Source organism: Brevundimonas sp. (assembly GCF_046295075.1).
GTDB lineage: Bacteria > Pseudomonadota > Alphaproteobacteria > Caulobacterales > Caulobacteraceae > Brevundimonas.
This window is the reverse complement of record NZ_JBKBOC010000018.1, coordinates 1-55,016: the sequence shown is the minus strand read 5'-3', so window position 1 is coordinate 55,016 and position 55,016 is coordinate 1. Positions and strand designations below refer to the sequence as shown.

At 67.0% G+C, this 55,016-nt stretch carries 57 protein-coding genes and 1 pseudogene (1 of these 58 running past the window's edge); 25 read left to right on the top strand and 33 right to left on the bottom strand.

The genetic code is table 11. The features are described from left to right. Both ACK4MH_RS13270 and queG read left to right on the top strand, forming a co-directional pair. Nucleotides 1–235, top strand: the 3' portion of a protein-coding gene (locus tag ACK4MH_RS13270; RefSeq protein ID WP_409719145.1) for a T6SS immunity protein Tdi1 domain-containing protein. 428 nt of this gene lie to the left of the window's left edge; only the last 235 of its 663 coding nucleotides appear in the window; the start codon falls outside the window, past its left edge; it ends in the stop codon at nucleotides 233–235. A gap of 231 nt (nucleotides 236–466) precedes the next feature. After that, on the top strand, nucleotides 467–1,594 hold the full coding sequence (gene queG / locus ACK4MH_RS13265; protein WP_409719143.1) for a tRNA epoxyqueuosine(34) reductase QueG: 1,128 nt from the start codon (nucleotides 467–469) through the stop codon (nucleotides 1,592–1,594). Nucleotides 1,595–1,928: 334 nt separating this feature from the next. Here queG and ACK4MH_RS13260 read toward each other — a convergent pair whose 3' ends face one another. Both ACK4MH_RS13260 and ACK4MH_RS13255 read right to left on the bottom strand, forming a co-directional pair. Continuing rightward, the gene (locus ACK4MH_RS13260) at nucleotides 1,929–2,444 is read right to left on the bottom strand and encodes an FKBP-type peptidyl-prolyl cis-trans isomerase (protein ID WP_409719141.1); all 516 of its coding nucleotides are present in this window, start codon (nucleotides 2,442–2,444) and stop codon (nucleotides 1,929–1,931) included. Further along, nucleotides 2,425–3,627, bottom strand: a complete 1,203-nt coding sequence (locus ACK4MH_RS13255; protein WP_409719139.1) for a threonine ammonia-lyase — start codon at nucleotides 3,625–3,627, stop codon at nucleotides 2,425–2,427. Before ACK4MH_RS13255 ends, ACK4MH_RS13260 begins: the two co-directional genes overlap by 20 nt. Nucleotides 3,628–3,801: 174 nt before the next feature. On the opposite strand from ACK4MH_RS13255, the gene ACK4MH_RS13250 reads away from it, so the two are divergent. Then, nucleotides 3,802–4,317 (top strand): hypothetical protein, encoded by a 516-nt coding sequence (locus ACK4MH_RS13250; RefSeq protein ID WP_409719137.1) that lies wholly within the window; start codon nucleotides 3,802–3,804, stop codon nucleotides 4,315–4,317. A gap of 114 nt (nucleotides 4,318–4,431) precedes the next feature. Continuing rightward, nucleotides 4,432–4,629: a hypothetical protein gene (locus ACK4MH_RS13245; RefSeq protein WP_135193876.1), complete on the top strand. Its 198-nt coding sequence runs from the start codon at nucleotides 4,432–4,434 to the stop codon at nucleotides 4,627–4,629. Between the two features lie 13 nt (nucleotides 4,630–4,642). Here the strand turns inward: ACK4MH_RS13245 and ACK4MH_RS13240 are convergent, their stop codons facing one another. The 5 genes from ACK4MH_RS13240 to ACK4MH_RS13220 form a co-directional block, all read right to left on the bottom strand. After that, the gene (locus ACK4MH_RS13240) at nucleotides 4,643–5,176 is read right to left on the bottom strand and encodes a GNAT family N-acetyltransferase (protein ID WP_346495793.1); all 534 of its coding nucleotides are present in this window, start codon (nucleotides 5,174–5,176) and stop codon (nucleotides 4,643–4,645) included. A gap of 168 nt (nucleotides 5,177–5,344) precedes the next feature. Beyond that, a complete protein-coding gene (gene rpmA, locus ACK4MH_RS13235; RefSeq protein WP_159848772.1) occupies nucleotides 5,345–5,632 on the bottom strand; it encodes a 50S ribosomal protein L27 in 288 nt (95 codons plus the stop codon). Nucleotides 5,633–5,732: 100 nt separating this feature from the next. Next, a complete protein-coding gene (gene rplU, locus ACK4MH_RS13230; protein ID WP_409719134.1) occupies nucleotides 5,733–6,299 on the bottom strand; it encodes a 50S ribosomal protein L21 in 567 nt (188 codons plus the stop codon). 175 nt (nucleotides 6,300–6,474) lie between these two features. Beyond that, entirely contained in the window at nucleotides 6,475–7,008 is a 534-nt protein-coding gene (locus tag ACK4MH_RS13225) for a phosphoribosyltransferase (protein ID WP_135193880.1), read from the bottom strand. Beyond that, entirely contained in the window at nucleotides 7,001–7,972 is a 972-nt protein-coding gene (locus ACK4MH_RS13220; RefSeq protein WP_409719132.1) for an MJ0042-type zinc finger domain-containing protein, read from the bottom strand. The genes ACK4MH_RS13225 and ACK4MH_RS13220 overlap by 8 nt, the downstream gene beginning before the upstream one ends. A 71-nt stretch (nucleotides 7,973–8,043) precedes the next feature. Here ACK4MH_RS13220 and ACK4MH_RS13215 point away from each other — a divergent pair, with 71 nt between their 5' ends. From ACK4MH_RS13215 to ACK4MH_RS13195, 5 genes are read left to right on the top strand one after another with little or no spacing between them, the layout of a single operon-like run. Then, nucleotides 8,044–8,754, top strand: a complete 711-nt coding sequence (locus ACK4MH_RS13215; protein ID WP_409719130.1) for a cell division ATP-binding protein FtsE — start codon at nucleotides 8,044–8,046, stop codon at nucleotides 8,752–8,754. Further along, nucleotides 8,751–9,659: a cell division protein FtsX gene (locus ACK4MH_RS13210; RefSeq protein WP_409719128.1), complete on the top strand. Its 909-nt coding sequence runs from the start codon at nucleotides 8,751–8,753 to the stop codon at nucleotides 9,657–9,659. Before ACK4MH_RS13215 ends, ACK4MH_RS13210 begins: the two co-directional genes overlap by 4 nt. Beyond that, nucleotides 9,656–10,315, top strand: a complete 660-nt coding sequence (locus ACK4MH_RS13205; protein ID WP_409719126.1) for a YdcF family protein — start codon at nucleotides 9,656–9,658, stop codon at nucleotides 10,313–10,315. Before ACK4MH_RS13210 ends, ACK4MH_RS13205 begins: the two co-directional genes overlap by 4 nt. Then, nucleotides 10,315–11,028, top strand: coding sequence for a lysophospholipid acyltransferase family protein (locus tag ACK4MH_RS13200; RefSeq protein WP_409719124.1), 714 nt, complete (start codon nucleotides 10,315–10,317; stop codon nucleotides 11,026–11,028). Before ACK4MH_RS13205 ends, ACK4MH_RS13200 begins: the two co-directional genes overlap by 1 nt. Before the next feature lie 50 nt (nucleotides 11,029–11,078). After that, the gene (locus ACK4MH_RS13195) at nucleotides 11,079–11,864 is read left to right on the top strand and encodes a MipA/OmpV family protein (RefSeq protein WP_409719122.1); all 786 of its coding nucleotides are present in this window, start codon (nucleotides 11,079–11,081) and stop codon (nucleotides 11,862–11,864) included. A 45-nt stretch (nucleotides 11,865–11,909) separates the two neighbouring features. On the opposite strand, the gene hisC is transcribed toward ACK4MH_RS13195, so the two are convergent. Genes hisC through ACK4MH_RS13170 form a run of 5 tightly spaced genes read right to left on the bottom strand, consistent with a single transcriptional unit; the run spans nucleotide 11,910 to nucleotide 18,115 of the window. Further along, nucleotides 11,910–12,998 carry a histidinol-phosphate transaminase gene (hisC, locus tag ACK4MH_RS13190; RefSeq protein ID WP_409719120.1) on the bottom strand — a complete coding sequence of 363 codons (1,089 nt, stop codon included), beginning with the start codon at nucleotides 12,996–12,998 and terminating at the stop codon, nucleotides 11,910–11,912. Between the two features lie 14 nt (nucleotides 12,999–13,012). Then, nucleotides 13,013–13,699, bottom strand: coding sequence for a hypothetical protein (locus ACK4MH_RS13185; RefSeq protein WP_409719118.1), 687 nt, complete (start codon nucleotides 13,697–13,699; stop codon nucleotides 13,013–13,015). Beyond that, a complete protein-coding gene (locus tag ACK4MH_RS13180; protein ID WP_409719116.1) occupies nucleotides 13,699–14,751 on the bottom strand; it encodes a DUF2125 domain-containing protein in 1,053 nt (350 codons plus the stop codon). The genes ACK4MH_RS13185 and ACK4MH_RS13180 overlap by 1 nt, the downstream gene beginning before the upstream one ends. Before the next feature lie 33 nt (nucleotides 14,752–14,784). After that, nucleotides 14,785–15,258 (bottom strand): Cys-tRNA(Pro) deacylase, encoded by a 474-nt coding sequence (gene ybaK, locus ACK4MH_RS13175; protein WP_409719114.1) that lies wholly within the window; start codon nucleotides 15,256–15,258, stop codon nucleotides 14,785–14,787. A 1-nt stretch (nucleotide 15,259) separates the two neighbouring features. Next, nucleotides 15,260–18,115 (bottom strand): ATP-dependent DNA helicase, encoded by a 2,856-nt coding sequence (locus ACK4MH_RS13170; RefSeq protein ID WP_409719112.1) that lies wholly within the window; start codon nucleotides 18,113–18,115, stop codon nucleotides 15,260–15,262. A gap of 72 nt (nucleotides 18,116–18,187) precedes the next feature. Here ACK4MH_RS13170 and ACK4MH_RS13165 point away from each other — a divergent pair, with 72 nt between their 5' ends. The 5 genes from ACK4MH_RS13165 to ACK4MH_RS13145 all read left to right on the top strand — a co-directional run bounded on the left by ACK4MH_RS13165 (nucleotide 18,188) and on the right by ACK4MH_RS13145 (nucleotide 22,708). Continuing rightward, on the top strand, nucleotides 18,188–18,475 hold the full coding sequence (locus ACK4MH_RS13165) for a type II toxin-antitoxin system Phd/YefM family antitoxin (RefSeq protein WP_409719110.1): 288 nt from the start codon (nucleotides 18,188–18,190) through the stop codon (nucleotides 18,473–18,475). After that, nucleotides 18,475–18,891 carry a type II toxin-antitoxin system VapC family toxin gene (locus ACK4MH_RS13160; protein ID WP_409719108.1) on the top strand — a complete coding sequence of 139 codons (417 nt, stop codon included), beginning with the start codon at nucleotides 18,475–18,477 and terminating at the stop codon, nucleotides 18,889–18,891. The genes ACK4MH_RS13165 and ACK4MH_RS13160 overlap by 1 nt, the downstream gene beginning before the upstream one ends. After that, entirely contained in the window at nucleotides 18,879–21,389 is a 2,511-nt protein-coding gene (locus tag ACK4MH_RS13155) for a ligase-associated DNA damage response DEXH box helicase (RefSeq protein WP_409719106.1), read from the top strand. Before ACK4MH_RS13160 ends, ACK4MH_RS13155 begins: the two co-directional genes overlap by 13 nt. After that, nucleotides 21,386–22,150 carry a ligase-associated DNA damage response endonuclease PdeM gene (gene pdeM / locus ACK4MH_RS13150; RefSeq protein WP_409719103.1) on the top strand — a complete coding sequence of 255 codons (765 nt, stop codon included), beginning with the start codon at nucleotides 21,386–21,388 and terminating at the stop codon, nucleotides 22,148–22,150. Before ACK4MH_RS13155 ends, pdeM begins: the two co-directional genes overlap by 4 nt. Nucleotides 22,151–22,243: 93 nt before the next feature. Then, a complete protein-coding gene (locus ACK4MH_RS13145) occupies nucleotides 22,244–22,708 on the top strand; it encodes a hypothetical protein (RefSeq protein ID WP_409719101.1) in 465 nt (154 codons plus the stop codon). Nucleotides 22,709–22,950: 242 nt separating this feature from the next. Here the strand turns inward: ACK4MH_RS13145 and ACK4MH_RS13140 are convergent, their stop codons facing one another. Beyond that, nucleotides 22,951–23,262, bottom strand: coding sequence for a hypothetical protein (locus tag ACK4MH_RS13140; RefSeq protein ID WP_409719099.1), 312 nt, complete (start codon nucleotides 23,260–23,262; stop codon nucleotides 22,951–22,953). Between the two features lie 102 nt (nucleotides 23,263–23,364). Between ACK4MH_RS13140 and ACK4MH_RS13135 the strand changes: the two genes are divergently transcribed. From ACK4MH_RS13135 to ACK4MH_RS13120, 4 genes are all read left to right on the top strand, one after another. Next, entirely contained in the window at nucleotides 23,365–23,751 is a 387-nt protein-coding gene (locus ACK4MH_RS13135) for a helix-turn-helix domain-containing protein (RefSeq protein WP_409719097.1), read from the top strand. A gap of 3 nt (nucleotides 23,752–23,754) precedes the next feature. Further along, nucleotides 23,755–24,396, top strand: a complete 642-nt coding sequence (locus tag ACK4MH_RS13130; RefSeq protein WP_409719095.1) for a helix-turn-helix domain-containing protein — start codon at nucleotides 23,755–23,757, stop codon at nucleotides 24,394–24,396. A 22-nt stretch (nucleotides 24,397–24,418) separates the two neighbouring features. Next, nucleotides 24,419–24,760 (top strand): hypothetical protein, encoded by a 342-nt coding sequence (locus ACK4MH_RS13125; RefSeq protein WP_409719093.1) that lies wholly within the window; start codon nucleotides 24,419–24,421, stop codon nucleotides 24,758–24,760. 130 nt (nucleotides 24,761–24,890) lie between these two features. Continuing rightward, entirely contained in the window at nucleotides 24,891–25,196 is a 306-nt protein-coding gene (locus ACK4MH_RS13120) for a hypothetical protein (protein ID WP_409719091.1), read from the top strand. Between the two features lie 14 nt (nucleotides 25,197–25,210). Here ACK4MH_RS13120 and ACK4MH_RS13115 read toward each other — a convergent pair whose 3' ends face one another. The 7 genes and pseudogenes from ACK4MH_RS13115 to ACK4MH_RS13085 form a co-directional block, all read right to left on the bottom strand. Then, on the bottom strand, nucleotides 25,211–26,458 hold the full coding sequence (locus ACK4MH_RS13115; RefSeq protein WP_409719089.1) for a radical SAM protein: 1,248 nt from the start codon (nucleotides 26,456–26,458) through the stop codon (nucleotides 25,211–25,213). Between the two features lie 65 nt (nucleotides 26,459–26,523). After that, a complete protein-coding gene (locus tag ACK4MH_RS13110) occupies nucleotides 26,524–26,772 on the bottom strand; it encodes a hypothetical protein (protein ID WP_409719087.1) in 249 nt (82 codons plus the stop codon). A 103-nt stretch (nucleotides 26,773–26,875) separates the two neighbouring features. Beyond that, nucleotides 26,876–28,519: a peptidase domain-containing ABC transporter gene (locus ACK4MH_RS13105; protein ID WP_409719182.1), complete on the bottom strand. Its 1,644-nt coding sequence runs from the start codon at nucleotides 28,517–28,519 to the stop codon at nucleotides 26,876–26,878. Between the two features lie 87 nt (nucleotides 28,520–28,606). Next, nucleotides 28,607–29,020: pseudogene (locus ACK4MH_RS13100) on the bottom strand (cysteine peptidase family C39 domain-containing protein); the annotation flags it as partial. Continuing rightward, nucleotides 29,017–30,267: an HlyD family secretion protein gene (locus ACK4MH_RS13095; RefSeq protein ID WP_409719085.1), complete on the bottom strand. Its 1,251-nt coding sequence runs from the start codon at nucleotides 30,265–30,267 to the stop codon at nucleotides 29,017–29,019. The pseudogene ACK4MH_RS13100 and the gene ACK4MH_RS13095, both read right to left, overlap by 4 nt. Next, nucleotides 30,254–31,789 (bottom strand): hypothetical protein, encoded by a 1,536-nt coding sequence (locus ACK4MH_RS13090; RefSeq protein WP_409719083.1) that lies wholly within the window; start codon nucleotides 31,787–31,789, stop codon nucleotides 30,254–30,256. Before ACK4MH_RS13090 ends, ACK4MH_RS13095 begins: the two co-directional genes overlap by 14 nt. Continuing rightward, nucleotides 31,782–32,555, bottom strand: a complete 774-nt coding sequence (locus ACK4MH_RS13085; protein WP_409719081.1) for a helix-turn-helix transcriptional regulator — start codon at nucleotides 32,553–32,555, stop codon at nucleotides 31,782–31,784. Before ACK4MH_RS13085 ends, ACK4MH_RS13090 begins: the two co-directional genes overlap by 8 nt. 734 nt (nucleotides 32,556–33,289) lie before the next feature. Here ACK4MH_RS13085 and ACK4MH_RS13080 point away from each other — a divergent pair. Both ACK4MH_RS13080 and ACK4MH_RS13075 read left to right on the top strand, forming a co-directional pair. Continuing rightward, a complete protein-coding gene (locus ACK4MH_RS13080) occupies nucleotides 33,290–35,038 on the top strand; it encodes a PAS domain-containing protein (RefSeq protein ID WP_409719079.1) in 1,749 nt (582 codons plus the stop codon). A gap of 233 nt (nucleotides 35,039–35,271) precedes the next feature. Further along, nucleotides 35,272–39,627, top strand: coding sequence for a YadA-like family protein (locus ACK4MH_RS13075; RefSeq protein WP_409719077.1), 4,356 nt, complete (start codon nucleotides 35,272–35,274; stop codon nucleotides 39,625–39,627). A 353-nt stretch (nucleotides 39,628–39,980) separates the two neighbouring features. Here the strand turns inward: ACK4MH_RS13075 and ACK4MH_RS13070 are convergent, their stop codons facing one another. From ACK4MH_RS13070 to ACK4MH_RS13055, 4 genes are all read right to left on the bottom strand, one after another. Continuing rightward, complete coding sequence (locus ACK4MH_RS13070; protein WP_159848721.1) at nucleotides 39,981–40,541, bottom strand: HNH endonuclease; 561 nt, start codon at nucleotides 40,539–40,541, stop codon at nucleotides 39,981–39,983. 139 nt (nucleotides 40,542–40,680) lie between these two features. Next, nucleotides 40,681–41,079 carry an ASCH domain-containing protein gene (locus ACK4MH_RS13065; protein WP_409719075.1) on the bottom strand — a complete coding sequence of 133 codons (399 nt, stop codon included), beginning with the start codon at nucleotides 41,077–41,079 and terminating at the stop codon, nucleotides 40,681–40,683. A gap of 3 nt (nucleotides 41,080–41,082) precedes the next feature. Next, nucleotides 41,083–41,742, bottom strand: coding sequence for a trimeric intracellular cation channel family protein (locus tag ACK4MH_RS13060; protein WP_409719073.1), 660 nt, complete (start codon nucleotides 41,740–41,742; stop codon nucleotides 41,083–41,085). Beyond that, a complete protein-coding gene (locus ACK4MH_RS13055) occupies nucleotides 41,739–42,389 on the bottom strand; it encodes a DNA-3-methyladenine glycosylase family protein (protein WP_409719071.1) in 651 nt (216 codons plus the stop codon). Before ACK4MH_RS13055 ends, ACK4MH_RS13060 begins: the two co-directional genes overlap by 4 nt. 112 nt (nucleotides 42,390–42,501) lie before the next feature. On the opposite strand from ACK4MH_RS13055, the gene ACK4MH_RS13050 reads away from it, so the two are divergent. From ACK4MH_RS13050 to gluQRS, 3 genes are read left to right on the top strand one after another with little or no spacing between them, the layout of a single operon-like run. Continuing rightward, nucleotides 42,502–42,753, top strand: a complete 252-nt coding sequence (locus tag ACK4MH_RS13050) for a type II toxin-antitoxin system ParD family antitoxin (protein WP_409719069.1) — start codon at nucleotides 42,502–42,504, stop codon at nucleotides 42,751–42,753. Then, a complete protein-coding gene (locus ACK4MH_RS13045) occupies nucleotides 42,750–43,040 on the top strand; it encodes a type II toxin-antitoxin system RelE/ParE family toxin (RefSeq protein ID WP_409719067.1) in 291 nt (96 codons plus the stop codon). Before ACK4MH_RS13050 ends, ACK4MH_RS13045 begins: the two co-directional genes overlap by 4 nt. A 3-nt stretch (nucleotides 43,041–43,043) precedes the next feature. Beyond that, entirely contained in the window at nucleotides 43,044–43,904 is an 861-nt protein-coding gene (gene gluQRS, locus ACK4MH_RS13040; protein ID WP_409719065.1) for a tRNA glutamyl-Q(34) synthetase GluQRS, read from the top strand. Here the strand turns inward: gluQRS and ACK4MH_RS13035 are convergent. The 3 genes from ACK4MH_RS13035 to ACK4MH_RS13025 all read right to left on the bottom strand — a co-directional run bounded on the left by ACK4MH_RS13035 (nucleotide 43,888) and on the right by ACK4MH_RS13025 (nucleotide 48,569). Beyond that, nucleotides 43,888–44,697: a TIGR02186 family protein gene (locus ACK4MH_RS13035; protein ID WP_409719063.1), complete on the bottom strand. Its 810-nt coding sequence runs from the start codon at nucleotides 44,695–44,697 to the stop codon at nucleotides 43,888–43,890. The two genes, gluQRS and ACK4MH_RS13035, sit on opposite strands and share 17 nt — an antisense overlap. Further along, the gene (locus ACK4MH_RS13030; protein WP_409719062.1) at nucleotides 44,697–45,620 is read right to left on the bottom strand and encodes a sulfite exporter TauE/SafE family protein; all 924 of its coding nucleotides are present in this window, start codon (nucleotides 45,618–45,620) and stop codon (nucleotides 44,697–44,699) included. Before ACK4MH_RS13030 ends, ACK4MH_RS13035 begins: the two co-directional genes overlap by 1 nt. Nucleotides 45,621–45,719: 99 nt before the next feature. Further along, nucleotides 45,720–48,569, bottom strand: a complete 2,850-nt coding sequence (locus tag ACK4MH_RS13025; RefSeq protein ID WP_409719060.1) for a hypothetical protein — start codon at nucleotides 48,567–48,569, stop codon at nucleotides 45,720–45,722. A gap of 216 nt (nucleotides 48,570–48,785) precedes the next feature. Between ACK4MH_RS13025 and ACK4MH_RS13020 the strand changes: the two genes are divergently transcribed. Then, entirely contained in the window at nucleotides 48,786–49,004 is a 219-nt protein-coding gene (locus tag ACK4MH_RS13020; RefSeq protein WP_409719058.1) for a hypothetical protein, read from the top strand. A 60-nt stretch (nucleotides 49,005–49,064) separates the two neighbouring features. Next, nucleotides 49,065–49,562, top strand: a complete 498-nt coding sequence (locus ACK4MH_RS13015) for a pyridoxamine 5'-phosphate oxidase family protein (protein ID WP_135193906.1) — start codon at nucleotides 49,065–49,067, stop codon at nucleotides 49,560–49,562. A 59-nt stretch (nucleotides 49,563–49,621) separates the two neighbouring features. On the opposite strand, the gene argF is transcribed toward ACK4MH_RS13015, so the two are convergent. The 6 genes from argF to ACK4MH_RS12985 all read right to left on the bottom strand — a co-directional run bounded on the left by argF (nucleotide 49,622) and on the right by ACK4MH_RS12985 (nucleotide 54,732). Then, nucleotides 49,622–50,536, bottom strand: coding sequence for an ornithine carbamoyltransferase (gene argF / locus ACK4MH_RS13010; protein ID WP_409719056.1), 915 nt, complete (start codon nucleotides 50,534–50,536; stop codon nucleotides 49,622–49,624). An 85-nt stretch (nucleotides 50,537–50,621) separates the two neighbouring features. After that, nucleotides 50,622–51,029, bottom strand: a complete 408-nt coding sequence (locus ACK4MH_RS13005; RefSeq protein ID WP_409719054.1) for a GxxExxY protein — start codon at nucleotides 51,027–51,029, stop codon at nucleotides 50,622–50,624. A gap of 27 nt (nucleotides 51,030–51,056) precedes the next feature. Beyond that, nucleotides 51,057–52,250, bottom strand: coding sequence for an aspartate aminotransferase family protein (locus tag ACK4MH_RS13000; protein ID WP_409719052.1), 1,194 nt, complete (start codon nucleotides 52,248–52,250; stop codon nucleotides 51,057–51,059). Between the two features lie 90 nt (nucleotides 52,251–52,340). Further along, a complete protein-coding gene (locus ACK4MH_RS12995; protein ID WP_409719050.1) occupies nucleotides 52,341–52,859 on the bottom strand; it encodes a YcxB family protein in 519 nt (172 codons plus the stop codon). Nucleotides 52,860–52,861: 2 nt separating this feature from the next. Further along, complete coding sequence (locus tag ACK4MH_RS12990; protein WP_409719048.1) at nucleotides 52,862–53,860, bottom strand: M28 family metallopeptidase; 999 nt, start codon at nucleotides 53,858–53,860, stop codon at nucleotides 52,862–52,864. Between the two features lie 41 nt (nucleotides 53,861–53,901). Further along, the gene (locus tag ACK4MH_RS12985; protein WP_409719180.1) at nucleotides 53,902–54,732 is read right to left on the bottom strand and encodes an ABC transporter permease; all 831 of its coding nucleotides are present in this window, start codon (nucleotides 54,730–54,732) and stop codon (nucleotides 53,902–53,904) included. Between the last annotated feature and the right edge of the window lie 284 nt (nucleotides 54,733–55,016).

Sequence of the window (55,016 nt, the reverse complement as noted above, 5' to 3'; positions counted from 1 at the left end):
GGACGAAGAAAACAAACCACTTTTTTCGCAGTCGATAAAACAGCTCGGGCTGTTGGAAATCGGAGAGTGCTATGGTTTTGTTCCAGCTTTGGCGCTCGGTGGAGCGCAGAGACTTGAAAATCTGAAGCGTGTGAGTGCAACGGAGCATTTTTCCATTGTTGCTCAGACTTTGGAATTCCATCTTGTCGATATTCAAGGTTATGGTGAAACGACGGTACTCCGTCCTGTAGGATGAGAGCGCTAGGGCGTCCTTCACGGTTGATGCTGGCCGCAGGGGTGCAGCGGCCGGGCTGTGGTAGCGGAAATGACTGGATCACTCCGGCGGGTTTCGGACGTGCACCTGCTCCGAGCGCGCTTAGTTCCAGTGGCTGGTAATGCCGGCGACGGGTCGAACACGGTCCTCGGCCTCTTCGCCGAAATCGCTCGTCTCAAGACGTCTCGGCGCTCTCATGCTATCCACCGCCCCGTGTCCGACCGCCTGAAAACCTTCATCCGCCAACGCGCGGCCGAGCTCGGCTTCGATGTCTGCCGCTTCGCCTCGGCGGCCGACGCCTGGCCGGCGGGCGAGCGGCTGCGGCGTTTCGTGGACGAGGGCCGACACGGCGACATGGAATGGATGGAAACGACGCTGGATCGCCGCCAGCACCCCACCGCCATGTGGGACGAGGCGAAAACCGCCATCGTCCTGGGCATGAACTACGGCCCCGAGGACAATCCGCTGGATCAGCTGGCCGACCGCTCGGCCGGATACATCTCGGTCTATGCGCGCGGCGACGACTATCACGAGGTCATCAAGGGCCGACTGAAACAGCTGGCGGGCCAGATCGCGGCCCGCAACGGCGCGGACATCAAGGTCTTCGTCGACACCGCGCCCCTGATGGAAAAACCCCTGGCCCAGCGCGCCGGACTGGGCTGGCAGGGCAAACACACCAATCTGCTCAGCCGCACCCACGGCAACTGGCTGTTCCTGGGCACGATCCTGACCGCCGCCGAGATCGAACCGGACGCGGCCGAGACCGAACACTGCGGCCGTTGCACCGCCTGTCTCGACGCCTGCCCGACGAACGCCTTCCCCGCCCCGTTCCAGCTCGACGCCCGGCGCTGCCTCTCCTACCTGACCATCGAATTCGCGGGTCCCTGGCCGGTCGAGTTCCGCACCCTGACCGGCTCGCGCATCTATGGCTGCGATGACTGTCTGGCCGTCTGTCCGTGGAACAAGTTCGCCCAGGAAGCCCGCGAAATCCGGCTGGCGCCACGCCCCGCCTTCCAAAGCCCGCGCCTTTCCGACCTGCTGGCGCTCGACGACGCCGCCTTCCGCGCCCTGTTCACCAAGAGCCCGGTCAAGCGGATCGGCCGCGACCGGTTCCTCAGGAACGTCCTCTACGCCGTCGGCAACTCTGGCGACGCGCCCCTGATCGCCCCGACGAAAGCCCTGCTGGACGACCCCTCGCCCCTGGTGCGCGGCGCCGCCGTCTGGGCCTTGTCGCAACTGACTCCGCCCGACGCGTTCGCAGCCCTGTCCGACGCGACGGACGAAACCGACCCCCAGGTCCTGGCCGAATGGCGCCGGGCGCAAACGCGCCAACCCGAGTAATGGTCCCAACGAACCGCAGCGATTTCAAGGCCCTGACGACGACCAGCGACCGCTAACCTGACGCCCTCGCGCGCTGGGCTATACTGCCCGCCTGGTCTTTAACATCCGCCGGAGAACTGCAAACCGCTCGCAAAAATCTGCACGAAAGTGCACTCAAAAAATTCGCAGTGCACTTTTTGTCTCCTCTCCGCTACGCGGGGAGGGGGACCGCGAAGCGGCGGAGGGGCTCTTGACGCCCCACAGGCGCCTGCGATGCGGTGGCAGCCCCTCCGTCACGACGCGAAGACGCGCCGCGCCACCTCCCCACGAAGTGGGGAGGAGACGGATCACCGGATCACCCCATCGCCGTGCCGACACCCGATCCACCGCCCGGCACCTTGGCCACGTCCAGCAGTTTCAGCCGGAAGATCAGCACCGAATTCGCCGGGATCTTGGGGCTGCTCCGCTCGCCATAGCCCAGCTCGGGCGGCACATAGAGCAGCCATTCGTCGCCGACGCGCATCTTCTGCAACGCCTCGGTCCAGCCCTTGACCACCTCCTCGGGGGTGAACACCGCCGGCGCCCCGCGCGCGAACGAGCTGTCGAATACGCTGTTGTCGACCAGCTTGCCCTCGTAATCGACCTTGACCAGGTCGTTGCGGTCCGGGCTGACGCCGCTGGCCGGCCCCGCCTGCACCACCTTGTATTGCAGGCCGCTGGGCAGGGTCACGACGCCGTCGGCCTTGGCGTTCTCGGCCATGAAGGCGACCGCCTCGGCCTTGCCCGCGTTCGGATCGACCGGCTCGGCCTGGCCGCAGCCCGCCAGCAGCAGCGCGCTCAACAGCGCCGCCTTACCCCATCCGAAGTTCATAGCCGCGTTCCTTCAAGGCTTCGCCGATCTCGTCGGCGTGGGCGCTATCGCGCGTTTCGACCATGATGTCGAACTCCGCGCCCTTGGCCGGCACGTCCAGCGCCAGACGGTTGTGGACCACGTCGATGATGTTGCCGCCCAGGCCCCCGATCACCGCCGCCATGGCCGACAGCATGCCCGGCCGGTCGTCGCCCAGGATCCGGTAAACCAGCAACCTCCGTTCACGGACCATCTCGCGGTTCAGCACCACGGCCAGCATCCGCGCATCGATGTTGCCGCCGCACAGCTCTAGCCCGACCTTCATCCCCTTGAACCGCTCGGGATAGGCCAGCAGCGCCGCCAGACCGCCCGCGCCCGCGCCCTCGGACACCGTCTTCTCATAGGTGACGTAGTGGGCGACGGCCCTTTCGAAGTCCGCCTCCTCGCAGACGAAGACCTCGTCCACCAGCGGATCGGCCAAGGCAAACGGGATGTCGCCAACGGCCTTGATGGCGATGCCCTCGGCGATGGTCTGGCCGGTGCAGACCGGCGGCAGGCCCGCCCGCCGCGCCGTGAAGGACGGGTATCGCGCCGCCTCGACCCCGAACACCTTGATGTCCGGCTTCATCGCCTTGGCCGCAATGGCGCAGCCGGCGATCAGCCCGCCGCCGCCGATGGGGATGATCAGGGCCTCGATGTCGGGCGCGTCCTCCAGGAACTCGATGGCGCAGACCCCCTGGCCCGCCACGATGCCCGCGTCGTCGAAAGCCGAGACGAAGACATAACCCTTCTCCGCCTCCAGCCGCTGGGCCGCCTCGGTCGAGCCGGTGAAGTCCAGCCCCTCGATCACCACCGTGGCCCCATGCGACCGGGTGCCGTTGATCTTGGCGAAGGGCGTGCCCTCCGGCATCACGATGGTCACCGGCACCCCCAGCCGACCGCCGTGATAGGCTAGGGCCTGGGCGTGGTTCCCGGCGCTGGCCGCCACCACCCCGCGCTTGCGCTCCTCGGGGCTCAGCATCAGCAGGCGGTTCAGGGCGCCGCGTTCCTTGAAGCTGCCGGTGAATTGCAGGTTGTCGAACTTGACCCAGACCTCGGCCCCGGTCAGCTGCGACAGCTTCCTGGAATAGCGGGTCGGGGTGTGGTCGACCTGACCTGCGATCCGGGCGCGGGCGGCTTGGATGTCGGCGAAGGTGACGGTCATGCGGGCGTTTCCGAGCTGTCGCGCCTCGACGAAGGGGCGCGTTGTTCGGGTCTGTTTCGCGCGTTGTCGGGTCCGGGTCCAGAGGCGGGCGTCTTGACCGTGGAAGTGGGAGGCCGGGTCTGCGATAGTGGGCGCGTCGTCCCCCCGACCGCGAAATCCCCCGGAGGAAAGCCCATGTCGATCCGCCCCTTCGCCGCCCCAGGCCTCGCCCTCGCCCTGGCCGCCGCCGCCCTTTCGGCCTGCGCCCCCACGACCGGAGGCGGCCTGCCCTATGCCGGACCTGCGGCCTTCGACGAAGGCGATTTCGGCTGGTCCCAGATGCCCGGCCGCAACAGCATCGAAGGCCAGATCGCCTTCGCCCAGGACGGCAAGACCTTCGCCTGTGTCGGCTCGGCCGGCCTGACGCCGGACACCCCCTACACCCGCGCCCGCTTCCGCACCCTGTATGGCTCGATCGAGCGCGCGGCCGTGCCCGCCGCCGTGGTCCGCGCCCGCACCGTGCCGGACGCCAACGCCAACTACAGCGGCTATGTCCGCTCCGAACGCTGCGAGAACGGCCGCGTCCGCTTCGACGGTCTGCCGGACGGCGGCTGGTTCCTGATCGTGCCGGTGACGGCGGGCGATGCGCCTCTGGTGCTGATGCGCCACGTCCAGACGCGCGGCGGCCGGGTCGTCGCCGTCACCCTGTGACCCGCACGCCTGTTCTCACGAAGATGCGACCCCGGTAACGCGGATCGCCATCTTCTGACCACGAGCGCCCCGGACTGATCGCTTCTTCTGTGCGAGAGTTCGGGGAGCGTTTTCTTGTCCCAACACAATATCGTAGGGTCCGAGGCCTTTACACGAGGGCCATCGGTCATCATCCGCAAATACAAGGCGGGCGGCATGCGTCGGCGACGGTCCAAGACCATCGCCACCTTCATCGCCGGCGCGGGCGCGATGCTGGTGGTCGGCCTGATCACCGCCGCCGCCGTCTATGGACCGACCCTGGCCGGCGGCTGACGCCGGCTGGCCCTCAGGCCAGCCAGACCATCATGCGGGTGTCTGCCTCGGCTCGACGCGCCTTGCTCCAGGCTCGGCGCGTCTCGCCGGTGTAGAGAAAGCCCGCCTTCTCCAGCACGCGACCCGAGGCCGGGTTGTCGGCGAAATGGCCGGCGACCAGCGCCCGGCGCTTCCACTTGCGGCTGGCCCAGACCAGGGCGGCGTCCAGCGCCTCGGTGGCGAAGCCCCGACCCCAGTACTCCCGACCGATCCAGTAGCCCGTCTCGGGCACGCGATCCTCGCCCTCGAACAGGCCGATCACACCGATCGGCCCCACATCCTCATGGTCGATGACAAAGGTGTTGGCGCGCCTGGGATCCTGAGACGCCACCTGCAGCACGAAGTCGTCGGCGTCACGCATCTGGAACGGATGCGGCATCCGCTTGGTCATGCGCGCGATGTCCAGGTCGTTGGCCAAGGCCGCAATGCGCGGCGCGTCCTGGGGCGCGGGCGCACGCAGGACCAGACGCCGGGTCTCGACGACGGGAGAGGTTTCGATGACGCACATGGGCGTTGCCTCGGATCTTCAACCGTCTCCTTGAAGGGCTCGGACGGTCTTCGAGGCGGGGAAACGCAAACGGGGAGCCTGGTGATCCAGACTCCCCGCGGAATATAATCCCTGGTCCGGACCGGCTGCTTTCAGAAGCAACGCCGATCCGGGAAGGTCCAGATCGCGTTACTCGGCGGCCATCGCCACTTGGGCGTCGTCATTGGCCGCGAGGATCGACACGTAACAACGGCCGCCCGCTTTCTTGGTGAATTTCACCGCGCCGTGCGTCAGGGCGAACAGGGTGTGGTCGCGGCCCATGCCGATGTTCTCACCCGGGTGGAAGGTGGTGCCGCGTTGGCGCACGATGATGTTGCCGGCCAGCACGCGCTCGCCGCCATACTTCTTCACGCCAAGGCGCTTCGACTCGGAGTCGCGACCGTTACGCGACGAACCACCGGATTTCTTGTGAGCCATCTTGCCGCTCCGTCTTTCCTGAGTGTCCTATCGGCCTTTCGGCCTACTTGAGGACGTCTCTTTTAGCTGGGTCTGGCGCTGTAAGACGCCGGTGAATGTCTTAGGCTTCGTCGCCGGCGGCTTCAGCCTTGGGCGCGGCCTTCTTCTTGGCCGGGGCCTTCTTGCCAGAGTCTTGGGCGGGAGCCGAGCTCTCGACCACAACGCCCTTGACCTCGGCGCCGTCGACGTCGGTCACGACCGTCTCGGTCGAACCCAGCGAAGAGGTCGCGTCACGGGCGGCCAGGTTGCGGGCCCGCAGGTTGATCTCGGCCTTGGTCGTCAGATCGACCTTTCCGTCCCACTTGGCGGTCTCGCCGGCGCCGTCGATGCCGGTGATGCGCAGGACCGATTCCATCTGGCGGTGGCCGTTGGTGCGGCGATAGCCCTGGCGACGGGTCTTCTTGAAGATCTTGATCTTCTCACCCTTGCGGGTTTCGACCAGGGTCGCACCGACGAAAGCGCCGTCGATCAGGGGAGCGCCCAAGGTCACGCCGTTGTCGCCGCCCAGCATCAGGACGCTGTCGAACTTCAGCTCCGAGCCGGCGTCGCCGTCGAGCTTTTCGACGACAATGGTGTCGCCCGGTTGGACCCGGTACTGCTTGCCGCCGGTCTTGATCACCGCGTACATGTTGAAGCCTCAGCGCAAACGCAAAAAAAGATACGCCGCCCAAGGACACCCCCGGCGGCGAAGAGCGGCGACATATACGGAAGGGTGTCCGAGAGTCAACGCCGAACCCGGCGGAAATTCAGCCCCGGACGGATTATCCCCCGCCGTTATGGCCCATACGGCCTCAGTCCCGGACTCAATCCAGGGCGCAGATGTCGGGCAGGCCGCGCAGGGCGCCGGCGTGGTCCAGGCCATAGCCGACCAGGAAGCGGTTCGGCGCCTCCCAGCCGACGAAGTCCGGTTCGGGCGCACGCGGCGCGGGCCAGGGCTTTCTGGCGAAGACGCAGGTCAGGACCTCGGATGCGCCGGCTTCCCTGGCGATGCGGACCGCCTCGGCCAGCGATAGGCCGGTGTCGAACACGTCGTCCAGGATCAGGACGCGGCGACCGGCGATCGGACGCTGGAACGGGGCATAGACGTCGATGCGGCCCCGGCTGGTCTGTTCGTCGCCGTAGGAGGCCAGCCACAGGGCGTCGAAGCGGACGTTGCGCCCGACGCGTGACAGGGCGCGGGTCAGGTCGGCGGCGAACCACAGGCCGCCGGTCAGCAGCACGGCGGCGACGGTGTCGTCGTCGATCACCGGGGCGATACGCTGGGCCAAGTCGGCGACGATGCGCGCCACCTCGGCCTCGGGCAGGAGAACGGTCGGCGTCGGGGAGGGATCAGCCATGATGCGAGGCCGATACCGCCTCACCATGCCCCTTGTCCACCGCGCCCACGGGTCGCGCCTCGATCGGCGCGGCCGTATTTGGGGCGTCAGCGCCGGGCGCCGTGGCCGAGCGCAGCCCTTGGGCCGTCGCCGGCGGCGCTGCGGCGGGGGCGTGGTCGGATGTCGGTTCGGCCCCGTGCGCCGCAGCCTTCTTGTCGTCAGCGTGCCCGGCCGTCGGCTTGCCGGGAGCGGGGGCGGGAGTTGCGCTCACCGGGGCGAAGTCGACGCCGATGCCGGCGCCGTGCCCGCCTGGATCGGGGATCAGGGCGGCGAATCCCTGGACCTTGCCCGGCAGGACGGGCGCCGCGTCGATTTCGACGATCTTGAAGCCCACCTCGGCGCCGTTGGCGTCCACCAGGGCGACGCGGACGGGCGGCGACACGATCTCGACGTCGCGCACGTTGCGAATGGCGCCGGACACCACGACCATGCCGGGGTGGCCGGGCGCGGCCTTGGCGGTCAGGGCCTCGAAGTCCAGCCCGACCGGGTTCACCGTCGCACCGAAGAATTTGTAGGCCGAGGCCGCCTTGGGGAAGGCCTGGACGATCTCGATCCGGAACAGGAAGGCCGCCACGATCAGGCCGATGAAGACGCTGGCCAGGCCCGCCCAGACGACGCCGTGGGCGGCGGCGCGACGCAGCCTCTTCTGGCGGTCGGCGCGGGCGCGGAAGGCGCGGGGCAGTTCCGGAGCGGGCGTCTCGGCCAGGCTGGCGGCGGTCGGCGCGGGTTCCGGTTCGGGCGTGGTTTTTGGGGTGGAGGCAGCCGCGACCACAGGCTCGGGCGTCAGGGTCAGTTCCAGCGGTTCGTCGGGGGTCGCGCGCCACACTTCGCCGCACGACTGGCACCGCACCTTGCGGCCGTTCGTACCGACCGCGTCATCGGGAATGAAATAGCTGGTGGCGCAGGCGGGGCAGGTCAGTATCATGTGGCTGACTGCGAGGCTGTCGCCCCCTCCCGTAAGGCGCGACGCCGCGCCCTGTTCCTGAAACACATACCATGCCGTCCTCGCCCGCCGATTCCGCTCCCGTGTCCGAGACCGCCCGCCTGTCGGGGGTGGGTTTCGGCTATGCAGGCGCGCCCGACGTGCTGAGCGACATTAACCTCATTCTGCCGCGTGGCTCTTTCCACTTCCTTACCGGGCCGTCCGGGGCTGGAAAGTCTTCGCTGCTGCGCCTGCTGACGCTGGCGGACCGACCCCGAACGGGCAGCATCCGCCTGTTTGGATCGGATGTCACGCGCATCGACCGCCGCGACATCCCCGCCTTTCGACGGCGCATGGGGGTGGTGTTCCAGGACTTTCGCCTGCTGGATCACCTGTCCGCCTTCGACAATGTCGCCCTGCCCCTGCGCCTGGCGGGCGGATCCGAGGCAGACTATGCCGCCGATGTGCAAGAGATGCTGAAATGGGTCGGGCTGGGCCGTCGCATGGACGCCCGTCCCCCGGCCTTGTCCGGCGGCGAGAAACAGCGGCTGGCCATCGCCCGCGCCGTCATCACCCGGCCCGGCCTGATCGTGGCGGACGAACCGACGGGCAGCGTGGACGCCGTCATGGCTGACAAGCTGCTGCGGCTGTTCCAGTCGCTGAACAAACTGGGGGCCACCGTCCTGATCGCCAGCCATGACGAGGCCCTGGCCCAGAGGTCGGGCGCGCGCGTCCTGCGTCTGGACGCCGGGCGTCTGAGCGAACCGTCGCGGGCCGCCGCATGATCCGCCTGTCAGATTTCAGCCTGTCCAGCCGCCGCCCCGGCCTGTTGCCGCCCGCCGCGGCCGGCGAGCCCTGGCTGATGACCGTCATCGCGGTCCTGTGTTTCCTGGCCTGTTTAGCCGCCGTCGCCGCATCGGCTGCGGATCGCGCCGCGCACGGCTGGGCCAGACAGTTGGGCGCCGAGGCGACGGTGCAGGTCCGCCCCAGCGTCGGCGAGACCGGCGACACCGCCGCCGCCCGCGCGGCCGAAACCCTGTCGGGGGTGGACGGGGTCGAGGAGGCCGCCGCCCTGAGCCGCAAGGCGGCCGAGGATCTGCTGCGGCCCTGGCTGGGCGACGCCGTCCTGCCCGACCTGCCCCTGCCCCATCTGGTGACCGTCAGGCTGAACGCCCAGGCGCCGGCCAGCGCCGTCACACTCAGCCGCGCCCTGGCCGAGGCCGGGCTGGACGCGACGGTGGACGACCACAGTCTGTGGCGCGGCGAGGTCGAGCGATCCGCCGCCCTGATCACGACGCTGGCCGGCGCCGCCTTCCTGGCCATCGCCTTCGCCGCCGCCGCCGCCATCGCCTATGCGACCCGCGCGGGTCTGGCGGCCGGGCAGGGCGTCATAGAAACGCTGAGCCTGAACGGGGCGACGGACAGGGCCATCGCCTGGCTGTTCCAGCGGCGATTCGGCCTGATGGCGGCGGGCGCGGGCGCGATCGGCGCCGGGCTGGCGGCGATCCTGCTGGCTTTCCTGAGGTTCCTGGGGGGATCGGACGGGCTGTCGGCGGCGTTGCCGATCACCTGGAGCGACCTTGCGCTGCTCTCGCCATGCCCGCTGCTCGCGGCTACGGTTGCGGTTCTCGCCGCGAGATTCGCCGCCATGCGAGTGCTGGCTTCGGGCAAGGATGGAGGAGACGCATGAGATTGTTGAGCGTCATCGCCATCGCGGCTCTGATCTGGCTGGTCGGCCTGTTCGCCTTCGCCCATCGGGTGCGCGAGCTGACGCCCGCCGACGATCCCGCACGCGCCGACGCCATCGTCGCCCTGACCGGTCCGTCGTCCGAACGGGTCAACACCGCCATCCGCCTGCTGGAACAGGGCAAGGGCGAGCGGGTGCTGATCTCGGGCGTCAACCGCGAGGTCCGCCGCCAGGAGCTGCGTGAGCTGACGCCCGGCTCCAGCCGTCTGTTCAACTGCTGCGTCGATCTGGGCTTCGAGGCCGAGGACACCGTCGGCAACGCCCAGGAGATCGCCGCCTGGACCCGCGCCAAGGGCTATCGCAGCCTGATCGTGGTCACCTCCGACTATCATATGCCGCGGTCGCTGGTCGAAATCCGGGGCCAGCTGCCGGGCGTGAAACTGACGCCCTACGCCATCTCCACCCCGTCGCTGGACAATGTCCGCTGGTGGCGAGCGGCGGTGACGGCGCGGCGCATGACGCTGGAGTATATGAAATATCTCGCCGTCCTGGGCCGCGAGGGCGTGCGTCGCATCACCCGCGACCGGCCCGCCGACACGGAAGGCGACGCCGTGACGCCCTCAACCGACACGTCTCCTGACGAAAAGGCCGCGCCTTAGTGAACACTCTGCGTTCCCTGCTCTTCACCGCCTGGCTCTATCTGTCGATGCCGATCATCGCCATCGGCCTGTCGCCCATCCTCCTGGCGCCGCACCGCTATGTTCAGGGTGTGTGCAAGCTGTGGGCGAAAATCGTCCTGTTCGGCCTGCGCTGGATCGCCGGGGTCAAGGTCGAGGTGCGCGGGCTGGAGCACGCCCCGTCCGGCGCGGCCCTGATCGCGTCGAAACACCAGGGGATGCTGGACATCGTGGCCCTGCTGGCCGTGCTGCCCGACGCCTGTTTCATCATGAAGAAGGAGCTGATGCCCCTGCCCTTCTTCGGCTGGTTCGCCTGGAAGGCCAAGATGATCGCCGTGGACCGCGCCGGTCACGCCAAGGCGCTGAAGGACATGACCCGTCAGGCGCACGATCGCCTGGCCGAAGGCCGCCAGATCGTCATCTTCCCCGAGGGCACCCGCAACGATCCGGGCGTGCCCGGCGACTACAAGCCCGGCGTCGCCGCCATCTATCGCGATCTGGAAGGCCCCTGCTGGCCCGTCGCCACCAACTCCGGCGTCCATTGGCCGGCGCACGGCTTCCGCCGCTATCCGGGCCAGGTCATGTTCGAATTCCTGGAGCCGATCCCGGCCGGGCTGAAACGCGGGGCGATGATGGCGTTGCTGGAAAGTCGCATCGAGACGGCTTCGTTGGCCCTGTTGGAGCCAAAGGCCTAGCTGGGGCGTATGAGGGCTTCCGATTTCGTCTTTTTAGGAAACCTCCCCGTATGTTTCTGCGTACCTTCGCTCTGACGACCGCCGCTGCCTGCGCCTTCGCCGGCTCCGCCTTCGCCCAGTCGCAACCCTATGAGCAGCTTCGTCCTGCGCCCCAGGGCTGGACCGTCGATCTCGGCGTCGGCGCCCTCTACAGCAAGGACAGCGGCGGCGACACGGGGTCCCAGACCACGGTCGTGCCGTGGGTGTCGGCCAACTATCGCGACGTCGTCTATGTGAACGCCATCGACGGCCTGGGCTGGAACGCGATCAAGACCGACGACTTCCGCGCCGGCCTGCAACTGCGCCCGCGCTTCTCGCCTGACGACATCGAGGGCCTGGACCTGGATCGTCCCGACTTCGGCGCCGATCTCGCCGCCTATGCCTACAAGCGCCTGCCCGGCAACATCGTGGTCGGCGGCCGGGTCAGCCGCGACGTGACCGACGTCAGCGAAGGCACCGAATACTACGCCTCGGTCGGCCATCAACGCGTCACGCCGGTCGGTCTGCTCAATGCCTCGGTCTATGCCCGCGGCGGCGACGCCAAGCTTGCCGACGCCTACTACGGCGTCAGCACCGCCGAGGCCGCGCGCAACGGCATCGACGCCTATTCGCCGGGCAGCGGCCTGCAAGGCGCGGGCGCCAGTCTGGTGCTGCTGGTTCCGATCGGCGACAAATGGGGCGCTGGCGCTCTGGTCAACTACGAACGCCGTTTGGGCGACGTCGCCGACAGCCCCCTGTCCCAGGAAGACGACACGATCCGCACGGGCGTCTTCTTCGCCCGCCGCTTCGGCGGCTGATTACAGAACGGCGGCCGTGGATGCGGCCGCCGTCCCTTGCTTCGATCAGGTCGCCGCGAACTCGCTGAGCGCATCGATCACGGCGCGGTTCTGGTCTTCGGTGCCGATGGTGATGCGCAGGGCCTGGGGCAGGCCGTAGCCGCCGACCGGGCGCACGATGATGCCCTTGGTGTTGAGGTATTCGTTGGCGGCGGCGGCGCGTTCGGGTCCGTCGAACATCACCAGCACGAAGTTGCCGGCGCTGGGCAGCACCTCCAGGCCGAAGCCCCGCAGGGCCTGGGTCAGACGCGGCTTCCAGTTCGACACCAGTTCGCGTGACGCCGTCTGGTGCGCCTCGTCGAACAGGGCGGCGGTCGCGGCCTCGACGCCCGGTACGGAGACGTTGAACGGCAGGCGGATGCGGTCGATGGCCTCGGCCACCTTCAGCGGCGCATAGCCGAAGCCGATGCGCAAACCGCCCAAGCCGTGGATCTTGGAGAAGGTGCGGGTGACGACGATGTTCTGGGCGTCACGGGCTAGCGGGAAGGCGGTCTCCCAGTCGGCCTCGGTCACATATTCCGCATAGGCCTCGTCCACGACCAGGATGATGTGGGCGGGAAGCGCGGCGTGCAGGCGGCGGATTTCCTCGCCGGTATTGTAGCTGCCGGTCGGGTTCGACGGGTTGGAGACATAGATGATCTTGGTCCGGTCATCGACCTGAGCCAGCAGGGCGTCGACCTCGGCCTTGAAGTTCGGCTCGGGCGCCAGCTTGACCTGGGCCTCGCAGCCCAGGGCGCTGATCCGATAGGCGAGGAAGCCGTACTGGCCGCAGACGATGTTGTCGCCGGCCGTCAGATAGGTCTGGTTCAGCAGGGCGAAGACCTCGTCCGAGCCGTTGCCGAAGATCAGCCGTTCGGGCTCCAGCCCGTGGATCTCGGCCGCCGCATCGCGCAGCTTGGTCGCGCGGCCGTCGGGATAGATGTGGATGTTCTTGATCGCGGCCTCATAGGCGGCGCGCGCCTTCTCGCCAGCGCCCAGCATGTTCTCGTTCGAGGACAGCTTCATCGGCTCGGCGACGCCGGCGATGGACGACTTGCCGCCGACATAGGGGGCGATGTCGAGAATACCGGGCTTGGGGGCGGGCGCGTCGGTCATGGAAAGCCTTGATCTCAGAAGATGGGGGCGGCGCCGATGACGCCGTTCAGGCGGCCGGGCGCGGTCTTCAGCCGCCCGTCCTCGGCCTGCACATAGCCCGTCAGCACGAACAGCTTCAAGCCGCCCGCCGCCGCCAGAGGATCGGCGACCAGTCCGGCCTCGCCCAGGGCATCTACGATCTTGGTCTCGGACCAGCCGCTGTCGGTGACCCAGAAGCTGCGGTCGTCGCCGGTCGGGCCGGAGGTTTCCCTGGACACCACAAAGGCCTGGGGCCGGCCGCGTCGATCATCCGGCAGGGCGGCGACGATCTTCAGCTCGGGCCGGGCCAGCAGCCGCCCCCACCACGGTCGGTCGGGCGTCAGATCGATCACGGCGCGCGCGCCGGCCTCGACCGCCTTCAACGCATCGTCCGCCGACATGGGGCGCGATCCCAGGCCGTAGCGATCGACCGCCAGAGCCTGGGCCAGGCCGCCGCAGACGACCAGGGCCTGGCCGGTCGCGACCTCGACACGGCCCCACACCGCCTTGACCGCCGAGGCCTCGGCGGGCGACGCGGCATTCAGCAACTGACGCAGGGCGATGGCCGAGGCGTCGGCCCGGTCGCGCGGCCCGGCCGCGACCCGCGCGCGCACCGCCTCGACCAGGGCGCGGTCCAGCGCCAGCAAGGCCTCGTTCGTCTCGGGTTCGTCCAGCAGGGCCATCAGAACAGCTTGGGCGCCGGCGCCAGGGGGAAGGGGCCGAGCCAAGTGCGGCCGTCGCGGAACACCAGCGTCAGGGGCAGTTGCTCCTGGCCCGTCGCTTCGGCCGCGCCCGCCGCAGCGGCGGCTCCGGCCGCGCCGATCCGGTTGACCGGCCCCTGCCGCGTCGCCATCAGGCCGGCCAGCGCGGGCAGAGGTTTCTGCGCCTGCAGTTCGACCTGGCCTGTCAGCCGTCCGTTCGCATCGGCGCGCAACACGTCGCTGCTGAGGGTCGCGCGGCTGTCGCCCGCCTGCAGGTCGCCGCGCACATTGCGGAACGTCCCGCCCGCCTTCGTCCAGGCCGAGAAGACCCCGGCCGCGTCGCCGCCCGTCTTCAACAGGCTGGCCTGGCCGATCACGGCCTCAAGCTGGGTGGTCAGGCGGCCGTCCTGGGCGAAGCCTTCGACCGGACCGTTGGCGCGCCCCTGCCCGTCCACCAGGCGGAACATGACATCAACGTCGTCGGTCGGCGTGGTCGAGCCTTCCAAATGCGGTCGGGCGTACAGCTCGATCCGCGCGGCGCGGGCGATGGGGAAGGGTTCGGCGCCGGTCTGGGTCGTGAAGACCGGATTGATCATCTCCAGCGCCAGATTGGGCCAGCGCTGGTCGATGCCGCTGGCGCTCATGCGGATGGCGTCGCCCTTGACCGCCACCTCGCCCTTGCCGGCGCGGGTCAGCATCAGCCCCTGCGGCGCCACCACCACCCATTTGGTCGGCTGATAGGCGTTGGCCTCGGCGTTCAGTTCGGCCGCATTGATGGCGTGACCCGACGGCGTCTCGACTACCAGCTGGGTCAGGCCGACACGGGCGCGGAAGGGCCAGCCGGTGATCGTCTTGCCCGCGAACCGCACGTCCCAGCCGTCGTGACGCAGGGTCTGGACCTGGGCCTCCAGCCGCGTGTCGATCTGGCGCGTCAGAAAGACCCACCAGCCGGTCCAGGCCGCCAGGGCGATCAGCACGAGGATGAAGGGCGCATAGAGGCCCTTGCGGCTGGGTCGCTTGGTGGTGTCGGTCATGCGCGATCCTATAGCGCGCCATTTCAAGCCGTTCTAGGCGGTGAGGTCGGCCAGCAAGCCGTCGGTCGCTCGCAGCGCCTCGTCCGGCGCGACGCCCAGCAACAGCCCGCGTTGGCCCCCATTGATCAGCACCTGATCGAACAGGATGGCCGTCTCGTCCATTGCGGTCGGCACGGTCTTCTTCTGGCCGAAGGGACTGACCCCGCCGACCTTGTAGCCGGTCAGCCGTTCGGCGTCGGCGGGCTTCATCATCTGGGCCGATTTTCCGCCCAGCAACGCCGCCAGCTTCTTCATGCTGACCTCGCAGTCGGACGGCACGATGACGCAGGCGGGCGCGCCGTCGACCAGCACCATCAGGGTCTTGAACACCTGCTCGGGCGCCATCCCCAGGGCCTCGGCGGCCTGCAATCCGACGCGCGGCGCATCGGGATCGTAGTCATAGGGAAACAGGTCGAAGGCGACGCCGGCCTTGGTCAGGGCGACCGTCGCGGGCGTGGTCTTCGACATCTCAGGCCGTCTCGGGGTTCAGGAAGCTGCGGGTCAGTTCCACAGCATCGGCCAGGCCCATGCGCTGGACCTCGGTTCCCGGCGGCAAGCTGGCGAATAGGCGTGTCGGGGTGGCGGCGTCCAGCATCAGGAAGACCCCCTTGTCGTCGCCGCGCCGGATCAGCCGACCGAAGGCCTGGGCGATGCGGGCGCGGGCCAGGGCGTCATCGTATCCCTTGCCCCCCAGCCGTTCGCGCCTCGCCTTGTGCAGCAGGTCCGGGCGCGGCCAGGGCACCCGGTCGAAGGCCAGAACGCGCAAGCTGCGACCCGGCACATCCACCCCGTCGCGCACGGCGTCGGTGCCTAGCAGGCACGAGTTCTCCTCGACCCGGAACATGTCCACCAGCGCCCCGACCTCCAGCGGATCGACGTGCTGGGCATACAGAGGCACGCCCGACCTCGCCAGATCCGGCCCCAGCCGCTCATAGACCGCCTTCAACCGACGGATGGCGGTGAACAGGCCCAGCCCCCCGCCCCCGGCGGCCAGGAACAGCTCGCGCATCGCCGCCGCCGTCTGGCGCGGATCGTCCTTGACCAAGTCGTTGACGACGATGACCCGGCTGTTGGCCGCATAGTCGAACGGGCTTTCGACCTTCAGGGTGCGCGGCGGATCGATCAGACGGGCCGATCCGGTGCGCATCCGCGCCAGGTCGAACGGATCCTCCTGCATCGGATCGGACAGGGTCGCCGAGGTTACCAGCACCCCGTGCGACGGCACGATCACGGCGGCCTCCAGCGGCACGGTCGGATCGATCCAGTGGCGACGCAGGGCCACGTCGTGGATGCGGCCGAAGGCCGTCTCGGCCGACAGCCAGTCGACGAAGTCGGGATCGGGCTGGTCTCCGCCGTCCTCTAGGGCCGCCAGCATGGAGCGCCATCCCGGCAGGGTCATGCGCGCGCGCCGGTCCAGCCCGCGCAAGGCCCCTTCGATGCGGGACCGTTGCGAGCCATCCAGCTCGGCCGCCTCGTCGTCGAGGATGTCTTCCAGATGCCGCGACAGGGCCAGCAGCGGCGCCTCAAGGGCGGCCAGGGCCTGGGCCGCCGCGCGGGCGGTCTCGGCGACCGGATCGGTCACAGGCTTCAGCGCGCATTCCATGCCGAACTCGGGGCCGCCGTATGTGTTGGTCTCGGCCGTGCGGGCGCGCAGTTGATCCAGCGCGGCGGCGAGAAACGCCTCGATCGGGCCGATGGGGTTCACCTCGCCAGACGCAGGCGCGACGCGGCCGGACACGCCCTCGCCCGGAAGCGCAGCCGAGGCGCGGATGGCGTCCTGAAGCGCCTTCAGCGCGGCCTGATTGTCCCCGACCATGTCGCCCAGCCGCTGTTCCAGCCCTCGCCCGCGACGCCCCCGCCCCTCCGGCCCCCGGATCCAGCGGCGCAGCTCGGCCGCCTCCTGGCCCGACAGACAGGCGGAAAAGGCGCTGTCGGCGGCGTCGAACAGATGGTGGCCCTCGTCGAAGACAATGCGCTTCAGGGCCGCCGTCTCGCCGTCCTGTTTCTGCCCGCGCGCCGACCGGGCGCCGTCGAACGCCGCCTGGGTCAGGACCAGGGCGTGGTTGGCGATGACTAGGTCCGCGCGGCGGCTGGCGCGAATGGTCTTCTCGACGAAACAGCTGCGGTAGTGGGGACAGGCGGCGTGGACGCATTCGCCCCGCCGATCCACCAGATTGGCCGCCCCCGCCGCATGGGCCGCCGGCATGGCGAACAGGCCAGGCAGCCAGCCGGGGAAGTCCCCGCCGGTCATGTCTCCGTCGCGCGTATGCAGGGCCCAGCGCCCGGCCAGGGCCAGGCCGATCAGGTCGCCGTTCCCCAGCTGGGCCGCCTGGACCATGTCCTGCAGATTCAGGACGCACAGATAGTTCTCGCGTCCCTTGCGGATCACCGCCTTCTTCTTGCGCTCGGCCGGATCGGGCCACAGCGAATGGCTCTCGCGGTCGATCTGGCGTTGCAGGGCGCGGGTATAGGTCGAGATCCAGGCCGCCCCCTGGTTCCGCTCGGCCCACAACGAGGCGGGCGCCAAATAGCCCAGGGTCTTGCCCGTGCCGGTCCCGGCCTCGGCCAAGAGCACGCGAGGCCGCCCCTCCTCGTTGCGGGGTGAAAAGGCGAAGGCGGCCTCGGCGGCGTAGTCCGATTGGGTCGGCCGCGTCTCGTCCAGGCCCGAGGCCTGAAGCAGCTTCTCCAGCCGGATGCGCGCGCTCTCGCTGTCGACAGGGGCCGACCCCGCCTCGCCGCGCGGCGCCTCGTCCTCCCATTCGGTCAGGCGCGACCAGACGTCCAGGCCCGACCCGCGATGCTGGCGCGCCCGCACCCCGCCCGCCTCCAGCGCCTGCACCACCCGCTCGCCCCAGGCCCAGCCGGCGCGCTGCATCGTCAGGGCCAGAACATAGGCGGTCTCGCGCTCGGGATAGGCCGGCTCGGCCAGTTCGCGCAGCAACAGCCCCGCCGCCTCGCGCAGGGCCGCCGCCTGTTCCTCGGCCGACTTGGGCTCGGCGAACCCCAGCGACAGGGCCAGCCCCGTCGGCGACGGCGCACAGAACCGCGCCGGCCGCACGAAAGCGTAAAGCTCCAGCACATCCATCAACTCGAGCGACCTCGGCGGCGGCGTCAGCCCCAGCCGCCGCGCCGTCAGCGAGGCATGGGCCACCATGACCGGCCCGGCGCTGAAGAACCCCTCGGCCGCGCCGCGCCCGATCTTCCTCACACCCGCCTCGTCGCACACCGCCCCCGCGCCCGGCGGCGTGGCGAGCGCCGGCGGCAGAGCCGCCCACGGCTCGGCGCCGGTCAGGCGGGTTTCAGCGATGACGGATTCGTCGGACACGACCGATAGATAGCGACCTCGGGGCTGAAACGGAACGGGAACATTTCATTGACCGAAGCGCTGACCGAGAGTATGGCCATAAACGATAGCCAGACCGGAGATGCAGCGATGAACTGGAGCGTGGCGAAGGCCAAGGACAACTTCTCCGAGGTCATCCGAAAATCTCGCACCGAAGGCCCGCAGGAGATTTCTCTGCATGGCGAGGCTGCCGCCGTCGTCATCTCGGCCGAGGATTTCAGACGCCTGAAAGATCCGCGTGCGTCGCGCGACTTCAAGGACTGGCTGCTGAACGGCCCGTCTCTGGAAGGTGTCGATCTGGAACGCGACCGCCGACCGGCGAGGGAAATCGACCCCTTCTGATGTTCCTGCTCGATACCAACGTCATCAGCGAACCCAAGCGCGCGCGTCCCGATGCGGGGGTGATGGCATGGCTGGCCGACCAATTGCTCTCGGACCTACATCTCAGCGTCATCACCGTGGGCGAACTGCGACGCGGCATCGTGCGATTGGAGCCGGGACGGCGGCGTGACGATCTGGATTACTGGCTGACGGATCTCATCCTGAGATATAACTCCCGCATCCTGCCGGTCGATCTGGAGGTCACCGAGCGTTGGGCGTCTTTGGCTGAAACTGCTCGCACCTTGGGTCGCCCGTCGGAAATGACGGACGAGTTGATCGCGGCGACGGCTCACGTCCACGGCCTGACGGTGGTGACCCGAAATCTTCGCCACTTCGAACACAGCGGCTGTCGTCTGCTGTCGCCGTGGAGCGTGTGACGACCCTTCCGCCTCTGTTCGCCGACTGGTTCGCGTCGCGCGGCTGGTCGCCTCGGCGGCATCAGTTGGAGATGATCGCGGCGGGTGAAGCGGGCGGGCATGCGCTGCTGGTCGCGCCGACCGGCGGGGGCAAGACGCTGGCGGGGTTTCTGCCCAGCCTGATCGAACTGGCGGAGCGTGGACCCAGGCCGGCAACCGGGCCGGGGGCGGGGGTGCATACCCTTTATCTATCGCCGCTGAAGGCCCTGACCACCGACGTCGAACGCAATCTGATGACGCCGATCCGGGAGATCGGGCTGAACATCCACGTCGAGACGCGGACCGGCGACACGAAGCAATCCAAGCGCCAGCGTCAGCGCGACTTTCCCCCCGACATCCTGCTGACCACGCCGGAACAGCTGGCCCTGTTCTGCGCCTGGGAGGGCGCGCGGTCCTATTTCGCCGATCTGAAATGCGTCGTTCTGGACGAAGTCCACGCCATCTGGAGCGGCAAGCGGGGCGACCTGCTGGCCTTGGGCCTGGCGCGGCTGCAGAGTTTTTCACCGGCGATGCGCCGGGTGGGGCTGAGCGCGACCATCGAAGATCCGGACCTGATCCGGGGGTGGCTGGCGCCCCGACTTCCTTCTCCCCTTGCGGGAGAAGGAGTCGTCCTCGTCAAGGGCGACCCCGGCGCCCCGGCCGTGATCGACGTCCTGATCTCCGAAGGCAAGGTCCCCTGGGCGGGCCACACCGGCCGCCACGCCATCCCCGAAGTCTACGCCGCCATTCAGCGCGCGACCCTGGCCCTGATTTTCGTCAACACCCGATGGCAGTCCGAGTTCGTCTTTCAGCAGCTGTGGGCCGTCAACGACGACAACCTGCCCATCGGCCTGCACCACGGCTCCCTGGCGGCCGAACAGAGGCGCAAGATCGAGGCGGCGATGGCGCGGGGCGATCTGCGGGCCGTGGTCTGCACCTCGACCCTGGACCTGGGCATCGACTGGGGCGACGTGGACCTGGTGATCCAGATGGCGGCGCCCAAGGGCTCCAGCCGGCTGGTCCAGCGGATCGGCCGCGCCAATCACCGGCTGGACGAGCCGTCGCGCGCCCTACTGGTCCCCGCCAGCCGGTTCGAGATGCTGGAATGCCAGGCGGCGCGCGAGGCGGTGGCCGACAACGCCTTCGACTGGGAGCCGATCCATATCGGCACCTTGGACACCCTGGCCCAGCACGTGATGGGGGTGGCCTGTTCCGAAGCCTTCGACATGCAGGCCCTGTATGATGAGATCACCGGCTGCGGCCCCTATCGCGCCCTGACCTGGGAGCAGTTCGAGGAGGTGGTCGATTTCGTCGCCACCGGCGGATACGCGCTGCGCACCTATGACCGCTTCGCCCGCATTGTCCGCACTCCCGACGGCCGCTGGAAGGCTCGCACCAAGGACATCGCCCAGCGGCACCGGATGAATGTCGGCGCCATCGTCTCGGCCGGGACGCTGAACGTGCGGGTGGCCAGCCGACGGGGCGGGGCGTCGCGCCAGCTGATCGGCGGCCGCAAGGTCGGCGAGGCCGAAGAGTGGTATTTCGAACAGCTGACGCCCGGCGACACCTTCCTGTTCGCCGGCCAGGTCTGGGCGTTCCAGGGCATCACCGGCACCGACGCCCTGGTCACCCACGCCAACGACAAGGACCCCAAGATCCCGTCCTGGGGCGGGTCGAAGTTCCCGCTGTCGACGTCGCTGGCCGACCGGGTGCGGACGATGATCCACGACCGCGACCACTGGCGCGTCCTGCCGCCCGACGTGCAGGAATGGCTGGAGCTTCAGGAGACCCGTTCGGTCATTCCCAATGCGGAATCCATGCTGGTCGAGACCTTTCCGCGCGGCAGCCGGCATTTCCTGGTCGCCTATCCGTTCGAAGGCAATCTGGCCCACACCACCCTGTGCATGCTGCTGACGCGGCGGCTGGACCGGATGGGCGTCGGGCCTCTGGGCTTCGTCGTCACCGACTATTCGCTGGCCATCTGGTCGATCAAGCCGATGGACGGGATCGATCTGGACGCCCTGTTCCAGTCCGACATGCTGGGCGACGATCTGGAGGCCTGGCTGGAGGAAAGCTTCATGATGAAGCGGTCCTTCCGCAATTGCGCCCTGATCTCGGGCTTGATCGAACGCCGCCAGCCGGGCGCCGAGAAGACCGGCCGCCAGGTGACCTTTTCCACCGACCTGATCTACGACGTGCTGCGCCGCCACCAACCCGACCATCTGCTGCTCAAGACCGCCCGCGCCGACGCCGCCTCGGGCCTGCTGGACGTGGCGCGGCTGGGCCAGATGCTGGCGCGGATCGAGGGCCGGATCCGGCATCAGCCCCTGACGCGGCCCTCGCCCTTCTGCGTGCCGGTTCTGGTCCAGATCGGGCGCGAGCGGGTGGGCGGGGACGCCGCCGAGATGATCCTGGACGAGAGCGCCGACCTGCTGATCGCAGAGGTCATGGACGACGCCGAACCCGGCGAGGCCGCATGAACGCCACCTTGCGCCAGACCCTTTCACCCGCCCGCAAGACCTGCGGGTCGTTGAGCGTGCGGATCGCGGGCGAGGCCTGCGTGCTGCGCTGTTCCGGGGCCATGTGGGTTCCGGCCCACAGCGCCCTGATCGTCGCGGATCTGCACCTGGAAAAGGGGTCCGCCTTCGCCGTGCGCGGACAGTTGCTGCCGCCCTATGACAGCCGTGCGACGCTGGACAAGCTTGAGGCCGAGATCGACGATCTGGCACCGGCCATGGTCGTGCTGTTGGGCGACAGTTTCCATGACACGAAGGCGATCCCCCGTATGGCCCCTGAAGACCGCACGAGGCTGGACCGGCTGGCGGCGGGGCGCGACTGGCTGTGGCTGGAGGGCAATCATGACCGCGAGGCCCTGAACCACAGCATGGCGCGCGATGCGGACGCGGCGGCCCGCCTGCCCGGCCGCATCGTCGGCGATATCGCCCTGGGCGCCCTTCGCTTGACGCATGAGCCGGAACCGCTCACGGCCGACGACGACCGGCGCGGCGAGGTCGCGGGCCACCTGCATCCCGCCGCGCGCGTCGCCGCCTATGGACGCGGCGTGCGGCGGCCGTGTTTCGTCACGGACGGATCGCGCATCATCCTTCCGGCCTTCGGCGCCTTCACCGGCGGATTGAACGTGCGCGATCCCGCCATCGCCGATCTGTTCGCCGCCCCGCCCCTGGCCGCCGCCCTGGGACGAGACCGGGTCCACGCCCTGGCCTGGGACGTGCTGCGATAGGTCGTTCGTAAACCGTTCAGCACGTCGCTTCACCGCATCTTGGCGGACGGCGATGCAGGATGACGGCGGATCAAGGATCACGGACCCCGCCTCATGCTCACGCCCCGCCGCATCGTCATGGCCGGCCGCCTCGGCTTCGCCATGGCGGCCCTAGGCATGGCCGTCCTGATGCTGGGACCGTTCCAGGGGCTGGAGCAGGTCTTCGGCCTGAACGACAAGGCCGCGCATGTGATCGCCTTCTATGGCCTGGCCAGCGGCCTGTTCCTGATCGCGCCCAGCCAGCGCCGCGACGACCTGGCCCTCTATGTCATCGCCGCCGCCTTCGGCGTCGAACTGCTGCAAGCCCTGACCGGACGCAGCGTCTCCATCATCGACTTCCTGGCCGGCGCCGCAGGCGTCACGGCCGCCTGGGCGCCCGGCCGTATCGAGCAACTTCGCCAGTCGTTCCGCCGCCATCCCGACCTGACCCTGACCGAGATCGACCGCCTGGACCGCCGCCTACGCCGCCGCCGCGCCTCGACCGGCCCGTCCACCGTGAACGCCGTCCAGCGCCCCTAAGGCGCCACCCACTCCAGCGGCGTTCCTCTGTCGGCCTCCACCGGCTCAATGAACCGGCGCATGAGGCCTTGAGGTCGGGCAGGTCGCGCCCATCCTCCGTATTGACGATGATCCTCGCCGTCATCAGCGGCGGGCGCTGAATCAATCTCCTCCGGCAATGCCGCGCGCTCGGTTTACCGGAACGCGGCGGAAACCTGTCGGCGCCGTCCCACTCTGCGAGCCTGCTCACAACTTGCTTCCGATCAGATTCCGTCTTCGGACGGCGAAATCTGCTGGTGATAGTTTACTGGGGGCCAGTCTCGAATGATCATTTCGATATAGTCGGCCGAGCCGGAGCCACCGGCGACGAAGTCCAGCTCTCGCGGCGTCAGTAGACGCTCAACGAGTCGCGCCGCCTTCATGTCATGCGTATTCTTCACGGCTTTACCCACTTCACCTCGGTTGCACAGGACATCGACCTTCAGCGGTTGGACGGCGCCTGTCTTTCGAAATGCACCGGCGAGTTTTCCACTCTTGGAAACATCCCCGCGCTCGTGCTGACGCATGCCGGCCACATGAGAGACATCTTTTCTCCTGGCTAGGAGACGGCGACCGAGAATTCCTCCACACAAGGTCTACTGGAATCCCGACCACGCCCGATTGAGACTCACCGAGCGATGCCACGACTCAAGAAAGCTGACGAACTCGACGTCCAAATAGGGGCGGCGATAAAGGCGCGTCGCATGGGGCTCGGGTGGAGTCAGGCAGAACTCGCCGGCCGCATAGACGTGACATATCAGCAAGTTCAGAAGTATGAGTCTGGAACCAATCGCGTGTCCGCCGCCGTGTTGGCGAAGATCTCTTCAGCGCTCGGATGTGAGTTGGCCGCGTTGGTGCCCTCAGGAGAGAGGGTGGACGCGCCGTCCGATCTCCAGGCGCTTTATTCTGCAGCCAGCGAACTCCCGCCAGAAAAGCTGCGTATCCTCCTGGACGTGGCCCTGACCTTTCGCCAGGCCCTGTCCTCAAAGGCCGCCCCCCGGGCGGGATACAACCGGGCGAAGTGACCTGTGAGCGTTGTCCCCGCCTCCCATATCAACGAACGGCTTAACCGCCTCACTCGCCAAGAACGTCGCTGTCTTGAGGGCGTCGCCGATCATCTTCAGGCTTCTCAGATCGCCGATCGTCTGGGATTGGCGACCGCCACGGTAGAGTCCCATCTTGCGCAGGCAAGACGGAAGCTTGGCGTTACCAGCAGTCGTGCGGCCGTTCAGTTGATCCGACAGGCCGGCCATCTCCATACTGGGTATGGAGGGGGTTTTTCCCGGATCGTCATTGATGCGGGCGACGTGACATCGGAGGAGCCGAAAGGAACCGCCGATGCCGCAGATCAGAATTCCCGAGACGCTTCCCCAATGGAGATGGGAGGATCTCCAGTCGCTCCTGGAGGAGGCGTCCAATACAGCGCCCCACCGGGCGGCCGTCCTACACATGATGCAGGCGACCCGCATTTCGGCGTCGGCGCTTCCGCCGCTCGATCTGCTGAGGGAGATACTCGCCTTGGGCGCCTTGGCCCACAGTCGGGCCTCTTCAAGATCTCCAGAATTCCACCCCGCGGCCTCGTGCCTCGGATCGGCCTGACCCTCATCACAGCCTTGCTGCTGGTGGTGATCCTGGCCGTCCTTGTCTCGGTCCATACGCTCCTCCAGTAGCCTCATAAAACGGAGCTACCACATGTCTCGCGCCGCCTTTGGCCAGGAACTGGCCCGCCGCCTCTACGCCACCGAACACGCTCTCGATACGGCTCTGTCCGAAGCCGCCCTTCTCGTATCCAGCATGACCGTTGGGCGGATGGATAACAGGATCTCGGCGGTGATCGGCCAAGACGCCTTGGAGAACATCCTGACCGCCATGAATACCGTGGGCGCCGCCAGGGCGGCCGTGATCGCCGCTCACCACCAGATGAAGGGGGATGCAGAGCGCATGCGCATCGACTGGCGGCTGGCAGGGCCCGAGGCGAAACCAGAGGGTGATCAAACCATTCGCCCGAGCGCTCGCCTGACGGCAGTGGCTTGAGGATCTGTCGCTGAGCGCCTCTTCCGCCACTTGGATCTATTGGGGGCTGGCCTTCGCCAGCCTCCTTTGGTGCACCTGCCGGGGCCTTCGCCCGGAACGCATCGCCGCAGGGGTGGTTCTGGCCGCCTTCGTGGCCACCCAAATCGCGACACCGCTAGAGATTGCAGATTGGCGCGTCGGCGTGGCTGCGGTCGATGCCATTGGATTCAGCCTTCTGATGGGCCTCGCCGTCCGCTTCGACCGGTGGTGGTTGATCGGCGCGGCCGCAATCCAGTTCGTGACCGTGCTGACCCACTTTGTCGGATTTGTTGAGCCCGACCTTCTCTTGCGGACCAATGTGCTTGTTCGATGGATCCTTGGTCTGGCCTTGCTCGGCCTGCTCGCTGTCGCTCCCGCCGAGGCCATGCGATTGCAGGGTTTGGATGCTCGCTCCTAACCCCGGCGCCGCATCTAGGCGGCGTAGCCGGCGACGAAGGGGTCGTATTGCCCGGTCAGCCGCTTGGAAATGTCCTCAGCGGGATAGCCGTTTTCGATGAGATAGCGAACGACGCGGTCATAGAACATCTTCAGCCCGTCGCAGAACACCGAGGGATTGTTAAAGCGCCCTTCCGATGACCAGCGGTTCTCGATATCGCCGCCGCCGCAGATGGCCAACCAACGACAACCCGAGCAGGCGTCCGGCGGCGTCTGCAGGGCGGTATAAAGCTCGTCGAAACACGGATCTCGAAGATAGGCTTCAAGAGACGTTGACGACAAATTAGCCACCGGAGCCGCCTGCTGCCAGGCCGCAGCAGGAATGTAACTGTCGTCGACCTTCAGATCACCGTTTGAATGGACCACGAGGACATGGTTGCCGATGACGTGTATCTCGTCGGCTCTGAGCCGCGCCATGGCCGCCCGCCCCGCTTCCGAAACATAGGCCTTCTGGAATCGGCGCAAAAGGGTGGCTACTTCCCTGACATAGATGTCGCCTCGCGAAACCCATGCGTCGAAGATCGCGCAAAGCGCGCGGCCATAATCCTCCGCAGTCCTTCCGTCCGGAATTCCGTCGTCATGGCTGCAATCCGGCAGCAGATAGCCTTGGGTTCCGATGCCCAGCACTTCCGCGAAATAGTCGATGATTTGCCGATAGTCCTGAGCGGCGTCCAGGACGGTGAGACTGCCGACCCGCGCTCGGAAAAACTCTGTGTCGGCGTCGCGAAGCTGGGTCAGACCGCGTTCGATCGTAGCGGTCGATCCTTTTCCATTGTGGAAGGGACGGTTCGGGTCATTGATCGCCGGCGGCCCATCGACGCTGACCCCGATCGCCACCTTGTTGCGAAGCAAGACCGCATTCCATTCCGGGGAAAACCGGGTGCCATTGGTCTGGATCGCGAGATTGATCCGGCAAGTCGGCGTCGCCATACCCTTGAAGCGCGCGCACATCTGATCGAAGTCGGCCACCCGTTGCAGCATCGGTTCGCCGCCATGAAAGACGACATCGACTTCGTCAATGTCGAGCGCGACGATCCCAGCCCTAAGGAACTGCTCCAGCTGCTCGGAGATGCCCAAAGAGGCTCTCGCCGGGCGATCTTTGTAGCTTTGGTCGCCCCCGAAAAAATAATAGCAGTAGGAGCAGGCGAGATTGCATCGCTCCACGACCTTGAAGATGACCTGAAGGCGGCGAACCTTCAGCTTCCGCTCCGCCCAACGCGTCATGGAGTTTCCCATCGTACAACTGAATGGTACGGCGCCGCCGCCGGTCGGCGGCGACGCCGATCCGGCTAGGCCGCGACTTCAGCCTGTTCTTCTTTCACGGCCTCGTGCTTCTGAGCATAGCTCGAGAACATGCCTTGGGCGAAGGAGCCCTCACCGCTCTGGGCATAGCTCGAGCCGAAGCCCATGGCGTGCTCGCCGGCGCCGGAGACGAAATCGATTTCTTCGTTGGTCAGCAGGCGCATGACGACGCCGTTCTGGACTTCGGAGGCGGCGCCGTACTGGGCTTCCAGATCGGCCGTCAGATTCTTGCTCATTCTCGATCTCCACATTCTCGCGCCTTATTGCGCTGGGTCATGCTTCATCGGTTTTTGGTCGGCGTATTACGGAAATCCGTTTTGCTTTTTACTGATTCCGACATCATGCCGCCTCGACCTGCGCCGCCTTGTCGACGGGCGGTCGAAGCCTCTCTGTGAGCGTGCCCTGATTCATCTCGAAGACGCGGTCGGCGCGCGCGATAAGGGCCGGCCTGTGGGCGACCGCGATACGGGTCATCGGCAGTTTGCAGACCAGATCCACGATCCGCCCTTCAGTCTGTTCGTCCAGGTTCGCGGTGCCCTCGTCCAGAAACAGAACAGAAGGTTGGCGATAGAGGGCGCGCGCAAGGAGCACCCGCTGCTTTTGGCCGCCCGATAGGGAAGAGCCCATGTCCCCGACAAGGGTGAGATATTGCATCGGCATAGCCGCTATATCGTCATGAACGCAGGCGGAGGCTGCGGCGACCTTTACACGCGACATGTCCAGATCCGGATCAAAGAAGGAGATGTTGTCGGCCAGAGAGCCGGAAAGGAGCCGATCGTCCTGTGATACAAACCCCGCTCGCTCGCGCCAGCGACGCCAGATGGGCGGCGTAGCCTGACGCCCAGCGAGACGCAGCGCGCCGGACGTCGGCTGAAGCAGCCCCATCATCAGCTTCATCAAAGTGGTCTTTCCTCCGCCCGAGGCGCCCGTGATGACCACGAGTTCGCCCTTGCGAATGGTCAGGGACGTAGAGGCGACGATCTGACGACCTGAAGCGTCGTAGGCGAAGGTGACCTGATCGAGCACGATGTCGCCTTCACCTACAAAATCGTCCGCACCACCCCGGTCCTCCTCGGGGGCGGCATGAGAAATGTCGGACAAGCGCTCAAGGTGAAGCTTGACCATGCGGAAGGAGATGAAAGTTCCGATCAGGGCGTTTGATCGGTCCGTGAACATCTGCCGATAGGCCAGAAAGGCCGTCAGCATCCCGATGGTGAACCCTTCTCCGTCGAGGACCAGATTGGCTCCGAAATAGAGCACCGCAACGAGTTGCAGGGCGCCGAGAAGAGATTGGGAGAACTGGAGGATGACAGTGAACCGGCCGAGCCTGATGCTGCTATTGGTGGCGCGAGCGAATAGATTGCGCCATCCGCCTTCCCGCTCCGCCTCGCGCCCCATAAGCCGAATGACGGCGGCGGCCCGAACAGTCTCCATCAGATAGGTCTGCTCGCGCGCGACCTCCGCCAGCCGAGCCTCGGAGGCGCGGCGCATCGGCCCATAGAGGATTGCCGCCGTGGCGGCGGTGAACAGGGTCGCGCCAACCACGATCCAGGCCAGAACCGGGGCATAGAGGAACATGATGGCGAGCGCGACGACACTCATCACCCCGTCGATGCCGCTCGACAGGAGACCGCGCGCGAGGGTCTCCTGCACGGACGCGGCGGAGGAGAGCCGCGACATCACGTCCCCGACATGGCGCTTATCGAAGAAGGACGGCGGAAGCCGAAGCAGGTGGCGGACGATGTTGCCCAGCACCTGGTAGCTCATCGAGTTAATGAGGACGGATAAGGTCCAGCCGCGCATCGCCTCGATGGTCGCGGTCATCAGAGCCACGCCAACGAAGGCTCCCGCGATCAGGGTCAGGAGCGAGGCGTCACTTTGCGCGAGAGCCCCGTCGATGACCAGTTGAAGCTGGAAGGGGGCGACAAAGACGAGGAGTTGCAGGATTCCGGACAAGACCAAAAGCTGGCCGCCCGCGCCCAAAAGGCCGCTGAGTCGAGACCAGAGGTCCGACACGCGTATCGCCTGCCGATCCGAGATGGGCTTGAACCCGACATCCGGGCGGAGTTCCAGGATGACGCCCGTGAAGCTGCGTGAGAGATCGTCCCAACCGACCCGACGCCGCCCGACTGCGGGATCCAGGATGACGGCGTAGTCGCGCCCCACTTCTTCGAGCACCACGAAATGCTGCAGGTTCCAGTGCAGGATAGCCGGCAGGTGAACCTTGGACAGGCCCTCCATTTCGACGCGAAGCGCGCGCGATGAGAAGTCCAGGCGGTCCGCATAGTCAATCAGTTGGCGAAGGGTCGCCCCCGTGATCGAGACGCTGAAGCGCTGACGCAGGCTGTTGAGGTCGGTGTCATGGCCATGATGACGCGCGACCATGGCCAGACAGGCTAGGCCGCATTCCGCAGCCTCGCTGGCAAGCACCGGTTGGATCCGGCGGCGTCGCCGAAACCGGCTTTCGATCGCATCCCCGATCATGAGCGTCTCCCAGCGTCGCGAATGGGGTCGGTCAACCACTGCAGCAAGGTCCGACGACCGGTGACGATCGAAGCGCGCAGGGTCATTCCGGCCTGAACGTTGGAACGTTGGCCATAGACGGAAATTTCAGGCGTCCGTAGGCTGGCGCGCACCCGGTAAAGCGGCTCAACGGATTGTCCCGGAAGACCCGCAGCGGGCGTGACCGGCGCGCCGGATATGCTGGTCAGCACGCCATCGCCAGCGCCAAAGCGCTGGTGGGGAAAGGCGTCGTACTGCAGGCGGACCGCCTGACCGACACGCAGCATGCCGATCGATCGGACGGGTACCTGCAGTTCGGCCTCCAGGCGCCCGTCGCCGGGGACTACGATGGCTAAGACCCGGCTCGAATCCACCGGCTCGCCTGGCGAAGCGGATAGGGCGACGACACGACCGTTGATCGGGCTCGATAGCGCCCAACGATTTCGGGCCTGAACCTCGGCGCGTTGTTGCTCGTACTGGGCGGCGGCGCCATCGAGTTCTGCCTGACGTCGCAGTTCCGATTGCCGGCCGGCTTCGAGCAGGCTCCGTGTCTGTTCCATCTCTCCGCCGAGGGTGACCAGGTCGCTCTCGGCGTCATCGAGATCGGCCTGAGCCTGTATCACTGTCGTGGTCCGCACCGCCCGCTCGCGCTCGGGCGCGAAGCCGTTCTCAGCCAACTGCTCGATGCGCGCCAGGTCGCGCGTGGCCAGAGCCAGCGCCTGACGGCGTCCATCCGCTCGCCTACGTCCAGCGACCAGGCGGCCCTGTTGCGCGGTGAGCAGAGCCGTCAGTCGAGCCTGCTCGGCCAGTAGCGTCTGATGCTCGGCTTGGCTGCGGCGACGAACCGCCTCCTGTTCCCGGTCCAGGGCGGCGCCTGCCAAGGTCGCCATCTCTGCTGCCTGGGAAGACGAAGTCAGGATCGATTCGGAAGCCGCGATCTCCATCAGCGCCTGTCCGCGCCGCACCACCTGTCCCTCGGAAACGAGCAGTCGATCGACCCGCCCCGTCGAGGGAGAAACCAGCCGCGACATGCCCGACTGAGGTGTGATGACGCCGGAGACCAACTCCCTGCGCCCATAGGGCACAACGCAGGCTGCGGCCACAGCGACGGCGACGAAGACGGCGAGGATCATCGTCACCGTCGAGGTCGTAAGGGGGACGGCGAGATTGACCTCGCCTTCGATTCTCCGCTCCGACGCCTGTATCGCCTCCGGCCTAAACAGCGTCATGGACGCCCTCACGCAAACCTGCATCCAAGATCCGGAAGCTTGCGGTCGGCTCGGGCAGAGCTGCGCATTGAAGGACCACCGGCACGTCGTTCGCGATGATCGTAAGCGTCTTCGCCTGATCGCAAGTTCGCCGCGCAGCCAGATAGGCGCCCCGCGCATCGGCGGCGACATCGACACCGGCGACCCGCGAGATTCTGGCTCGGCTCGGCAGAACCTCGCACACGGTATCGACGTCCAAGGTCACCCCTGCCGGCTCGTCGAAGAAACCGTACGAGGCGGATTCGCAGTTGGCGGCCAGGAGCGGATGAAGCAAGGCGATCCGGTAGTCGCCAGCTGCCCCCTCATGAACGATGGCGCCGCCTGCTGCACCGACAGCTTCGACCAGACGTTCGGGCGAACCGCCTTTTAGGAAGAGTCTCCACGTCGGAGCGTCCCAACCCATTTGCTCCAAGACGGCGTCTATATCATCCCGGCCGTACCGCCCGGTTCCCGAGCGCGCGGCGCGCGACACGAGCGCACGCCAGAACGCATAATGGTCGGCGCCCTGCCTGCGAAGATCGAGGTCGAGCAGCCAACTGGCGACGGCTCCGCAATCATAGTCGTAGACCCGCCCCTGTCCTGCCGCCTCCAAACCAGCCGCGCCAGTCGCTACACGGCAGCGATTGAGCATGGCTCCCAAGACCCATTCATACTCCACCGCCGAGAAATCGCCGACCTCGAGGCTTATCAGTCCCCCTGTGTACTCGGCGGCGCCCTCGTAGAACCACGTCGGGACACCATCGTCAGCAGCGACCCGGGTCATGTTCCAGCGATGGAAAAGCTCATGCCGAAGTAAGGGACGTACCTGGGTCCTGAGGACATCCGCGTTGAGTCCGGCTTCAAAGCTGGGGCGGACCTCGAAAAGGACGGCGCCCTCCCGATCGACATGCGCCACGATCCCCGATGGGGCATCGGGCGTCACAGACACGCCGATCACATGACTTGAACCCGGTGCAGGCCCTAGCCTCTCCGACAGCAACTCAAGAGATTGCACCGCAGCTATCTCGATCGCCCCGCCTACCCCTTCCCGTTCCGGAGACAGGACGGCGCCTGGCGGCGTCTGGTTCTTCAAGTGGGCGATCAGGTAGGCGTCCGGCTCACATGAGGCTGAACTGGCCGCGCCTCCCGCCAGGCCGATCCTGACCTCATTCCGGCCGAAGCATTGCGGCAGGAGGCCCGGGGCGTAAATGAACCAACGGCCGCCCCCGACGGATGCGGCGAGCGGATACATTGAGCGCCGAGCGTCACGCCCCACCTCGACCGAAAAACGCCTTGCGTCAGAGGGGTCATGCACTGTCTCCAACCCTGATGCGGCGCCGATTTCGGCGGACAGCCGCACCGCCGTTTCAGCGTCGGGCGCCCGATAGTCCAGGCGAACACCGTCCTGCGATGGTGAGAGGTCGACCGCGACTGGCGAGGAGCTACAGGCGGCGACAATCGCACAAGCGGCGATAACGACGGCAGAACAGATCTTATCAAACACTGGCGCGCACTTCTTCGGACCAAGCCACAGGGATGGTGGAGGAGTCTGACGCACCGCGTTTCAGCTTACCGGGCGTGACGCCCCATCTCGCCTTGAAGGCCGCCGTGAAATGGCCTTGGCTCGAAAAACCCGCCGCATAAGCGATCTCTCCCAAGGAGCTCTGCTTCTGCTCGACCAAGGTTCTGGCGACTTCAAGGCGGCGGTTTAGAACATATGCGGCTGCGGTCGTTCCCAAGTTCTCGCCGAAAAGACGCGAAAGCTGGGCGACCGATAGGCGCGAGACCTGGCAGAGATCGCCGACCTTCAATGAAGCGCCAAGATTAGCGTCGACATAGGCGACTAGGCGATCCAGGATTTGGCGATCGCGTTGCCCGTCCCCCCCAGACAGCGCGTCGGACGCCATCGCGATAAGGAGGCTGGCGCGAACACGGAGCTCCTTTCGAGCATAGAGGTCGAGTTTCTCCTCCCGTGCCCGCTCGATGAAACGATCAAGCTCATCTCGCAGGCGAGGCGCGTCCAGGACACCGGAAGCAAGCCGGGAACGAGCACGTTCCAGAGGCTCATGCGCCCCCGTCGCGATAGGCCTTGAACAGAGCAAAAGAAAGCGATCGATGCCTTCGACCGTCCCTTCACGACGCTCTCTCATGCTGACGATTACGCCGCTGGCGCGGTTGAGGTCAGGCGCTAGGGCGATCACGTACTCCGGCGGCGCGTGAAGCCACTCGAAGACCTGCGATGACTCCAACTGAACCAAGGCCAAGGCCAATCTCGCGTCCCCCGACACAACTGTTGAGCATCAACTCACAATCGTATCAAGCCCATGTCAAGCTGCCATGTGGGCGACTTGGCGCAGCCCCCTCGTCTCCTAGGTCAGCACGCATGCAAGGCGAGCCGTCTCAAAGCCTTGCATCGACTTGCCCAGGGGCTCCCATGACAATTGCGCGGCAGCCGCCCTCTCTGCCGTCGCAGCGGAGCGCTCCGCCCACCAGCCCATGGCGGGCTTCTTTCATCACCTGCTTTTGCGGGAGCCAAGGGCGGGTGGCCGCGTAAACAAACTGACCTGCCCATTGGGCGTCAAACGATGTCTGCGCATCGCGAACTCTGCGGTGCTTCTCGAATGCGATGACGACCGCAGCGGCCGCATCACCGCCGCGGCGGGTCGGAAGGACGACCGCACCGGACGCGGCAGATCGTCGCGGCTATCACGTTGTACGTCACGAGGTCGCAGTCAATTGAAGACGGGACCAATCAGGCTTCTCCAGCCTGCGCGGTTGGTTTGCGACGGTCGCCAATCCCGCGACGACAGCGCTTTGCATCGCTCTGAAGACAATTTGTGGAGAGGGCATCCCCAGTAATAATGCGCTGATCCACACACTCTGAGCGCGAACAACCGGCCTTCAGCGCCAACGAAACCAGCCTTGCTGGAAAGTAACGCCAATCTAACTATTTACCTTAAGTTGTGACTCAGTGAACATGCTTCCAGATCTGGAGGACTGACTCATGATCAATGCCATGGCCGAAGGGCTCGGCCGATCGGATCAAGCCGCAGACGCCACAGGCGTCGTCGATCGCGACTGGATGATCCACTCCGTGGAGTCGATGCTGCGGCAGGCGTTTCCGACCCTCATCATCGTAGGAAGCCAGGCGTCGATCTATTTCAACGACGCCTGTCGCGCGCTTCTGCCGCTGTCGGCTTCGCAGGGGGGCGTATTCGGGGACATGGCGCCGTCCCTGTCGTCCCAACTTGCGGCGACCGTCGCGGCGGCCTGGGCCGGCGACGCGGGAACCTGCGACGACATCGGGCTGCATATCGATCGCCCGGAGGGCTCGCGGGAGACCTGGGTCACGGCGGCCGTCACGCCTATCGCCCGCGACGGCAAGGTTCACGCCGTTCTGTGCGTGCTCCGCGATATCACCGAGGAAAGGGGCCTACTCGCGCGTCTTATAACCGCAGAATCGACTTTGGACTCACTGGCGACCTTGGCCCCCCTCTTCCTGTGGCGCCTGGACACCCGCGGCGTCATCCGATGGATGAACGACCGATGTCAGACCTATCTGGGCGTCAGCCTGCCGCAAGCGCGGTCGGACGGCTGGATGAGTTGGCTTCATCCGGCCGAGCGGGACCGCGTCATCGCGGACTGGGGTCGCGCCGTCACCTTGGCCAAACCCTTCGAAAGCCGGCACAGGCTCCGTTGCGCAGGCGGCATCTATCGCTGGTTCACCATTCGCGCCCTGCCCCAGTTCGACGAGCGCGGAGAGTTGTTCGAATGGCATTCAGCGGCTTTGGAAGTCCTGAACGCAGAAAACGCCGCGCCCGAGCGCCGGCTGCTCTGGACGGTCGATGTCGCCGACTGGACCCGTCGCTTTCTCAACATCGACACCCAGACGACCTGGCCGGGGGATCGCCCCTCCGTCATAGCCTGGAGCGACCAGCTCGCAGCGGTTCTTGAGGAGGACCGCCCCGCGTTTCGTTCGGCGATTGAGACGCTGATGACGGGCAGGTCCATCGAGGCCGCCTATCGTGTTCGCGATCGCGGCGGGCGTTTGCTGACGGTCGAGGACACCGCCTTTCCATTGATCGAGGCGGATGGGACGATCAGCCGGTTCGTTGGCGAGTCCCGGATTCGCGCCCAAGCCGGCAAGACGGTTTTGCTCATCGACCCTGCGCGCCGGGGTTGCCAGGTTCGCCGCGCGCTTGAGAGCGATGACGTCCGGGTGGACGTGACCAGCGCCCTGGACCAGACGCTCCGGACACGCACCGGCGTTCAAACGGTCGTCTACTGTTCCGACTCTACAGTCGTGGACATCCTAAGTGCGACGGAGGTCGTCGGACGCGAGCTGCCTGACGTTCCTCTGGTCATACTGGGAGACCCATTGGCGACGCCGCGCGAAGTCATCGCTCTGCACAACTCGGGGGTCGTCGATCTTCTGTCCTATGGAGACACCGAAGAGACCCACATCGCCGCAATTCGGGCTCACTGCGGAATCTCCAATGATAACATTGACCTGTCGCTACCTAGTAGGCCTACCAGGCAGGCCTTGGCCCGGTTATCTCCACGTGAACGGGAAATTCTGGAACACGCGGTCTTGGGCGGTACGTCCAAGACGATCGGGCGGTTGCTCGGCATCAGCCCACGGACCGTCGACTACCATCGCGGCAAGGCGCTGGACAAACTCGGCATGAGGTCGGTCAGCCAGGCGGGAGACCTTTTCACCCCCCGGCAAGCCCTACCCGCGAGCCGCTACTAGGCGACGAAAGTAGGTCCCCTGCGCGACATCCAGGAAATCGCAATCGCGTCATGATTGTGTCCATAGCCGCATAGCCTCTCCATCTGGGAGCGGAAGTCTCCCGTGCTGGGAGAAGTGCAATGTCGGCAAAGGGTTGGAAAAGCGGATCCGCCGTTCTTGGGAATGGGACGACGCGCGCGACACGGCTATTAGTCGCGACAGTCTATATCATCGGTGCGCTGGCGCCCTTTGGATTGCTCGTCACGCCTGAACGCGCGCGGGCCCAGACAAGCCTGGTCAGCGTCTGCTCCGGCGTCTCCCTGCCGCGTTCTGTGGTCACAGACATCATGGGCCCCGTCATCACCGGCGTCGTGACGCCGCTCGAAGATATCCTCGACGGCCTCCTGGGCATCCTGGTCCCCGACGTCGATGTGGGCGCGGACGATCTGCTGAACGACGCCGCGAGCGGCCAGAACATCAACCTCCAGGTTCTCGACGTGAACGGCGGCCTGGTCGATCCCGACAACGAATGCATCAATCAGGCGGACGGCTTCACCCTGGCGGAGGAAGCGGGCATCGCCATCGGCGGTAACCAGATCACCGGGCTCGGCGCAGGCGGGGCCATCGCCGTGGCCGGCGAGGCGAACTCCATCGCGTTCGGCAACGGCGCGCTGACCGCAGCCACTTCCGCCGACGCCATCGCTCTCGGCCGGGACGCCGAGGTGCTCGGCGGCGCCGCCGGCTCGATCGCCTTCGGCGCGGACGCCTCCGTGGCTGTCGCCAACAGTCTCGCCCTCGGGTCGGGCAGCACAGCGCTTCGCGGCGCCCAGACGGGCTACTCCCCCCTTGGCGTCGTTGATCCTCAAAACTCGGTCGGCGAGGTGTCCTTCGGCGCCGTTGGCGCGGAACGCCAGTTGACCAATGTTGCGGCCGGCTCAGCAGACACTGACGCCGTCAACTTGCGGCAGCTCCGGGGTGTGGCCACGAGCATCGACGCCCTCGCCGCCCTGGCCGTCACCTATGACGACAGCACCGCCGCGACCCTGACCCTCGGCGGCGCGACAGGCACGCGCATCACCAATTTGACCGCCGGTCTTTTGGCCCCCGGGTCCACCGACGCCGTCAGCGGCGCTCAACTGTTCGGTCTGGGTTCCAGCCTGGCGGCCGAGATCGGCGGCAGCACTGTCTTCGATCCCGCCTCCAGCACTCTCGACATCGGCCTGACCTATGACGGCGTGATCTATGGCAGCGTCCAGGAGGCCCTCGACGCTGTCTTCACGACGCCGGCCGGCGGCAGCCCCTTCCTGGCCGTCAACTCCGCTCTGGGCGGCGCCCTGGCCGGAGGCTTGAATTCGACGGCCGTCGGCCCTGCAGCTTCGGCCAGCGCCGACAATAGCGTCGCCTTGGGCGCTTCCAGCACGGCGACGCGTGGCGCGCTCGCCGCCTATGCGGCCCTAGGTCTGGACACGCCGCAAATCTCATCGGGCGAAGTCTCCATCGGCGCCGTCGGCGCGGAACGTCAGCTGACCAATGTGGCCGCCGGATCCGCTGTCACCGACGCCGTCAACGTGGGCCAGTTGCAGGGTGTGTCAGACGACCTTCAGGCTCTGGCGGACGTCGCCGTCGCCTACGACGATTCGACGGGCGCCAGCCTGACGCTCGCCGGTATAGGCGGGACAGTCATCAGCAATGTCGCCGCAGGCGATCTGAGCGCCGCATCGACAGAAGCCGTCAATGGCTCGCAGTTGTTCGCCACCAATACCCAGGTGGCCGCCAGCGTGAACGCGATCGACGAGCTCGGCACAGATCTGGACACCCTCGCGCAAACGGCCGTCCAGTATGACGACATTCTGGCGGGTCGCGTCACCCTGGCGGGTGTTGACGGCACCGTCATCGGCAATGTCGCCGCCGGCGCCCTGACCTCAACCTCGACCGAGGCGGTCAACGGCGCTCAGCTGTTCGCCACCAACACCCAGGTCGGGATCAACACGACCGCCATCACCAACCTCAGCACCGACCTGGGCGCGCTTTCCGACACGGCCGTCATGTATGACGATCTGCTGGCGGGACGCGTCACCCTGGCGGGCGTTGACGGCACCGTCATCGGCAATGTCGCCGCCGGCGCCCTGACCTCCACCTCGACCGAGGCGGTCAACGGCGCTCAGCTGTTCGCCACCAACACTCAGGTCGGAATCAACACGACCGCCATCACCAACCTCAGCACCGACTTGGGCGCCCTGTCCGACACGGCCGTCATGTATGACGATCTGGTGGCCGGTCGCGTCACTCTGGCGGGGGTCGATGGCACGGTGATCGGCAATGTCGCCGCCGGCGCCCTGTCCTCCACCTCGAACGAGGCCGTCAACGGCGCTCAGCTGTTCGCCACCAATACCCAAGTCGGAATCAACACGACCGCCATCACCAACCTCAGCACCGACTTGGGCGCCCTGTCGGATACGGCCGTCATGTATGACGATCTGCTGGCCGGTCGCGTCACTCTGGCGGGGGTCGATGGCACGGTGATCGGCAATGTCGCCGCCGGCGCCCTGTCCTCCACATCGACCGAGGCGGTGAACGGTGCTCAGCTGTTCGCCACCAACACCCAGGTCGGATTGAATACGGATGCGATTGCGGACATCGCCGCCGTCTCTGCGCTGGCGGTCGCCTATGACGACCCAAGCTTCGACGCCCTGACCCTTGCCGGCTCCGCCGGCACCACCATCAGCAATGTCGCGGCGGGCGAGCTCAGCGCCGCCTCCACCGAGGCGGTCAACGGCGCCCAACTGTTCGCGACCAACACCCAGGTCGCAGAGAATACCGCCGACATCGTCACCAACACCACCGCCATCACCACCATCACGAACAACCTGAACAATGGCGCGATCGGCGTGGTGCAATATTCGGACGCCGCCGATCCGACGACGCCGAACGGCGGGGTCCCCAGCAATGACGTGACCCTTGTGGGCGCGCTGGCCGGTCCGGTGGGCCTGCACAATGTCGCCGCCGGCCTGATTGCTTCTGGGTCGAGCGACGCCGTCAACGGCGGCCAGACCTTCGCCTTCGGACAGAGTGCGGCGGCCGGGTTCGGCGGCGGCACCGCCTTCAACCCTCTGACCAACACCCTGGATGTCGCCATCACCTATCAGGGCGTCCAGTACGCCAGCATCCAGGCCTTCCTGGACGCCCTGTCGGGTGCGCCGACGGGCGGCGGGTCCAGCGTCTATCTCGCCGTCAACTCCAACCTCGCTCCGGCGAACGCCCAAGGTCAGGACGCCGTCGCCATCGGTCCCGAATCTCAGGCCGTTGCGGACAACAGCGTCGCCCTGGGCGCCGGCAGCGTCGCCGATCGCGCCGCCCAGGCCAACTACGCGGCGCTGGGCGTCACGGGCCTTCTATCGTCGGCTGGTTCGGTCTCGTTCGGCTCTGCCGGCGCCGAACGCCAGCTCACCCATGTCGCGGCCGGCACGGCGGCGACAGACGCGGTCAACGTCGCCCAACTCCAAGGCGTGTCCGACCGGGTCGAGGCCATCGCCGGAACCGCCGTCTCCTACGATACGGCGTCCAGAGACAGCCTGACGCTGGCCGGCGCCAACGGGACCACCATCACCAATGTCGCGGCGGGCCAGGTCAACGCGACCTCGTCCGACGCGGTCAACGGGTCGCAACTGTTCGCCACCAACACCCAGGTCGCCCAGAACACGACGGCGATCACCAATCTGACCAACAACATCGCCAACGGCAGCCTCGGCCCCGTGCAATACAGCGACGGCGATGACCCCGAGACCCCGAACGGCGGCGTGCGCTCCGACGATCTGACTCTGGTCGGCGCCAGCGGCGGCGCCGTGGGTCTGCACAATGTCGCCGACGGCCGTATCGCCGCCGGCTCGACCGACGCCGTCAACGGCGGCCAGATCTATGAACTGGCTTTCGCCGCGACCAATGCGGTCCAGTACGACACCGACGCAAGCGGCGGTCGCACTAACAGCATCACCTTCCAGGGCGGCGACGCCTCGGCCCCGGTGACGCTGAACAATGTCGCGGCGGGTGCGGTCACGGCCACCTCCACTGAGGCGGTCAATGGCTCGCAGCTGTTCCAGACCAACCAGGCCGTCGCCACCGCCCAAACCACGGCCGACAGCGCCCTGGCCCTGGGTCAGAACTCGCTTCAGTACGCCGATCAGAGCCAGACCCGCGTCGTCCTGGGCCGCAGCAACGGACCGGCGGTCACTGTCAGCAATGTCGCCGCTGGCGTCGCAGACACCGACGCCGTCAACGTCCTCCAACTGCGCGAGAGCATGAACGAAGCGATTCAGCAGTCGAACACCTACACCGACATGCGGCTGGCGGCGGTCAACTACAACGTCCAGGAAGTGCGCAAGCTGGCCTTCGCCGGCACGGCGGGCGCCCTGGCGGCGGCCGGGATGCCGCAGATCGCCGAGCGCGGCAAATCGATGTTCGCAGTGGGTTACGGCACCTACGAGGGCCAGTCGGCCATGGCGATGGGCTACTCCCGGGCCCTGGGCGACGGCTCTATGGTCTTCCGCGCCGGCGCGACCTTCGACACCCAGAACCATGTCGGCGCCAACGCTGGCATCGGCTGGCGCTTCTGAATGGGCCAGGGGAGGCTCGGCCTCCCCTGGCTATTCGCCTTCATAGGCCAAGATCCACGAGGTCGTTTTCCCTTGTCCGCCCCCACCCTCACCGACGCCGAGTTTGAGACCATGAAGGCGCGGTTCATCGCCGCCGGGGATCGGTTGTCGGACCTCCAGCTTCTCGATCTCGCGGATTGCTATCACGAGATGCTCAGGCAAAGGCGCACGGGGCGGATAAGCGATCGGGAGGTCTCAGTGACGGACCCGGTGCGCATCTCTCCAGAGGATCGAACGTTTTGATGCGGCCGCGCTGAAGGACTCAGGCACGCAAGCCTCAATTGTCAGGCCACGGGCGCAAAGGCTGGGAAACCCTAGGGTTCGAGTTCGATATCCCAGTAGAGGTAGTCGAGCCAGCTCTGGTGCAGGTAATGCGGCGGGAAGCGACGGCCGGCGTCCTGAAGCTGCCAGGCGTTGGGGCGATAGGGTTCGCGGCGGATCGGCATCATGGCCTGGCGCGGAGTGCGGCCGCCCTTGGCCAGATTGCACGGGCTGCAGGCGGCGACGATGTTCTCCCAGGTCGTGCGGCCGCCGTGCGAGCGGGGGATGACGTGGTCGAAGGTCAGATCCTTCGATTCCCCGCAGTACTGACAGGCGAAACCGTCGCGCAGGAAGACGTTGAAACGGGTGAAGGCGGGGTTGCGGTCCTGGTCCACATAGCTGCGCAGCGCGATCACGCTGGGAAGCTGCATCTCCATCGAGGGGGAGCGGACGACCTTGTCATACAGGGACACCACGTCCACGCGGTCCTGATAGACCGCCTTGACCGCCTCCTCCCACGGCCAGAGCGACAGCGGATAGTAGGACAACGGCCGGAAGTCGGCGTTCAGCACCAACGCGGGAAAACCGGAGGGCGGTCGATGGAGAACCTGCATCAGGCCCTCCCGCGCGGACGGGGGGATATTGAGGCGACAGAGGTGAGGACACGTCTCCTTCCCTAGTCGTGCAGCAATAGCCTACCCGTGATTCCCGCTCATCGCCATGACCAGAGTGCAGCGTTTTCGTGACGCAGCCTCAGAAAATCTCGACAAGTTCGAACCGCTCGCAAACGACCTTCATGCCCGGCGCCCACGTGCCCTCTCGGCGGTAATAGGCCTCGTGCGCGTCGCGCCACCATGCGTAGCTCAGGTCACCCTCCCCCTCGGCGCGGGCGAAGTCCTCGCCGACATCTTCGAAGGGCATGATCTCGACCTCGGTCGTGCGGATGGCGCAGCGGGGCCTGCCCGCGCCGTCCAGGATCACGCTGACCTCGCCGACGGTCGGCATGATGTCGGCCTCGCACGCCGCCAGAGACGAACAGGTGGCCCGCTTGCCGCCCGCCAACACCAGGGCCAGCAGTTCGTCGGCCAGTTCCGGGCTGTCGCCGAACGGCCAGCGCGGGGCGTCGGTATAGGCGGCGGGGATTTCGCTCATGACCTAGGCCCGGCTGGCGTGGGTGGGGAAACCCGGCAGGGTCCACCCCCATCGCAGGGCGCAGGCCCGCAAAAGGAAACCACACAAGGCCGCGACGATGGCGGCCGGCCAGATCGGCATGCCGGGCGCCCGCAGCGCAATATAGACCGTCGCCGCCAATATGGCCGCCGTGACGTTGATCTCTCGCCGCAGCAGGATCGACGGCTGACCCGCCAGGGTGTCGCGCACCACCCCGCCGAAACAGGCCGTCAGCGTGCCCATGACGATACAGATCAGGGCCGGCGCGCCCGCCGCCTCGGCCTTGGCCGCCCCCATGACGCCGTAAGCCGCAAGGCCGATCGCATCCAGCCACAGCAGGGCGCGGAACCGCCAGTCGCGCTGACCCACCAGCCACAAGGCCGTCGAGGCGAACAGGCAGACCGCCAGATAGCGCCAGTCCTGAACCCAGAAGACCGGCAAGCCCAGCAGCAGGTCGCGCAGGGTGCCGCCGCCCACGCCGGTGATGGCGCCGAAGAAGGCGAAGGTGACCACGTCATGCTTCTCGCGCGCGGCGGCCAGGGCGCCGGTCGCGGCGAAGACGGCGACCCCGGCGAAGTCCAGCGCCGACAGCACGGTCTGGGCATTGCGCAGGGGTTCGGTCAGGACGGGATCGAGCGGGGTCATTGCGGGGCCTCCAGAACGATCTCGCCGCGTTTCACGCCGGTGTACCAGGCCCACAACAGATGGGTCGCCACGGCGCGATAGGGCCGCCAGACCTCGGCGCGGGCATAGGCGGCCTTCTGGTCCGGCCGCACCTCGGCGCCGTCGGCCCAGCGGATCGCCTCCTGCAGCGCCACGTCGCCGCCGGGAAACACGTCCAGCCGCCCTTCGCACATCAGCAGATAGGCCTCGGCCGTCCACAGCCCCACGCCCTTCAGCGCCGTCAGGGCGGCGATGGCCGCTTCGTCGTCCAGACTGGCCAGATGCTCCAGATCGATCTCGCCGGCGATCTGGGCGCGCGCGATGCCCTGGCCATAGGTCGCCTTCTGCCGCGACAGGCCCATGCCGCGCAGCTGATCCAGATCGTGCGCCAGCAGCAGTTCGGGCGTGATCCCGCCCATTCCCTCGCGCAGTCGCGCCCAGACCGAGGCGGCCGAGGCCACCGAAACCTGCTGCTCCACGATCATGCGAAACAGCCCTTCGAACCCGCCGACCCGCAGCCGCCATTCGAAGGCCGGCGTCTGCGCATGCACTCGCGCCATGGCCGGATCGGCGGCGACCAGCGCCTCGCGCGCGGCGGCGATGTCCTGGGGCGTGGGTTGAAGCGGCATGGCCTACCTATGACCTGCTCAGGCGCTCAAGGAAATGGAGGCGCTGGCGGATTTCGGCTGGCGACAGCGCGATGTAATAACTATTATTGGTCGGTCGATTGAGGATGCCGTCATGACCATGACCGTCGAACTGGGTGCGCTGGAACAGGTGGTGGACCGTCTGGTCCGCGACGGCCGATACGGCTCCAAGAGCGAGGTGCTGCGTACCGGCGTGCGGTTGGTGCAGGAGCATGAGGCGCGACTGGCGGCCCTGCTAGGCAAGCTTGAAGAGGGAATAAAGGCGGCTGACGAAGGGCGTGTCCGGCCTCTCGAAGACGTTCGCGCCGAGATGCTGGCGCGGTTTGGAACGGCCTCCGACGAATGAGGGTCGTCGTTACGGAGCCCGCTCAGGACGACCTTCGCGAGATCGGGGAGTATGTTCGTCAAGATAGTCCCGCCGCCGCTTCACGGCTGGTCGAACGCCTGCTGACCGCGTGCAGCAAACTGGCGCTTCATCCCAACCGCTACCCCTCGGCTGTTGGGCTCGACCTGAGAAGGCGGCCTCATGGTTCATATCTGATCTTCTATCGCGTCGGCTCCGTCATAGAGGTCGTCCGCATCCTTCATGCGGCGCGTGACTGGACGCATCTGCTGACGACGGACGAAGACTGAGCCGTGTTCACGACCCGCTTCGCCCCCTCGCCCACCGGCCGCCTGCACAGGGGCCATGCGTTCTCGGCCCTGAACGCCTGGTCGGCGGCGAAGGCGGCGGGCAGGCGGTTCGTGCTGCGGATCGAGGATATCGATCCGACGCGGTGCAGGCCGGACTACGAGGCGGCGATACTGGACGATTTGGCCTGGCTGGGTCTGGACTGGGAGACGCCGGTGCGGCGCCAGTCCGATCATCTGGACGACTACGCTGCCGTGATCGAAGGCTTGAGGGCGCGCGGGCTGCTTTATCGGTGTTTCCGTACGCGCAAGGAGATCCTGAACGGCATCGGCGATGCGCCGCATGGGGCGATGGAGACGGTGCGGCCCGGCCCCCATCCGGCGCGGGAAGAGGCGCGGCTGCTGGCCTCGGGCGCGCCCTTCGCCTGGCGGCTGTCGCTGGATCGGGCCCGCGAGGCGCTGGGCGATGCGGTCTGGACCGGCCTGGGCTTCGTCGAGGAGGGCGAGGGTCCGAATGGCGAAACCGGCCTCATCGCCGTCGATCCCGAGGCGGCGGGAGACGTGGTGCTGGCGCGCAAGGATACGGGCGTCGCCTATCATCTGGCGGTCACCCACGACGACGCGCTGCAGGGCGTGAGCCATGTGATCCGGGGGCAGGACCTGTTCGAGGCAACCCATGTGCAGCGGCTGATCCAGACGCTGGTGGGCTGGCCCGCGCCCGTCTATCGCCATCACCGGCTGCTGACGGGACCGGACGGGCGGCGCTACGCCAAACGGGATCGCTCGGTCACCCTGGCCGAACTGCGGGCGGGCGGATTGACGTCGCAAGCCCTCCGCGCCGAACTGGGCTTCAGCTTCGGCGGCTGAAGATGCGCGAGGCGCCGTAGCCGGTCAGGGCGGCCAGCACGACGCACAACACGCCGTAAAGCCACGGCCGACGATGGGCGAACTCGTAGATGTCGCGCTCTAGGCCCACCTTCTCGACCGTCAGCGTCAGGTTCGACACCGATTGCGGCTCGCCGTTCTGGAACAGCCAGACCTCGGCGTAGTATTTGCCGGTCGGGGCGACGGTGGGCAGTTCGACCTCGGCGCGGAACAGACCCCGATCGACGAACTCGACCCCTTGGGAATCCGTATCGTAGAGGGCGGCGGCCTCCTTCAGACGGATCACGGCGCGGCGCCAGTCCAGATAGTCGTCGCCCAGCCGGCTGACGACCACGTCGCGCACGCCGTAGCGGGTGACGGTGCGGCTTTCCTCCGGCGCGTCGATGCGCAGGTGATCGACCCCGACCCCGAGGCGACGCAACTGGCCGAAGTCGGCGATGTCGCTGAGCGGGCGGGTCGAGGCGGTCATGTAGAAGCCGGGCGCCCCCTCGAACAGCACAGGCCGGCTGTTCAGCCAGACGCCCGAGGTGCGGGTCTTCTTGACCAGGCGGATCGGCGCGTCGGGCCCCCGCACCACCACGACGACATCGGCCGGTTCGGCCGTCGGATTGAACACCGCGCCGTAGAGGACGATGGACGCGCCCGTGAAACTGGAATCGACCCGGACCTGGGCGTCGGTCAGGGCGGCGGCGACGCGCAGTTCGCCCGTCGTCGCCTCCGACCGATCCGGAGCCGGCGCCGTTATGGCGGGTGGTGGAGGGGGAAGCGCCTGCATCAGTCCGCGATCCCTGGGGCGATCATGAAGATGTCGTTGGGGCGCACGAACAGGTCCAGTCCCATCTGGATCCCGACCAGCAGAACGATCAGCCCCAGCGCCGCCCGCAGCTCTTCGGCGCGGAACCGACCGGCGAACCGCGCGCCAATCTGGGCCCCAACCACGCCGCCCAGCAGCAGGATGGTGGACAGGACGATGTCGACCGTCTGGTTGCGCCCGGCCTGGAGGATGGTGGTGATGGCGGTGGTGATGATGATCTGAAACAGGCTGGTGCCCACGACTGCCCCCGCCCGCATCCGCAGGATATACAGCATGGCCGGCACCAGGATGAAGCCGCCGCCCACCCCCATGATGGCCGACAGGACCCCCGCGAAAACGCCCAGGCCGAACGGCGGCAGGGCGCTGATGTACAGGCCCGACTTGGGGAATTTCATCTTCAGCGGCAGGCCGTACAGCCACATCGGCCGCCGACGCTGCTTGTGCGGCGCGGGCAGGCCCCGACGACGGCGCAGGATCTCGGTCAGGCTCTCGTTCAGCATCAGCACACCGATGGCGCCCAGGAAGACGAGATAGGAGACGGCGACGACCAGGTCGGCCTGGCCCAGCAGGCGCAGGTATCGAAACAGCTCGACCCCCGCCAGGGCGCCGACCGCGCCGCCGGCCGCCATCACCGACCCCATCTTGAAATCGACCGCGCCGGCGCCCGCATAGCGGATGACGCCGGAGGTCGAGGAGGCGACGACGTGGCTGGCTTGGCTGGCGACGGCGACGGTTGGGGGGATGCCCAGGAAGACCAGGATCGGGGCCATCAGGAAGCCGCCGCCGATGCCGAACAGGCCGGACACGAACCCGACCACCGCCCCCAGGATCACCAGGGTCGGCCAGTTCACCGAAACCTCGGCGATCGGCAGATAGATGTCCAAAGGACGCGCCTTCGGCTGGAGCGGTTAAAGGATCGCCGTCAGGCGGCAGCGAGGGTCGTCAACGAACGGGCGACCGATAGCCGCCCGGCGCGTGTGAATCTACCCCGTCGCCTGCGACGCGGGTTGAGACTGGGCCACGAAGGCGTCTGCGGCGGTGCGGGCGGCGCGCTGGGCGGTGGCGCTGGCCGTCGGACGCAGGCGCGTCACGGCGGCCTGGGCCTCGGAGTCGCCGCCGCGCGCGGCGATCATGTACCACTTCAAGGCTTCGGTCGGATTCTTGGCCACGCCGTCGGCGCCGGTCTCGTAGATGCGCGCGACATTGTACTGGCTGTCCGGCAGACCGCGCTCGGCGGCGTTGAGCAGCCAGGTCAGGGCCTCGGCCTGATTGGTCGCGCCGCCGTCGCCTTCATAGAGTTGCATCCCGTAGAGATGCATTCCGCGCGGATCGCCGCCTTCGGCCGCGCGACGGCCCCACTGACGGCTCAGCGCCGGATCGGCGGGCACGCCGTTGGCGCCGTCCAGATACAGCTGACCCAGATAGGTCTGGGCCGGGGCGTAGCCCAGGTTGGCGGCGCGCTTCATGGCGTCCAGACCGGAGTTGTCGCCAGCCTCCAGCTTGCCGATGGCGGCTTCATAATCCGCCGCGCCGGGACCGGCGAGGTCGAAAGTCGGGCGCACGCCGGTCGGAGTCACGGCCGAGGCGGCCAGAGGCATGGCGGGGCCAGCGGCAGGGGCCCCGCCGAAGTTCGGCAGGTCGAAGTCCGGCGCGCCGCCGTCGGTCAGGGACAGATAGCCATAGACGCCTCCGGTCAGGGCGACCGCCGTGACCGAAGCCAGGAAGGTCTTCTTGACGGTCGAGCCGTCCTTGGCCGCCTGCCTGTCCAGCCGCTCCTGCAGCTTGGACTTGCCGCCCCGCTTGAGGCCGAAGCCCGAACGCGGCGCCGGTTCCGGCTCGGGCGGCGCGGTGATGGCGGCGCGGGCGGCGTCGATGGTGCTGCGGGTAGCCGAGGCGCGACCGGCGGCGGCCGCAGCGCCCATCGTGGCGCGAAGCTGGCGCGGATCGACGAACTCGGTCTCGCCGCCGAAATCGTCGTCGTCGGCGTCCAGAACGGGGGCGGCGCGCTTCTCGGCTGCGGCGGTCGAGAAGCCGGGCGACGTCGCTTCCAGCGCGTCCTCGACATCGGCCCCGCCGAAACCGCTGAAGGGCTGGATGATGGGTTCGACGCCGTCGGGATCGACCTGGTGCGACGGCGTCTCGTCCGCCTCGGCAGCGACCGGCTCGGGTTCCGGCTCGGCGAAGGCGGTCGACGGGAACGGCGCGGCTGCGGCGACTTCGGGCGTGACCGGATCGCTGGACCAGGCGTCCTGGTCGGTGAAGGTCTCGTCGGGGAAGGCGGCCGCGCGCCAGTCGCCATCGACCGAGGCCGACTGGATCGGCGCAGGGGCGGCGCGTTCAGGAACAGCGCGCGACGGGGTCCAAGACGACTCGTTGTCCAGCGGCTTGTCGCGGATGGCCGAAGGCGTTCGCGTCTCGATGCTCTCGCGCGCCTCGGCCAGCAGACGGGCGGTGCGCTCCTCGCTCATCCGCATCCGCTCGGCCAGTTCGCCCGAGGCGCGGTCGTAGCGTTGCTCGATCTTGTCCGAGCTTTCCGACAGGCGACGGCCGATGTCTTCCAGCGCCTGCTGCGAGCGGCGCTCCGACTGGGCGATGCGGTCGCTCAGCTGGTCCGAGATGCGGGTGATCTCGCCGCCCAGCTTTTCCAGCGCAATGGCGTGGCGATCGTCGCTGGCGGTCAGGCGTTGATCGACGCGATCGACGTGACGCGCGAACTCCTGATCCAGACGACCGGCGCGACGTGCGACCTCTGTCTCGATGGTCTGGCCGACAGCCTCAGTCACGGCGCGGGCGACGGCGTCGGTGCGACCCTCGCTGTCGGTTTCGACCTTCTGGACGCGGGCGTTCAGGTTGCGGGCGATGCGCAGGACTTCGCGACCCATGGCCTCAAGGCCCACGGCGCCCTTTTGCTCGGACGTCTTGATCTGGTCGCCGACGGCCTGGACCGCGCGTTCGATCCGGTCGATGCGCGCGCCGGTTTCGGCGGCGTCGAGACGCTGCATCATTTCGGCGCGATTGTTCTCGATCTGGCGCGAAAGGCTTTCGGCCAGTTTCTCGAAGCGTGCGAGATCGCGCGCGCTTTCCGGTTCAACCCGGCTCTCGGCCGACCGCATCCGCTGATCCAGCTCGGCGAACGAGCGTTCCAGCGTCTTCAGCGCTTCGGTGGTGCGGTTCTGGGCCTCGTCCAGACGCGCGCCGACCTGGGCCAGCATTTCCGTGCCGACGCCGGGGCCGGCGGCCTTTTCGACCGCCTCCATCCGCTCGCGCAGATCGTTGACGCCCACACGCTGGCGTTCCTCGATGTCGTACAGACGGCCGGTCAGGGCGCCCAGCGAGGCCTCGACCTTGCCGAACGCTTCTTGAGTCAGCGGGCCGGTGTCGCGTTCGAAGGCGCGAAGGCGGCGATGGCCCTCGCGCAGTTCCTCGGCGATGTCGTCGATACGGCGCGCGGCGCCCTGGGCCTCGACTTCCTGGCCGTCGAGCCGGCGCATCAAGCCGGAAACCGCCTGGTCCACGCCCTGAATGGCGACGGTCGAGCGGCGTTCGGCGGCTTCCAGCCGCGCGGCGATCGCATCGATGGAGGCGCTGATCCGATGCCCGTTGTCTTCGGCGACATCATAGGCGTCGTCGAGACGGCGGCTGCGGTTGCGGCGTTCGTATTCGGACGTTTGGGAGCGACGCGGCAGGGTGGCGTAACCCTCCTCCTCGTCCTCCATGATCATGGAGTTGAGCCATTCGCCCAGCGTCATGCCGGATCGACGCGCAAGGTCCTTTGCGACCTCGCGGGCCTTGGGATCGATTCCCTTAACGCTCCAAGGCGCTGCAGCGCTCACTGATTCGGCTCCCGACCCATACGACGCAGGCTATACCGTCAATATCGAGGGTGTAAACTGATGGTTAACCGCAATATCTAGCGGCGGTCTCCCAATCCTGTGGACACCCCTCCAGACGCCGGGATTAGTGAATCATCTCGGTTAACGCGATGTGAAGATTAACCTCCCGGCAAGGGTTGGCTTGCCAAGCGGCGCGGGCTTCGCCACGTGCGGCGCATGAGCTTGACGACAACCCTCATTTTCCTGGCCTTGGCCCTGGCCGTCATGGTCTTCACCGGCTGGCGCGGGGCGCGTCCGCCCGATCCCCTCAAGGGGCCGCGCATGATGCCGTGGCGGTTTCTGATGGTCGGGTCTGCAGCCATCGCCATGCTGCTGCTGATCCATCTGGCGACCCTGTTCGGCGCCGAACGCGCGCCGTGGATTCCCGGAGCTTAGCTTTAGGAACCCGAACCCGGCCGGTCTGTTGATCCAGCAGCTCACTCAAGGAGATGCTGCATGACCGACAAGCTGACCGCCGCCGAGGCGGAAAAGGAATTCTGGAAGAGCCTGAAAGAGTCCAACACCGGGATGCTGGGCCTCGACAAGCCCGGCTATCACCATCAGCCCATGACCGGCTATGGCGAGGACGAGACCGGAACCATCTGGTTCTTCACCCGCGACGACACCGACTTCGCCCGTGACGTCGCCGGCGGCGGGCAGGACGGCATGTTCTGTTACCAGGCCAAGGACGGCAAGGTTCAGGCCTGCATCCACGGCCGCCTGGCCATCGACCAGGACCGCACCCGGATCGACAAATACTGGAACCCCGTCGTCGCCGCCTGGTATCCGGACGGCAAGGACGACCCGCACCTGACCCTGGTCCGTTTCGACGCCAACGACGGCCGCGTCTGGGTGTCCGACAAGGGCGCGCTGGGCTTCGGCTACGAAGTCCTCAAGGCCAACCTGACCAAGTCGACGCCCGACGTCGGCGGCGTGTCGGACGTGAAGCTGTAGGCGACCGACGCCATTCAGTCAGAAAGGGCGGACCTGATCGGGTCCGCCCTTTTTCTCGTTCAGCCCGCGAAGCACCAGGCCAGGACGGCCTTCTGGGCGTGGATGCGGTTTTCGGCCTCGTCCCAGACCAGGGAGCGTGGTCCGTCGATGACGGCGTCGGTGACTTCCTCGCCGCGGTGGGCGGGCAGGCAGTGCAGGAAGACGGCGTCGGGATCGGCCAGGGCCATCAGGGCCTCGTCCACCGAATAGGATTCGAAGGCCGCCAGACGCGCCTCGTAATCCTGATCGCCCATCGAGACCCAGGTGTCGGTGACGACCACATCGGCGCCCTTGACCGCCTCGCCCGGGTCGCTGGTCAGGGTGACGGCGTTCGCGCCCTTGGCCAGGTCGCGCAGGTCGGGATGATATTCCGCCGGGCAGGCGACGTTCAGGTGGAAGCCGAACTTGGGCGCCGCATGCATGAAGCTGTGGCAGACGTTGTTGCCGTCGCCGATCCAGGCGATCGTCTTGCCGGCGATGGGGCCGGAATGTTCCTCGATCGTCTGCAGATCGGCCAGGATCTGGCACGGGTGGCTGCGGTCGGTCAGGCCGTTGATCACCGGCACGGTCGAGACGCGGGCGAACCGCTCGACATCCTCGTGGTCATTGGCGCGGATCATCACCGCATCGACCATGCGCGACAGGACGCGGGCCGTATCCTCAACCGGCTCGCCGCGCCCCAGCTGCATGTCGGCGGCGGTGGCGATGATCGACGACCCGCCCAGCTGGCGAATGGCGGCGTCGAAGCTGAAGCGGGTGCGGGTCGAGTTCTTCTCGAAGATCATCGCCAGGACGCGTTCCTTACCCGGCGCGTCGGCGTCGGGACGCCCTTGGGGCCAGCCCTTGCGAGCGGCCTTGCGGGCGTGGGCGTCGTCCAGAATGGCGCGCAGGTCGGCCGCTTCTAGCCGATGGATGTCGAGGAAGTGGCGGGTCATAGGTGATCCGGTCGAGGCGAAAGGAGTTTCATCACAAAGAGCACAACGATGTCACGACGAACACGGCGCAAGGCGGCCGGCGAGATCATAAAACCAGACGGCGAAAGCCGTCCTTTAGTCTGGGCGTATTAAAGTTGATCAGATAGCCCAATCGAACCTGAGAGAACCTCAGATAGGTGAGGATCTGAGCGGTATGGATCGACGCCAGGGCGTCGATCGCTTTCACCTCGACGATCACCTGACGTTCCACGAGCAGATCGAGGCGGAAGCCGACATCCAATCGGTCCTCGCGGTAATGGACGGGGATGGCGACCTGCCGTTCAACGGCAAGGCCGGCGCGGGTCAGATCGCTGGCGAGGCAATGCTCGTAAACCGACTCCAGCAAACCGGGTCCGAGTTCCCGATGCACGGCGAAGGCCGCGTCCATGACGGCGCGGCCGACCTGGTTCACTTCCGGTGAAACAGGCTCCCTCCCGTCGTGGCCGTGGTGCATTCGCCGTGCCCGTTGTGATGAACCCGATCACGCCGCCAGCTTCTCTCGCGCGACTTCGCAGGCGCCCTCGAACCGGGCGATGGCCTCGCGGGCCTCATCCAGCGTCAGGTTCAGCGGCGGCAACAGGCGCACGCAGTTGTCGCCGCCGCCGGCGATCAGCAGCTTTTGCGTATCGCGCGCCAGGGCCATGAACTCGCGATTGTTGGGCACCAGTTTGATCCCGATCAGCAGTCCCTTGCCGCGCACGTCGGCGATCACGTCGGGGAACCGTTCCTGCAGGCCCACGAACTGCTGCTTCAGATAGCCGGCGATCTCGTTGACGTTGTTCAGGATCTCGGGGCTGTTGATCAGGCTTAGCGCCTTTTGCCCCACGGCCATGGCCAGGGGGTTGCCGCCGAAGGTCGAGCCGTGGACGCCCACCGTCATGCCCGAGGCCGCCTTGGCCGAGGCCAGGCAGGCGCCGATGGGGAAGCCGCCGCCCAGGGCCTTGGCCACCGCCATGATATCGGGTGCCATGCCGGCCCATTCGTGGGCCCACAGCTTGCCGGTCCGGCCCATGCCGCACTGGACCTCGTCGAAGATGATCAGGACGCCGTGCTCGTCGCACAGCTCGCGCAGGCCGCGCAGGCACTGATCCGGCATGGCGCGGCAGCCGCCCTCGCCCTGGACCGGCTCGACGATGATGGCGGCGGTCGTGGGGTTGGCGATGGCGGCCTTGATGGCCTCGTGGTCGCCCCACTTCAGCTGGTGGAAGCCCTGCATCGGCGGGCCGAAGCCCTCGGTGTAGCTGGGGTTGGCGGCGGCGTTGATGGCGCCATAGGTCCGGCCGTGGAACGAGCCGTCGAAGCCGTAGATGTCGATCCGCTCGGGCGCGCCGTTGGCGGAGTGATATCTGCGTGCGGTCTTCAGCGCGCACTCGACGGCTTCCGTGCCCGAGTTGGTGAAGAAGACCACGTCGGCGAAGCTCGACTCGCACAGGGCGTCAGCCAGGGCTTCCTGGCCCGGAATGCGGAAGATGTTGGACACGTGCCACAGCTTCTCGGCCTGATCCTTGACCGCCTGGACCAGTTCGGGGTGGGCATGGCCCAGGCCGTTGGTCGAGATGCCGGCGACGCAGTCGAGATATTCGGTCCCGTCGGTCGCCCACAGACGCGCGCCTCGGCCGCGTTCCACTTCCAGCGGCGCGCGATTGTAGACACCCATCAGATGTTCAGTGGACACGGACCAAGACCTCCAAAAGCGATACGGCCCCGCCGCGAGAGCGACGGAGCCGGATTGATACGGACAGGCGTTGTCGGATTAGTGACGGTGTTAGTCAACACCGGCGCCGAGCACGCCCTTCGCCCGCACATCGGCGACGATGGCGCGAACGGCGGCGATCTGGTCCGCATCCAGCACCCGCAGCGGCAGGATGAAGTTGCTGTTCGGCGTCAAGGCGAAGATCCAGCGATCCTTCTCCTCGACCGCCGCCGCGACCAGGGTCCAGCCCACCCGGCTTTCCAGCCCCTCGGCGGAGACGACGAAACCGTCTGCGGACAGACGCCAGGTCACCGGCCGTTGCGAGATCGGCGCGGCGCGGGACACGGCCATGACCCGGCGATGGGCCAGCATGCTGAGGCCGACGAAGCCATAGAGGCCCGCGAGTTGCAGCCCGACCACCCAGGCGACCGGTCCATAGGGGTCGAAGGCCGCCACCAGGATGGTCGCCATCATGAACAGGCCCAGCCACAGTATCGGCCGGGTCGTCCAGCGACGAATGGTCGGCCAGGCCTTGATGGCGGCGCGGCCTTCCTTCGGCGTCGGCTGAACGCCGAAAACTTCGACGACCATGCTCACTGGCCGCTGGGGACCGGCGCCGGGGCGGCAGGGGCGGTCTCGGCGGCGACGGCGTCATCCTTGGCCTGGATTTCGACCAGCCGCTTGTCCAGGGCCAGACCCAGGTCGGCGATGAACAGGCCGAAACGGGCGACATCGACGCCCTTCAGATACGACAGCCTGTCCTCGGTCGAATGGATGCGCTGGAAGACGGGCGGCACGAAGCCTTCCTTCAGGCCGTTGTTCTCGCCGCCGTTGAACGCCAGCCACATCTGGTGGGCGCCCACCGCGTCCTGGGTTCCCATGGACACCACCGGCACGCCGGCCGCCGAGAAGGCGCGGTCGTCGCTGGGCGGATAGACCGGATAGGGCATGCAGTCGAAGCCGCGCTCGGCGCACAGGCTGCGCAGGGTCTCCAGCACGAAGTCTGACTGGTCGCCGTTGTTCTCGCCATACATAATCGTCTGGCCGTAGGCGGCGACGTCGGCGTTGATGACGGCGGCGATCCTGTCCTTGCCGTGCTTTTCCAGGAAAGCCTTGGCGCCTAGCAGGCCCAGCTCTTCCTGGTCGGTGAAGACGAAGACGAAACGGTGGGCGACCGGCTGGCCCTCCAAGCCCATCTCCAGCGTCTTGGCCGCCTCCATCATCGCCATGACCGAGCCGACATTGTCGACGATGCCTTGCGACAGGGTGCCGTCGCGCAGCTTCACCGCGTCATAGTGGGCGGTCAGGACGATGTCCTTGGCGCCCTCGCCGACCGTGACGACGACGTTCGCGCCTTCCATCGGGCCGGTAGCCTGGTTGCCGCCGGCGAAGACCTGGATCTCGGGCGTGAAGCCCAACGTGGTCAGCATGCCGACCAGGACCTGCGTCCGTTCGGCATTGGTGGGCTTGATGAACTGGGCGGCGCCGGCGCCGATGTCGGGGCGGTCCCCGGCTTGAGGCGTCGCCTCCTGAGCGAAGGCGGGAACAGCGGCGAACAGCGCCGTGGCGGCGACGAGCGAACGGAACAGCATGGCGGACCTCTCGGGGGGAGCGATCCGCAACAGGTAGCGATCTAGCTCTTGAGACGCCACCCCGAGCGGAACACCAGCCAGCAGACGACGCCCATGACGACCATCAGCACGGCCGAACCGACGACCCCGACCGTCAGATTGCTCTCGGCATGGCCGATGAAGCCGTAACGGAAGCCGTCGATCAGATAGAAGAAGGGGTTGTAGCGGCTGAGCGAGCGGAAGGGTTCAGGCAGGTTCTCGACCAGATAGAAGGTGCCCGACAGGAAGGTCATGGGCATGACGATGAAGTTCTGGACCGCCGACAGGTGGTCGAACTTCTCGCTCCACAGCCCCGCCAGAACGCCAGTCATGCCCATGACGAAACAGGCGGCCAGGGCGAACCAGACGATGGCGAAGATATTGGCGATGCCGAGCGGCGCGAACGGCAGGACGCAGATCGCCGTCACCAGACCGACCGCCAGGCCCCGCGTCGCGGCGCCCAGGGTGAAGCCCAGCGTCAGCTCCAGCGGGCTGAGCGGCGGCGTCAGGAAATCGGTCGCCGTGCCCATGATCTTGGCCTGGATCAGGCTGGACGAGGCGTTGGCGAAGGCGTTGTTCAACATGGCCATCATGATCAGGCCGGGCGCGACGAACAACGCAAACGGCGTGCCGTGCAGCGGCGGCCGCGCGTTCTGAAGCGCCACGACGAACACCAGCATATAGAGCAGCGTCGTCACCACCGGCGCCGCCACCGTCTGGGCGCCGACCTTCCAGAAGCGCCGCACCTCGCGCAGATACAGCGTCTGCACCCCGATCCAGTTGACCCCCGGATAGCGACGCGGCTGCGGCAAACCGGCGGGGCGGGTGGAGATCAGGTCGGTGGTCTCGGTCATGGCCCGCCAGATGCGCTCGACCGTGGCGGTTCGCAAGGGATCACCCCCGATCCGCCAGAAAACGACCTTCCCGCCTTAACCTTAACGATGATTCAATATCTGGTTTCTGTGGACGGTTGATTCGCACATCTTGCGTCTCTTAACGGCTGGTTTACGATTAGTTGTAGGTCAAGACCCCGGAGGGGGAGCCTGGACCTAGATATTGAATCCAAACTCGCTGGAGGGTGGCATGACCGCAGGCTGGACCGACGACCGCGTAGGCGCGCTGAAGAAGCTCTGGCTTG

Excerpts from the sequence above, each read along its gene's own strand:
- ACK4MH_RS13260 (WP_409719141.1), bottom strand. The coding sequence starts at position 2,444 with ATGAACTTCGGATGGGGTAAGGCGGCGCTGTTGAGCGCGCTGCTGCTG.
- ACK4MH_RS13255 (WP_409719139.1), bottom strand. The coding sequence starts at position 3,627 with ATGACCGTCACCTTCGCCGACATCCAAGCCGCCCGCGCCCGGATCGCA.
- ACK4MH_RS13250 (WP_409719137.1), top strand. The coding sequence starts at position 3,802 with ATGTCGATCCGCCCCTTCGCCGCCCCAGGCCTCGCCCTCGCCCTGGCC.
- ACK4MH_RS13240 (WP_346495793.1), bottom strand. The coding sequence starts at position 5,176 with ATGTGCGTCATCGAAACCTCTCCCGTCGTCGAGACCCGGCGTCTGGTC.
- rpmA (WP_159848772.1), bottom strand. The coding sequence starts at position 5,632 with ATGGCTCACAAGAAATCCGGTGGTTCGTCGCGTAACGGTCGCGACTCC.
- rplU (WP_409719134.1), bottom strand. The coding sequence starts at position 6,299 with ATGTACGCGGTGATCAAGACCGGCGGCAAGCAGTACCGGGTCCAACCG.
- ACK4MH_RS13225 (WP_135193880.1), bottom strand. The coding sequence starts at position 7,008 with ATGGCTGATCCCTCCCCGACGCCGACCGTTCTCCTGCCCGAGGCCGAG.
- ACK4MH_RS13220 (WP_409719132.1), bottom strand. The coding sequence starts at position 7,972 with ATGATACTGACCTGCCCCGCCTGCGCCACCAGCTATTTCATTCCCGAT.
- ACK4MH_RS13215 (WP_409719130.1), top strand. The coding sequence starts at position 8,044 with ATGCCGTCCTCGCCCGCCGATTCCGCTCCCGTGTCCGAGACCGCCCGC.
- ACK4MH_RS13210 (WP_409719128.1), top strand. The coding sequence starts at position 8,751 with ATGATCCGCCTGTCAGATTTCAGCCTGTCCAGCCGCCGCCCCGGCCTG.
- ACK4MH_RS13205 (WP_409719126.1), top strand. The coding sequence starts at position 9,656 with ATGAGATTGTTGAGCGTCATCGCCATCGCGGCTCTGATCTGGCTGGTC.
- ACK4MH_RS13195 (WP_409719122.1), top strand. The coding sequence starts at position 11,079 with ATGTTTCTGCGTACCTTCGCTCTGACGACCGCCGCTGCCTGCGCCTTC.
- hisC (WP_409719120.1), bottom strand. The coding sequence starts at position 12,998 with ATGACCGACGCGCCCGCCCCCAAGCCCGGTATTCTCGACATCGCCCCC.
- ACK4MH_RS13185 (WP_409719118.1), bottom strand. The coding sequence starts at position 13,699 with ATGGCCCTGCTGGACGAACCCGAGACGAACGAGGCCTTGCTGGCGCTG.
- ACK4MH_RS13180 (WP_409719116.1), bottom strand. The coding sequence starts at position 14,751 with ATGACCGACACCACCAAGCGACCCAGCCGCAAGGGCCTCTATGCGCCC.
- ybaK (WP_409719114.1), bottom strand. The coding sequence starts at position 15,258 with ATGTCGAAGACCACGCCCGCGACGGTCGCCCTGACCAAGGCCGGCGTC.
- ACK4MH_RS13165 (WP_409719110.1), top strand. The coding sequence starts at position 18,188 with ATGGCCATAAACGATAGCCAGACCGGAGATGCAGCGATGAACTGGAGC.
- ACK4MH_RS13160 (WP_409719108.1), top strand. The coding sequence starts at position 18,475 with ATGTTCCTGCTCGATACCAACGTCATCAGCGAACCCAAGCGCGCGCGT.
- pdeM (WP_409719103.1), top strand. The coding sequence starts at position 21,386 with ATGAACGCCACCTTGCGCCAGACCCTTTCACCCGCCCGCAAGACCTGC.
- ACK4MH_RS13145 (WP_409719101.1), top strand. The coding sequence starts at position 22,244 with ATGCTCACGCCCCGCCGCATCGTCATGGCCGGCCGCCTCGGCTTCGCC.
- ACK4MH_RS13135 (WP_409719097.1), top strand. The coding sequence starts at position 23,365 with ATGCCACGACTCAAGAAAGCTGACGAACTCGACGTCCAAATAGGGGCG.
- ACK4MH_RS13125 (WP_409719093.1), top strand. The coding sequence starts at position 24,419 with ATGTCTCGCGCCGCCTTTGGCCAGGAACTGGCCCGCCGCCTCTACGCC.
- ACK4MH_RS13115 (WP_409719089.1), bottom strand. The coding sequence starts at position 26,458 with ATGACGCGTTGGGCGGAGCGGAAGCTGAAGGTTCGCCGCCTTCAGGTC.
- ACK4MH_RS13110 (WP_409719087.1), bottom strand. The coding sequence starts at position 26,772 with ATGAGCAAGAATCTGACGGCCGATCTGGAAGCCCAGTACGGCGCCGCC.
- ACK4MH_RS13095 (WP_409719085.1), bottom strand. The coding sequence starts at position 30,267 with ATGACGCTGTTTAGGCCGGAGGCGATACAGGCGTCGGAGCGGAGAATC.
- ACK4MH_RS13080 (WP_409719079.1), top strand. The coding sequence starts at position 33,290 with ATGATCAATGCCATGGCCGAAGGGCTCGGCCGATCGGATCAAGCCGCA.
- ACK4MH_RS13070 (WP_159848721.1), bottom strand. The coding sequence starts at position 40,541 with ATGCAGGTTCTCCATCGACCGCCCTCCGGTTTTCCCGCGTTGGTGCTG.
- ACK4MH_RS13065 (WP_409719075.1), bottom strand. The coding sequence starts at position 41,079 with ATGAGCGAAATCCCCGCCGCCTATACCGACGCCCCGCGCTGGCCGTTC.
- ACK4MH_RS13060 (WP_409719073.1), bottom strand. The coding sequence starts at position 41,742 with ATGACCCCGCTCGATCCCGTCCTGACCGAACCCCTGCGCAATGCCCAG.
- ACK4MH_RS13055 (WP_409719071.1), bottom strand. The coding sequence starts at position 42,389 with ATGCCGCTTCAACCCACGCCCCAGGACATCGCCGCCGCGCGCGAGGCG.
- ACK4MH_RS13050 (WP_409719069.1), top strand. The coding sequence starts at position 42,502 with ATGACCATGACCGTCGAACTGGGTGCGCTGGAACAGGTGGTGGACCGT.
- ACK4MH_RS13045 (WP_409719067.1), top strand. The coding sequence starts at position 42,750 with ATGAGGGTCGTCGTTACGGAGCCCGCTCAGGACGACCTTCGCGAGATC.
- ACK4MH_RS13035 (WP_409719063.1), bottom strand. The coding sequence starts at position 44,697 with ATGCAGGCGCTTCCCCCTCCACCACCCGCCATAACGGCGCCGGCTCCG.
- ACK4MH_RS13020 (WP_409719058.1), top strand. The coding sequence starts at position 48,786 with ATGAGCTTGACGACAACCCTCATTTTCCTGGCCTTGGCCCTGGCCGTC.
- ACK4MH_RS13015 (WP_135193906.1), top strand. The coding sequence starts at position 49,065 with ATGACCGACAAGCTGACCGCCGCCGAGGCGGAAAAGGAATTCTGGAAG.
- argF (WP_409719056.1), bottom strand. The coding sequence starts at position 50,536 with ATGACCCGCCACTTCCTCGACATCCATCGGCTAGAAGCGGCCGACCTG.
- ACK4MH_RS13005 (WP_409719054.1), bottom strand. The coding sequence starts at position 51,029 with ATGCACCACGGCCACGACGGGAGGGAGCCTGTTTCACCGGAAGTGAAC.
- ACK4MH_RS12995 (WP_409719050.1), bottom strand. The coding sequence starts at position 52,859 with ATGGTCGTCGAAGTTTTCGGCGTTCAGCCGACGCCGAAGGAAGGCCGC.
- ACK4MH_RS12990 (WP_409719048.1), bottom strand. The coding sequence starts at position 53,860 with ATGCTGTTCCGTTCGCTCGTCGCCGCCACGGCGCTGTTCGCCGCTGTT.
- ACK4MH_RS12985 (WP_409719180.1), bottom strand. The coding sequence starts at position 54,732 with ATGACCGAGACCACCGACCTGATCTCCACCCGCCCCGCCGGTTTGCCG.